Source organism: Pseudoxanthomonas sp. PXM03 (assembly GCF_014852005.1).
In the GTDB taxonomy this organism is placed as follows: domain Bacteria; phylum Pseudomonadota; class Gammaproteobacteria; order Xanthomonadales; family Xanthomonadaceae; genus Pseudoxanthomonas_A.
This window is the reverse complement of the sequence record NZ_JACVAU010000002.1, coordinates 1,070,200-1,127,870: the sequence shown is the minus strand read 5'-3', so window position 1 is coordinate 1,127,870 and position 57,671 is coordinate 1,070,200. Positions and strand designations below refer to the sequence as shown.

The window sequence follows — 57,671 nt, the reverse complement described above, 5'->3', positions numbered from 1 at the left end:
CGTGCCATCGTCGAACCAGGCCCGCCGGTACCACTCGCCGTCCCAGGCATGCGCTTCCAGGTTCCCGCGCAGGCGCTCGGCGTGCTCCGCGCATTCGTCGGCGAATGCCTCATCGCCGCGCAGGCGCGCAACGGAGATGAAGCGCTGCAGCGTGTCGTACAGGAAGAAGCCCAGCCATACGCTTTCGCCACGTCCCGCTTCGCCGACGCGGTTCATGCCATCGTTCCAGTCGCCGGTCGCGATCAGGGGCAGGCCGCGCTCGCCGAGCAGGCTGCAGCCACGCCGGAGCGCCAGCACGCAATGCCGGTAGAACGACTGCCGCAGGTACGACGTCGCCGGCATGTCGTAATAGGACTCCTCGTCGGGATTGACCGGGCGTCCATCGACGAAGCCCACGTCCTCGTCCAGCACGCTGGCATCGCCCGTCACTTCCAGGTAGCGGCAGGTCGCGAACGGCAGCCACAGATAGTCGTCCGAACAGCGTGTCCGCACGCCGCGTCCCTGCGGGGGATGCCACCAGTGCAGCACATCGCCCTGCGGGAACTGGTGGGCGGCGCACAGCAACAGGTGCGCGCGGGTCAACGCGGGCCTGGCATGCAACGTCGCCATGGTGTCCTGCAACTGGTCGCGGAAGCCGAACGCGCCACCGGACTGGTAATAGCCGCTGCGTGCCACGTAGCGGCATGCGAGCGTCTGATACATCAGCCAGCCATTCACCAGCGCATCCACACTGGGGTCGGGCGTGCTGACCTGCACCGAGGTGAGCAGCCCGCGCCAGTGGATACGCACGGCGTCCAGGGCATCGTGCGCGCGCTGCACGCCCTGCACGCGCCGCGCGAGTTGCAGCGTTTCCTCGTGGTCCTTGCCCATGCCCAGCCGGAACACCGTCTCCGACGCTTCGCCATCGAGCAGGGAGAACGGCACCTGGATGGCGGCGCAAGGATCGAGCCCCACGCCCAGGCGGCCGGACAGGCGTTCGCGCTGCATCGCCGCCGGAGCGCCCATGCTGCCGTTGCGTCCGAGGAACTCCGTGCGATCGCCGGTGAAGCTGCAGCCACTGGCGTCGGTGTCGAAGAAGGCGACCCGGCCACCGAACTCCGTGTTGTACGGGTTGCGTGCCGTCAGTACGCCGCTGCCGGCATCCTGCTCGGTGATGACGTGCATCTGCGACTTCACGCGCAGGTCGCCCAGCACCCATTCCACGTAACCGGTCGCGGAAAGCCGGCGAGCGCGGCCCGACAGGTTGCGCACCTTCAGCACCGAGTACTTGACCGCATCCTCGACCGCCACGTACACCCACAATTCGCTGGCGATGCCGTCCTCGACATGCTCGTACACGCTGTAGCCGAAGCCATGGCGCGTGCGGTATGCACCGCGTCCCCGGCATGGCAGCGGCAGCGGCGACCACACCTGCCCGGTGTCCTCGTCGCGCAGGTAGAATGCTTCGCCACCGCTGTCGGCGACCGGGTCGTTGTGCCACGGCGTGAGGCGGAATTCGTGGGCATTCTCGAACCACGTGTAGCCGGCCATGCTTTCGCTGACGACCGTGCCCAACCGGTCGTTGGCGAGTACGTTGGACCACGGTGCCGGTGTCGGACTGCCTTCGCGCGTGACGATCACGTACTCGCGTCCATCGGCAGCGAACGCGCCGGTGCCGTTGTCGTGCAGGAATGCGGTGGCCACGGCTTCGAATGGCCACGCATCGTCGCCTTCGTCGACATCGGCGGGCGGGGGCAGTCCGGTCGCGGCTTCCAGTTCCGGAAGCGCTGCGCGCTCTTCCCGCGGGCCTTCGGCCAACAGCGCCGGCATCAGGCGTTCGGCCGGTTCGCGACGGCCGATCTGGGATGCCAGCGAGCCCGACTGGTCGCTGACGATCACCCGCGCCACCGATTGCAGCAGGATGCGGTCCTCCTGCGACATCTGGTGGCCGGGGCGCACGAAGATGCCGCCCGGTCGATCCAGTACGTTCGCCTCCGGATCGGCCGAGATCATGCCCAGGATCTGGTCCTGCAACTGCTGGCGATAGCCGGCCTGGCTCTCGTTCCAGATCACCAGGTCTGCGCGCAGGCCCTTCAGACGCCAATAGGCGTGTGCCTGCACCATCTGGCGGACCAGGTCGATGTTGTCGGCATCGGAAATCTGCAGCAGCACGATGGGCAGGTCGCCGGAGATCGCGTGGCCCCACAGTCCGGACTGGCCACGCTGGTTCTGCAGCAGCACGTCGGCATCGGCGCGCAGCAACGGATGCGCGTACACGATGAGACCAGCCAGCCGCTCGTAGAGCTGCGCGTCGGCCTGGGAGGCGTTGATCTGGCGCCTCACCACCTGGCTGTGGGTCCATGCCAGGTCGAAGACGCGGTCGGCCAGGCGGCGGTCCCGGTACTTGTCGATCAGGTCGGTGCACGCATCGCGGTCCAGGCCCACGCCGTGGACCATGTCGATCATCGCGGTCTGCCCTGGCGCGAGTTCGATCCGGCAGCGGATCGCCACGATGGGATCCAGTACCGAGCCTTCGCTGTCCGAGAGCGCCTCCTGGTCCGTGAGCGCATGCGGCGAGCGGGGTGTGTTGCCGCGGCCCAGGAAGCGTGCGCGGTCGGTCTCGTACGAGATCGTGCTGATGTCGGCATCGTGCACCGCCACCAGGTGGAACATCCACGGCGGCACTTCATCGTGCGCGCGCGGCCGGCGCGTGCACAGCAGTGCCTGCTTCTCGCGCACGATCTCCGATTGCACGAACAGGTTGCTGAAGGCCGGGTGCAGTTCGTCGGCAATGGCGGGCGCCAGCACCACCTCGGCATACGTGGTGATCTCGATGGTGCGCGTGCGCCGGCTGCGGTTGCTCAGGCGCAACCGGCGCAGTTCGATGTCGTCCTCGGCGGAGATGGCGATCTCCAGATGGCTTTCGTAGCCGCGCTTGCGTCCGCGGAACTCGGCCTTGGCATCGGAGAAGATCGCTTCGTACTGGTCGACGGGCACGCAGGTGGGTTGCAGCGAGGTGGACCAGTACTCGCTGCTCTCCACGTCGCGCAGGTAGCAGAAGCTGCCCCAGTTGTCGCGCGTGCCGTCCTCGCGCCAGCGCGTGACCGCCATGTCGCGATGGCGGCTGTACCCGCCGCCGGCACTGGTCAGCAGGCCGTGGTAGCGCCCGTTGGAGAGCAACTGCACGGCGGGGCGCGAGGTGCCCGGGTCGCGGAAGATCCGCAGCTGGGTTTCCGACTCGGTCGGCGCGGCGCGCGTGCCGAGCGTTTCGGCTTCGTGCGGGTGGAACACACCCGTATGCGGGATGCGCTCCTGCAGCAACAACAGGGTGGCCTGGAATTCGGCATCGGCGACGAAGCGCCGCTGCATCGGCTGCTGGCGCAGCAGGTGGACGAGCGAAAGGAATCCCATGCCCTGGTGATGGGCCATGAAGGAGCGCACCACCACGCATTCCTGTCCGGGCGGAACGCGGGCCGGCGTGTAGTCGATGGCTTCGTACAGTCCGAAGTGTCCACCGAACCCCAGCGCGTCGAGCCGCTGCAGGTTCTCGCACGCGGCTTCCGGCGCCACCATCAACGCCATCATGCTGGCGTACGGCGCGATGACCAGGTCCTGGCCCAGCCCCCGCTTCAGGCCCAGCCCCGGGACGCCGAACGCACGGTACTGGTAGTTCATGCGTGCGTCGACGGTGTTGTAGCCCGACTCGGAGATGCCCCACGGCACGTCATGCCGCGCACCGTGCGCGATCTGCGCGTCCACGGCGTGTCGCGACGTCTGGTCCAGCAGCGTGTCCGGGTAGCTGGGCATGACCAGCTGCGGCATCAGGTACTCGAACATCGAACCGCTCCACGACAGCAGCGTGGCGTCGCCGTTGACCTCGGTCAGCAGGCGGCCCAGCGCGAACCAGCTTTCCTGCGGCAACTGGCCCTGCGCGATCGCGACGAAACTGCACAGGCGCGCCTCCGAGGCGAGCAGGTCGTAGAAGCCGCTGTCGAGCCGGTGTTCGTCCAGGTTGTAGCCGATCACGAGCAGATGGCGCGCGCGGTCGTAGAGGAAGTCGTATTCCATCAGCGAGAACTGCCCGGCGATGTGCGCCAGGCGTTCCAGCTGGTGGATCCGTTCGCGCGCGCGCCGGCCTGCCAGCGGGCTGGTGGACCCGTCCTGCAGTTCGCGCAAGGTCGGAATGCGCTGGCCATCGCCGGTGCCGGCGTCGGGCGACAGGAATTGCAGTTCCGCATGCGCGGATCGGCAGCCTTCGACCAGTGCCGTCGGCCAGTGATGGGGATGCCCACCGTCGGTGTCGGGCATCGGCCATGCCTGCGCGATGTCATCGGCTTGCGCCGCCAGCCGCGCCAGCACGCGTTCGGCTTCCTCGACGGTCGCGGGCGGTTCCCGTTGCGCCTGCGCCAGTGACGTACGGAATGCGTCCAGGGCAGCAGGCAGCGTGTCGCCTTCCGCACGCACGCCCTGGCGCGCGTCTTCCAGCACGGCCAGGGTATCGGCCAGCCCGTTGAACGTGCCGGGCGCCAGCACGGGCGCGTCGACCAGGGCCAGCAGGCCCTGGCGCAGCGTCAGCAGATGGCCTGCCAGGTTGCCGCTGTCGACGGTGGAGATGTACGCCGGTGGCAGGGGCTGCAGCGTCGCGGTGTCGTACCAGTTGTAGAAGTGCCCGCGATGGCGCGGCAGCGCATCCAGTGTGTCGAACACCAGGCGCGTACGCGCCATCACGCCGCCGGTCTGCAGGTAGCCGAAATCGTGGGCGGCGAGGTTGGCCAGCAGCGACAGTCCGATGTTGGTGGGTGACGTGCGCCGCGCCACCACCAGCGTGGGGTGTTCCTGCACGTTGTCGGGCGGGAGCCAGTGATCCTCCGCGCGTACATAGGTCTCGAAGAACGCCCAGGTGCGCCGCGACAGCGTCCCGAGGAACGCCAGCTGCGTGGCGGACAGCTTCCCGTCGCGCTGGCCGGGCGGGCGCCCCAGCCACGCCATGATGGCCGGCGACACCAGCCAGAGCGCCAGCAGCGGGGCGGCGACCCACAACGCATCCGGCTGCTTCAACGCCAGCAATGCGGCGATGGCGGCGGCGATCAGGGGGGCTGGCGCCATGCTCAGCAGTTCGGCCTTGATGCCGCTGCCCAGGCTGCGCTCCACCTCGCTGGACGGATTCCATTGCAGCAGATGCCTGCGCGTGACCAGCAGGCGCCACAGCGTGCGTACGATGGCGCCCAGGCTGAAGAAGGCTTCGTAAGGCAGGCAGGCCACGTTCACCGCGGCGCGCAGCAGTTGCCGCAGGCTCGATCGGCCCACTTGCAGCAGATGCGTTTCCAGCGGCATGTCCACCGGGATGACGAAGACATCGCGGAGCGCGGGAACCAGCACGGGCAGCGCCCAGAGGCTCAGCAGCCATGCTGTCCACACGAGGGGGTCGGGCGAGAACAGCCAGCCCAGCACCAGCAGCACCGTGGTCGCCGCCGGCACCAGGCTCCGGCGCAGGTTGTCGAGCAGCTTGCCGCGCGACAGCCACGAGAGCGGGTTGCGTTCACGCCCGCCTCCGTGGCGCGGCACCCAGGGCAGCAACCATGGCAACAACTGCCAGTCGCCACGGATCCAGCGATAGCGCCGTTTCACGTCGGCCGCGTAGCGCGACGGATAGTCCTCGAACAGACGCACGTCGCTGACCAGGCCGGCACGCGCATAGCAGCCTTCGAGCAGGTCATGGCTGAGGATGCGGTTGTCGGGGAAGCGGTCGGCGAGTGCGTGCTCGAATGCATCCACGTCGTAGATGCCCTTGCCGACGAAGGAGCCTTCGCCGAACAGGTCCTGATACACATCCGAGACCGTGCGCGTGTACGGATCGATCCCGGGCTCGCTGCCAAACATGCGCGCGTAGCGCGAGTTCGGTCGCCCACTGAGGCTGGTGCCGACGCTGGGTTGGAGGATGCCGTAGCCTCGCACGACGCGGCGATGATGCTGATCGAATGCCGCCTGGTTGAGCGGGTGCGACAACGTGCCGGCGAACTCGCGCGCCGCATCGCGCGGCAAGCGCGTGTCCGTGTCCAGGGTGATCACGTAGCGTACCTGCGACAGCACGCCGGTGTTGCCGGTCACCTGCAGGAACTCGTCCGTGTTTCCACCACGCAGGAGCCGGTTCAGGGCCGCCAGCTTGCCGCGCTTGCGTTCGTAGCCCATCCAGCGCCGCTCGCGCGCATTCCACTGGCGTGGCCGGTGGAACAGGAAGAACAGGTCGCCGCCGCCAACCTCCGCCCGCTCCGGTGCATAGCGCCGGTTGAGCTGTTCGATCCGTTCCGCCGCACGCGCGACCAGGGCGGCATCGCCCGGCAGCGAGGCATCGTCCGCATCCAGGAAATCGGTGAGCAGCGCGAAATGCAGGTGGCGGTCGCGATTGGCCAGGAAGCGCACTTCCAGCGCCTCGACGAGGCTGTCCACGCCTTCGGCACTGCCCAGCATGCTGGGCACCACCACCAGCGTGCGCGATGTCGCCGGGATGCCTTTGGAGAAATCCATCCTGGGCAACGGCCTTGGCGGTACGAGCAGGGTCGCCGCCCAGTTCACCAGTGCGATGCCCAGTTCGCTGAAAGCGAGCAGGGCGAGTGCGATCAACAGCCAGACCGGCACGCCCTGGAGGGGGGATCCGGCCGTCAGCAGACCATAGGTGAACAGTCCGATGATCGCGGCGATGGGCGTCAGATAGGCCAGCAGGGGAATGCGGCGCGGACGCAGGCGTACCCGTCGCCCGCCGGCGAGGAACTCCGCCACTGCAGCCTGGGTACGGGCAACGCCGTCGTCCACGAGATAGAAGCCGACATGGGCCTGGTAGCCCATCGGATCGGACGCAGCGGCGGACTGCGCCAGTTGCAGGGCGATGTCCGCCACGTCCTTTTCGCCCACGTCGGCCAGGCGGGCGATTTTCTCGACCACATGCCGATAGCTGTCGCGCGTGCTGAAATCCATCAGCGCATAGGTGCGGGCCGGGTCTTCGCGCAGGGTGCGCTCGACCACGCTCATGTCCTCCACGAACTCCCGCCAGTCCATGTTCGCCAGGAAGCGCAGGCTGCCGATGCTGTTGCTGATGGACACCTGGTCCGCCGCCTGCTGCTGGCTTTCCAGGTGGACCAGTTCCTCGATGCGCTGGCCGCCGTCGGCGACCCATTGTTCGAGCCAGGTGATCGGCATGGACGACACGCCGCCCCGCCCCTGCAGGCCGCGCATCAGTTCGGAAACGAACGCGCCGGTCAGCGGTGGATCCGAGCGCGCCATGTCGGCGATCACCAGCACCACGTCCTTGGGGCTCTCCGCTGCGGTGCGGTTGAGCTGCCCGGCCCACTCGCTGGCCAGCCTGTGGTCGGCGCCATCGCGCATCACGCGCACCGCCATGCGGCGCAGATTGTCGATCAGCGCCAGCCGCAACATGATCGGGATGGCCCACAGCTCGCCGAGCTTCAGCGGGGTGATGGACTGGTAGGCGGCGAAGAAGCGGCTGAGGGTTTCCGCATCGATGCGGCCGTCGCCATGCGCGATCGCTTCCTGCGAGAGGTCGTAGACGCGCGGCAGGCCGGAGGAGGGACCTTGGCTCAGCGAGGGAAGCTGGCGGCTGTAGCCCTTGGGCAGATGCCGCCGCGCGGTGAGTACCTGTTCTTCCACCAGGTAGTAGTTGTCCAGCAACCACTCGCCGGCCGGCGTGATGCGCATGTCGTCCTGGACCATCCGCGTGAGCAGTGCGCAGACGTCATCCAGCAGGCCTTCGTTCTCGCCCAGACGGTCAAGCAGGCGTTCCGGCCCTGGACGCGTGTGTATCCGGTGCGCGCGCGCCAGCGCGCGGCCGTGCATTTCCATCTGCTCGACGTTGAACAGCTGCGAGCGCAAGGGTGCTTCCGCACCCAGGGGCTTCTTGGTGGCCGCGCGGCGCCAGCGCCACAAGCGTCGACGCAGGCGCAACCAGTGGCTGAAGACCCTCCAGACCTGGGGCATCGGACATCCTGTGAGGGCGGGGCAACCGACGTGGAGCCCATCCTTGCATGCACGTCGGGACGCTGACGTGAAGGGGGTCAGTGCGTGAGGCGGGAGCTGCGGCAGCGGGCCTCGGACCCTGCCGCCCAGGAGCTGGGATTCTTGCCAGAGTGCGGGGTGCCCCGCTGCTGCTGCCCGTTCCCTCCCCGGGACGGGGCAGGGTGATCCGAATGTCCGCTACATGGTTGCCGGGGTGGCATGGCGTTGTGCCGCCGCCAGGGGAAACCGGATCTCGATGCCGAAGCCACGGCCATCCAGTCCGGTACCGCAGTGCAGCCGGCCACCGTGCGATGCGACCACCCGTTCCACCAGCGCGAGGCCCATGCCGACGCCTTGCACGCCATGACCGCGACCGACACGGTAGAAGCGCTCGAACATGCGCGCGTGTTCGCTTTCGGGGATGCCGGGGCCATCGTCGGCCACGACCAGGGTGGCCGCATGTCCTGATCCACTGCTCCCGATCCGCGTTTCGATGCGCACGCGCGCACCTGGCCCACCGTGGCGCAGGGCGTTGTCGATCAGGTTGCGCAGCAGGATCCCCAGATCGTCGATGTCGCCGTGCACGGGTGCATGGCTCACCTCCAGCTCGATCGACTGGCCGTTCCGCGCTGCAGACAGACCGAACTCATCGGCCACCATCCCGGCGACCAGCGCAAGGTCCACGTCCTGCGTGCGGGTGCTGGCGACACCGGCGTCCACCCGTGCTGCATCGAGCAGTTGCTGCGCGAGCCTCGAGGTGCGCTCGATGCCCGCGATGAGGTGATCGAGGGCGTCGCTCGCGTCGTCGCGATCGCCTGCGTTCTGCAATACCTGCGCCTGGGTCAGCAGCGCCGCCAGCGGGGTGCGCAGCTCATGCGCCGCTTCGCCGAGGAAGGCGCGCTCATGCTGCAGTGCCTGTGCCAGCCGCATCATCAACTGGTTGAACGCACGGATCAGTGGCGCGAATTCATCCGGCAGGCCGCGTTCGGGAATCGGCGCCAGGTCCAGCGATGTCCGCGTCGCAATAGCGTCGCTGAGGACGAGCACCGGCCGCAGCGACCAGTGGATCACCGACCAGATCGCCAGGCCGATGGCGCAGAGCAGGAGAAGCGCCGTGCCCAGGCTCGCGCCCAGCCACTTCCGCAACTCCGCCTGCAATGCGGACTGCGGCAGGCCGACCTGCACCTGCACCCGATGCTGCGCGTCGCTGACGGCGAACACGCGCCAGGCGGCGCCGGCGATGGTGACCTCCGAGAAACCGTCCACAAGGCTCGCGACCATCGCATGCTCCGGCGCCGGTCGCGACGACATCAGGCGCCGGCCGGTGCCGTGCTCCCAGACCTGGAAGCCGAGCGCGGCGAACTTTCCGTTCGCGGGCATCGAGGCGGTGTCGAGTTCGAACGGCGCCTGCTGGCCGGCGACCGTGATGTCCGAGGGCAGGGATTGCAGGATCTGCTCGGCGACATTGCGCAACATGCCATCGGCCTCGCCGCATTGCCGCGCGGACATGTCCAGGTACTGCAGCGCGAACCCCGTGGACCAGGCAACCAGCAGGACAGCGGCCAGCGCCACAAGCAGCCGCGTACGCAGCGCGCGCATCACGCTTCGTCCCCGGCGCGGTAACCGAGACCGACTTCCGTCACCACCACGCCATCACCCAGTTTCCGCCGCAACTGGTGCACGTAGACCGCGACGACATTGCTGCCGACCTCCGTGCCGCCGCGGTAGAGGCAGTCCTGCAACTGGTCGCGGCTCAACACGCGACCACGCGCCTCGAACAACACCTGCAGGATGCGGAACTCGTTGGCGCTCAGGCCGATGCGCTTGCCGTTGAGATACGCGGTGCTCGCGCCGGGGTCCACCTCGACACCGCGCCAACGCAGTACCGGCGTCACCTTGCCGCGCGTGCGACGCAGCACCGCGCGAAGTCGTGCCAGCATTTCGTCGCGCTGGAACGGTTTGACAATGTAGTCGTCCGCGCCCGCATCGAGGCCGCGGATGCGGTCGCTCAGCTGGTCGCGCGCGGTGATGATCAGGACGGGCGTCGCGTCGTGGCGTTCGCGCATTGTCGCCAGCACATCCAGTCCGGAACCGCGCGCGAGGCCGAGATCGAGCAGCACGGCGACAAAGCCGTGGTCGACGAGCGCGGCCTCCGCCGATCGCGCGTCCTCGTGGCGCACCACGCGCCACCCTTCCTGCCCGAGTGCTGCCGTCAATGCCCGGCCGAGCATGAGGTCGTCTTCGACGAGGAGGATCGTGTCCATGGTGGAGGCGGTCTGCGAAGCGATCGGCGATGGTCGTCCTCCGGCTTTAAGACCGGATTAATGCCGATGCCGAAGCGTTCCATCGCACGCGTTGCGCGACGGCGCGACGCTGCCGTGCGCCTTAAACGCATCTTAATCGCGGCCTCTGACACTGCAGTGCCTGCTGCTCTCACGCAGGCCACTCCCCCGAACCGTCTCTTCACCGTGAGGTGCCGCCCGTGGTCAACCGGCTTGCGTTCCGTCTTTCCTCTCACCGTCGAACGGACACGGCGACCACCACGCCCAGGCACGCGTCGCGACCGGCACGTTTCCGGTGGCGGATGCTCCTTGCATCGGTCGGTGCACTGCTTCTTTCCGCCTGCGCGGCAAGTGGTTCGGTCGCACAGGATGCGCCCAGGCCGGACTGGAGCGCGTCCGACATGCCGTCGCAGGTCGGACGGGTGTTCCTGGTGACGGGTGGAACGAGCGGCATCGGCTACGAAAGCGCCAAGGCGCTGGCGGCGGCGGGCGCGCAGGTGATCATCGTGGCGCGCAACGCGGAACGAGGTGAAGCCGCGATCGCGAGCATCCGCAATGAAACGCCGAATGCCAGTATCCGCTTCGAATCACTGGACCTCGCCGACCTGGCGTCGGTCCATGCACTGAGCAGCCGCCTCAATGCGACGTTGCCGCGTCTCGATGGCCTTATCAACAACGCGGGCATCATGGAGCCGCCGCAGCGAGACACATCCGCTGACGGCTACGAGATGCAGTTCGCGGTCAACTACCTGGGCCACTTCGCATTGACTGCGGAGCTGCTGCCGCTGTTGCGGAAGTCGGATGCTCCGCGGGTGGTGACGCTGTCCAGCATCGCCGCCCGCCGCGGCACGCTCCACTTCGATGATCTCCAGTTCGAACAGGACTACGATCCCGCGGACGCATACCAGCAGTCCAAGCTGGCGTGCCTGATGTTCGCCCGCGAACTGCAGCGTCGCAGCGATGCGCAGGGCTGGGGCCTCCAGAGCATCGCATCCCATCCGGGCGTGTCGCGCACCAACCTGCAGGTCAACAACGGTTTCGTGCGTCGCAGCGTAATGAGGTTCGTGTTGCAGCCGGCCGCGCGCGGCGCATTGCCGACGCTGTATGCCTCGACCGCACCCGATGCACGTGGCGGCGGCTACTACGGGCCGACCGGGATGATGGAACTGCGTGGCCCGCTTGGCTTCGCCCGCGTGCCCGAGGCGGCGACGGATGCGCAGGCGGCCTCACGCCTGTGGACGCTGAGCGAAGCCCTCAGCGCCACCCGGTTTCCCTCGAGGTCCGACCGCATGAGCGCGTCCCTCCCGGTAGTGGATCGTCCATCCCGCTGACGACCCGGCCATCCGGCACTCTCGACCCAGGATCCCTTGATGCCCCCCACCACGACAACGTCGCCCGCATCGCGCCGCCCACGCCTGCTGCAGACCCTGTTCAATCTTCGCCGCGATGAAGTCGGGCCGGTGCTGATCGGCGCGGTGTTCTTCTTCTGTGTACTGACCGCATTGATGCTGCTGCGGCCAGCGCGTGATGCGCTGGGCATGGAGCGTGGCATCGAGAGCATCCGCTGGCTGTTCGTCGGTACGGCCGTGGCGACGCTGGCGGTCAATCCGCTGTTCGGCTGGCTGGTCGGACGCCTGCGGCGACTGCAGTTCATCGGCGTGACCTACGGCTTCTTCATCGCGAGCCTGATCGGGTTCTGGGCTCTGCTGATGTTCGCACCGGGTGCCATCGGCCAGCGCAGCGGCCAGGTGTTCTATGTGTGGTTCAGCGTGTTCAACCTGTTCGTGACCATGGTGTTCTGGGCCTTGCTGGCCGATCGTTTCACCAGCGAGCAGGGCAAGCGCTTCTTCGCACTGATCTCGGTGGGCGGCACGCTCGGGGCGATACTCGGGCCTTGGCTCACGTCGCAACTCGCCGTGCCCCTCGGCACACCCAGCCTGCTGCTGGTCGCCGGCGGCTTTCTTCTCGTGGCGTTGTTCGCGGCATGGCTGCTGGTGCATGTGGTGCCGGATCGCGCGACCGCCGACGCTCCTGTCCACGCGCCCCGGTTCGCTGCCGAATCCGAACGCATCGGCGGCAGTGCATGGGCCGGCCTCGTGGCCGTGTTCCGGTCGCGCTACCTGACCGCCATCGCGGGTTACGTTCTGCTGATGACCGTGCTCGCCACGTTCATCTACTTCACCCGACTGCAGATGGTCGCGGCGGTGTCGGACAGCATGGATGCGCGCGCGGCGATCCTCGGCAACATCGACATGTGGACCCAGGTCGCCGTGCTGGTGCTGCAACTTACCCTGACCGGCAAGATCATCCAGCGCTTCGGTCTGGGCGTGGCGCTGGCGATCCTACCGGTCGCCACCGCGCTCGGCTTCATCGGATTGGCGATCTATGGTTCGTTCGTCGTGCTGGTCCTGCTCGAGGCCACCAACCGCGCCGTGCAGCGCGGCATCACGCGACCGGCACGCGAGGCGTTGTTCACCGTGGTGAGCCGCGAGGAAAAGTACAAGGCCAAAGCCTTCGTCGATACGTTCATGTACCGCACCGGCGATGTGGTCGGTGCGCAGACCGAAGGTGCGCTCGGTCGGCTGGGGCTGGCCCTGGGCGGACTGGCCAGCGTGGTCGTGCCGCTGGCGTTTGCGTGGGCCGTGATCGGCATCTGGCTGGGGCGCGCGCATGCACGGCGCGCCGCATCGGTGATGGCGGATGAAACGACTCCTTCCACGCAGCACGACGCGATGTCTCCCGCGCAGCGCGCTCCACATCCCACCACTGCCCACCCCGAGGGCTGAAACATGGTGGAAACAACTTCCCCGACCTTCATGAAGTGCCGGGCCTGAGCAGGCACGTCTGATGCGTTCCCGCGACTACCCCCCAACCCCACTGCGAGGAAACACCCATGATCACTGAACGAAACGTCCCATCCGGCTCCGCCACCCCGTCGACATGGCGGGGGCGGATCGCCGCCTTCGGCCTGCTGCTGGGCAGCGTGATGGCGACGGATGCCATCGCGCAAACGCCGCCGCCGCCGACCTGGAGCACGGCCGACATGCCCTCGCAGAAGGGGCGCATTTTCCTGGTCACCGGCGGCACCAGCGGCATGGGATTCGAGGACGCGAAGGCGCTGGCGTCTTCCGGCGCCCGTGTTGTCATTGCCGCACGAAACCCGCAGCGCGGGCGCGAAGCGATCGACAGGATCAGGCAGGACGTCCCGGATGCACAGGTGCAGTTCGAAGCCGTCGACCTGGCCGACCTGTCATCGGTGCGCGACCTGGGCAAGCGCCTGGGCGCCACGTTGCCGCGACTGGATGGATTGATCAACAACGCGGCGATCATGGCGCCGCCGGAGCGCGGCACGTCCGTGGACGGACTGGAAATGCAGTTCGCCACCAATTATGCCGGACACTTCGTCCTGACCGCCGAGCTGTTGCCGCTGCTGCGCAAGAGCGACGCGCCGCGCGTGGTCACGCTGTCGAGCATCGCCATCCACCGCGGCTCCATCAACCTCGATGACCTGCAGTCCACCGGTGCTTATGTGCCGATGGCGACCTACGCCCAGTCGAAGCTGGCGTGCCTCATGTTCGCGTTCGAACTGCAGCGGCGCAGCGAGGCCGGCGGCTGGGGCATCCAGAGCATGGCCGCCCATCCCGGTGTCGCTGTGACCGAACTGGTCGCCCGCGGCCCCGGACTCGACAGCGAACAGGGACGCCAGTGGTCCAGCAACCGCGCGCATCTGCAGACTGCAGCGATGGGTGCCATTTCAACGTTGTACGCCGCGACCGCACCCACTGCGCAAGGCGGGGTCTATTACGGACCGACGGGCCCCAACGAAATCGCCGGCCCGCTGGGCGTGGCCACCGTTCCGGCCGCCGCCCGCGATGCCACGACGGCGGCCCGTCTGTGGGACCTGACCGAAGAGATCACGGGCACGCGTTTCCCGACGCGCAGCCGCTGATCGCGCCGCCGCCGGGCGACGCATCGGCAGCATGCAGACGGCGCGACGCAGGCACGCATGGCGAGTGTGGTGAGGCTCAAGCAGCTTCCTTGCACCTCGCAAGCACACAACACGCGACAGGAACATGCGCATGGACATGAGCAGGAAATCGGGCAGACCGTTCGGGTCCGCTGGCACCGATGTCGTGCAGGGCTTCGCATCGCGATGGAGCGCGGCGTTGCTGTTCACCACGAGCTGGATCAGTGGCCTTGTCTTTGCCGCGTATATCGTCGCGTTCTTCGGCGGCGTCCTGCTGGCGGGCGCGGGCGAGCGGTGGAACGAATCCCTGCCGGGTCTCTACGACAGGGCATCGCCGATGGCCATCGTCGCCATCGGCGTGCATTTAGTGGCGGGTGCCGTGCTGCTCCTGCTTGGACCGGTGCAGTTCATCGGCCGTCTGCGGCGGAGCGTTCCTGCGCTGCACCGCTGGCTCGGTCGTCTCTACGTTGTCTCGGCCGCGCTGGCGGGTGTCGGCGGACTCGGGTTCATCCTCGCGAAGGGCACGGTGGGAGGTCCGGTGATGGACATCGGATTCGCTCTCTACGGGGCCTTGATGGTGATGTGTGCGGGCCTGGCGTTCTTCCACGCCCGCGCCCGCCGCGTCACGCAGCACCGCGCCTGGGCCATCCGGTTGTTCGCGCTGACCGTCGGCTCATGGCTCTACCGGATGGAATACGGCGCGTGGTTCCTCGTGGCCGGCGGCGCCGGCACGGGAAGGGGATTCACGGGGTGGTTCGACATGGTCATGGCGTTCTTCTTCTACATCCCCAACCTCATCGTTGCCGAGCACGTCATCCGTTCGCATCGCAGCAGCCAGGGTGCACTGGCCAGGATCGGCTCCGCGACGCTGATGGTCGCCGCCAGCATCTTCATCGCGTTCGTGACGTGGATCTTCGTCAACGGCGCCTGGGGGCGACGCATGATCAGTGGCCTCATGGAAGCTTCGCTCTAGACAGAGTCGCGCGCCGGGGCACGGCATGCGTCTCGTTGACCATGCCGGCCCCGGAGCCGTGGTGCGCGCGCATCGACCCCCCCTTACCCCCAACAACCTTCGAGGTGATCGACATGACAGGCTGGACAGCATCAGACATTCCCTCCCAGATCGGGCGGACCGCCGTCGTCACGGGCACCGGCGGCGTCGGTTTCCAGGTCGCCCTTGCGCTGGCCCGGGCCGGCGCCAACGTCATCGTGGCGGGCCGGAATCCTTTGAAGGGGGCGGCGGCGGTCGAGCAGGTGCGCCAGCATGTCCCGTTCGCGCACGTGCGTTTCGGCGCCGTGGACCTGGCGAGCCTGGAGTCCATCGAGGCGTTCGCCGACACCCTGCACCGCTCGCACGGCAGTCTCGATCTGCTGGTCAACAATGCGGCGGTGATGGCACCGCCGCAACGGCGGGAAACCGCCGATGGATTCGAGCTCCAGTTCGGCACGAATCACCTGGGGCATTTCGCGCTGACCGCGCAGTTGCTGCCGCTGCTGCGACAGGGACGCGAAGCGCGCGTCGTGAGCCTGTCGAGCGTGGCGGCCAGGAATGGAACGATCGACTTCGCCGACCTGCAATCCAAGCGTCGGTACACGCCGATGGCGGCCTACAGCCAGTCGAAGCTCGCCTGCCTCATGTTCGCGTTCGAACTGCAGCGCCGCAGCGCGAAGGAAGGGTGGGGCATCCAGAGCATCGCGGCGCATCCGGGCATCTCGCGCACGGACCTCCTGCCCAATGGGGCGGGCGCCCGCAGCGTGCCGGGAATGGCGCGGCGATACCTGTGGTTCCTCTTCCAGCCCGCCGAACAGGGTGCCTTGCCGCCGCTGTTCGCCGCGACTGCGCCGGGCGCGGCAGCGGGCGGGTATTACGGGCCGGACAAACTCGGGGAGACGCGCGGTCACCCGCGGCTGGCCACGATTCCTCCGCAGGCCATGGACACCGACGTGGCGGAGCGCTTGTGGCAGGCATCGGAACGCTTGACCGCATCCGTCTTCGACCCGGGTGGCGGACACCGCGCGACGTCCTGATGCCGCGCTGCGCGGATAGCCACGGGGCGCAGGGAAAAACGTGGCGTTGCAGGAGATTCGCATGACCGGGTCCGTTCCCCGGGCATCGTGGGGGCGGCCGCTGCGCTGGATGAAGACGCTTTTAGATGTACGCCGGAACGAAGTCGGTCCGGTGGTGATCGCCGCGTGTGGATTTTTCTTCGTGCTGACCGCCCTGATGCTGCTCCGGCCGGTGCGCGACGCCATCGGCATGGTGCGCGGGGTGGAGACCATCCGGTGGCTGTTCATGACGACCGCCGTGGTGACACTGGCGTTGAATCCCGTGTTCGGTTTCCTGGTGGGTCGTCTTCGACGGCCGCTGTTCGTGGCGGCGACCTACGGCTTCTTCTGCCTGACGCTGGTGGTGTTCTGGGTGCTGTTGACGTTCGCCCCGTTCGCCATCGCTCAGGGAGGGGGACAGGCGTTCTATGTCTGGTTCAGCGTCATCAACGTGTTCGGCACCATGGTGTTCTGGGCGCTGGTGTCCGACCACTTCACCCGCGAGCAAAGCGCTCGCTTGTTCGCACTGATCGCGATCGGCGGCACGCTGGGCGCGGTGTTCGGCCCTTGGTTGACGTCCCGGCTCGCGGAGCCTCTCGGCGCCATCCACCTCCTGCCGGTTTCAGCGTTCTTCCTGTCGCTGGGTGCTCTGGCCGCATGGCGGCTGGCGCACATCACGCCAAGCCCCCTGGAAGCGCGCATGGAGGGGGAAGCGCACGCGTCGCATGACCACGCGCCGATAGGCGGCGGTGCATGGGATGGCCTGCATGCGGTGGTCCGGTCGCCCTATCTCGCCGGTATCGCGGGCTATGTGTTGCTGATGGCGATGATGGCGACGTTCGTCTATCTCACGCGCCTGCAACTGGTTGTGGGTGTGGCGGCAGAGCCTGATGCGATGGCGGCGTTGCTGGCACGCATCGACATGTGGACCCAGGTGGTCTTCCTCGCGCTGCAGGTCGCGATGGCGACGCGGTTCACCCGGCGTGTCGACACAGGACACGCGCTGGTGCTCCTGCCACTGGCCACCGCGCTCGGGTTCGCGAGCCTGGCGGCGCAGGGCGCCCTCCTCGTTCTGTTCCTGCTCGATGCCGCCAACAGGGCAGTGCAGCGTGGCGTCGCCCGACCTGCGCGCGAGATGCTGTTCACCGTGGTGCCGCGCAATGACAAGTACAAGGCGAAGGCCTTCATCGACACGTTCGTGTATCGCATGGGTGATGTCCTGGGCGCGCAGATGGAAAGAACGTTGGCGGGAGCTGGGGGGGCCGTGGGCGGCCTCGCGGGCGTCGCCGTTCTGCTGGCGCTGGCATGGGCCGTACTGGCGATGTGGCTCGGTCGCCTCCATGGCAAACGCGGGGACCTCGCGCCACCCGGTGCCGGCCCTTTTTCCGGGAGACAGTGATCGACCAGGAGCGCCTTCGCACGCGAAGACGTCGGGCTGGAATGCCCGCCGGACAGGTGTGGTATCTGCTCTTCGCCACGGATTCAATCGAGGTTCGACGGACCGTTGCCGCATGCCACCTCGTCGCGGCAGGTGGCGGATCGGCAGCCTCAGGATCGAGCTGCATCCACGTCACAGCCCGCCATGCGCTACGCTGTAGGCAAGTCGTGTAACCCGCCAATTGCAGTGTTGGCAACGTGTCCTGCAAGGGCCCGACAACCCAGGGGACCGGTCGCTTCGAGACCGTGATCCTGGCGCATCGAGCGCGAGGTCGAGGCGTCGCTGGAGCGTGGCTTGGTGAACCATCCAGGCCGATGTCGCTCCGCGGTGCGGTCTGTTCCATGCGTCGGGCCGCCTGCGGAACATCAGCTCAACCGGAGAGGGCAAATGATCGAACTTCCCACAAGAGAGCCGTGCGACCTTTGCGTGGCGGCGCGCGAAGAGAGATGGAAGGTCATCGATGAAAGCGAACATACCTTGACCGTGATCAATCCATGGCAATTCGAAGTTGGCCAGTGCTGCGTCATCACCCGTCGGCATGTAGCGACGCTGCTCGATCTTTCTGGCCAGGAATGCGCGGCCGTCATGGTCTCGGCAAAAAGAGTCGCAGAGGCGCTCGTCAAGACGTATCGGCCGCTGGGAATACTGACGTTCCAGAACAACGGAGTCTTCAGCGGACAGGAAACGCCGCACTTCCATTTCCATGTCGTCCCCCGACAGAAGGGCAGTGACTGGGGCGTGGGCCCCCCTCAACTCGCTACCTTCGATGGCGCAGGACGCACACGGGGTACGTCACACGATCCCCGCGGGGATGCACAACGTCGAGAGCGAGTCCAGGTTTCCGCCGGGCAACTTGCTGAAACCGTGGACCTGATCCGTTCCAGCCTGCCGGAGTAGTGCTCGGGCTCAGGTCTGGAAGCGCTGGGCTCACTGCGGATACAGACCGTTGGCAATCTGGGAGCTGGTTAAAGCCGAGGCCGCTCCGTTCCGGAAAAGAAGCAGGCAAATGCGCTCGCCCCTGTTTTCCTCCGCTGCCCGACGCGCACTAATCCTAGCGATGGGTGATGTCTGCTTGTGGCCGAGGGCGGACATTGATCCAGTTAAACGGAGGCACCTGCCTGGTGGGTGCCTCCGTTGCGTCAGGAATTGACGTTGAGCTTTGGCTTTTAGCCAAACCTTCCGTGGAAACCGGGGTGACCCGTGCAGCTTGATCCTCGCTGCTGACGTCAGGCGTGGGCGGCGGGCACGTGGCCGTGCCCGCCGTCGGACGTTCTCAAAAGTCCCAGCGGCCGGTGATGGACAACGGCACTGAGACACGGCTGCCGGTATCGTTGATGGCCGCCAGTCCGAGCCCGGCGATCGCGGAATCGTCGTCGGAAAGATCATCGATGTAGTTCACCCCTGCGGCGAGTGTCATGCTGAAGCGCTCGGTGAACGAGATATTGGCGCCGGCCTCGAGCCCGCCGCTCAGCGCCCAGCCCTTCTCGTAGAACGGCGCATCCGGGATCGTGATCGCGGCGTCGGGTATCTCGAAGGTGGCCCGGATGACATCGGTTTCGGTCGCACCCACTCGCGCCGCGACGAACGGCCTGACCCGGCCTCCGTCGCGAAAGAAGCGCCGGTAACCCACCTCCCACGTGTATGCGTCATAGCTCGAGAACCTGCCGAAGACGTCGAGCTCGGTATCGAGCGCCGGCACGTAGGCGGCACCGACGCGCACGCGACCATCCTCGGCGCTGGTTTCCCTCGCCTGAAGGAATACTTCGCTCCGTTCACTCAGTCCATAGCCCACTTCCAGGCCCAACGACCTGGCCGTGCCGTAGATCTGCTCGTGGCTACGGGAGCGAATGCGCAACTCCGCGCTGACACCTGCCAGTGCGGGATTCAACGGACCGAGATCCGGCACCGGCGCCACGGCGCCGGAGTGGACGTCGCCGCTGACCGGAAAGTCGGCGCCGCCGAATACCGACATCGAGAATTTTCCCTGCTCGGGACCTGCCGCGAATGCCGGTCCAGCCGCCATCAGCAAGGCAGCGCCAAGAAGTTTGATCTGCATGTGCCTCTCCCATCAGAACGGGTGACGCCTACCCACTGTAGGCACGTGCTTTACGCAAGAAGGGTGGATGTGGATTCAACGAGGCGCTGGACGTAAGCGCCCTTTCAGAGCTCCTCACGCCGCGTCCACGTTGCTGTACGCACTTGCCGTTTGTCCGCGTACCTCGGTTTGGTTCGGCTGCTGCATCCGACGTGCATGGGGCGACGTATGTCACGCCAGACGCTGCGCGCCGTCTGCGCCGCACACGCCAGGGAGGTCCGCTTCCGACCCAAAGCAGACATCGATCTTTCGCGAACTCAACCTCCTACAGAGATCCGTCGACTCAGTGGTCTCGAACCCCCTGACAAGAGCAAATCGGGATCAGCATGCAGATTGCCCCGAGGAAATCCCATCCCTATCGGGAATCAATACATGACGGATTGCTACTTCATGTCGCCGTCGCGCTGGTCTACACATAGGCTGCCCGCTCCAGTCGAGCTTAGGTTTATGGCACGGGAACCATAGGCCGGCATGCTTCAGGCGCGTTCTTACCCTTTCCGCAGCCTGTTTCAATGATCGACGGGAAGCCACGACTGGAGCGGGCGGCTTGATAAAGGGGCCTGATCGCCACGCTCATCTTTCCTTGCAGTGTGCGCCCTGAAGGCGGCAGCGAGCTGCTCATCAATATGGTCGTGGTGTTCCGGCGCGGCCAGTCGCAGCATTGCTGCGGTCAAGTTTGTCCATATCTCTGCGCGCGACGCTGTGGAGGTCTCATACAGGATGTCGAGTCTCTCGCCGATCTCGTCAATGGGGACATCGATCTCTGGAAGTGGTTTGAAAGGAGCTCCGGTCATGGGGCATCTCTCCAGGTTCCTATCGGCTCGTAGTGGGCATGGAGTGCGGACGTGATGACAGCCATCGCGACAGTGGTTCGTGATGCATAAGAGCATGAAGAATGTTCATTTCGCTTAACGGAACCTGCGTGGCTCACTTCGCTTCCCCACGTCACTCCGGATTTCTAGATGCCCCGTGCAGTTCCTTTGGCCGCCGCCATTGCGGCCGTGCTTTCGCTCGCCCCCGATGTTGTCCACGCCCAGGACGCGGCGGCCACCGCCGACAGCAAGACACTCCCCGCCGTCGTTGTGACGGGCTCCAACATCGGTCGCGCCGATGCAGAAGGACCCAATCCGGTTCAGGTCATCAACCGCCAGCAGATCGAAGCATCGGGCAAGGCAACTGTTGCGGATCTGCTGCGTTCGATCTCGGCTAACACGGGCAATGCGTCCAACGAAACCAGCAACAGCGGCTGGGCTTCGGGTTCGGCTGGCATCGGCCTGCGCGGCCTCTCGCAGAAGAACACCCTGGTCCTGCTCAATGGTCGCCGGCTGGCGAACTATGGCTTCCCGGCGAACGGCCTGTCCGACACCTTCGTCAATCTCAATGCACTGCCTCTGGTGGCGGTGGAGCGAGTGGAGGTCCTGAAGGACGGTGCATCGGCGGTCTACGGCTCGGATGCCGTGGCGGGCGTAGTGAACATCATCACGAGGCAGAACTTCGAAGGCCTGGATATCGGCGGCCGCATCGGCACCTCCGATGAAGGCGGCCTCGACGAGCGCCAAGCCAAGCTGATCGGCGGGTTCGGCGACATCGACAGCGATGGCTACAACATCTTGTACAGCGTGGACTACTACGACCGTGATCGTCTCGACCAGAGCGAGCGCTCGCTGACGAAGTCCGGCATCTACTCAGGTCCCGGCGGTCGCTGGAACGGATGGTCGGCCAAGGGCGCGCGTTTCCTGGTCAATGGCGTCTCGGTACCGTTGCTGGAAGCCAACGGCAACTGCCCGGAAGGCACGGTGCTGACCGCCAGCGCACCCATCGATGGCCTGGCCGGCAACACCTGCGCCTTCAACCAGGCCGACTACACCACGCTGATCCCGGCGACCGAACGCCTACAGGGCTACGTCAACGGTACCTTCCGCATCAACGACAACCTTGAGGCCTTCGGCGAGGCGCATTACAGCTACATCCGTGGTACGTCCTGGTTCGGTTCGAGCCCGTTCTTCACGCTGGAGAGCGGCCGCTTCGCACTGAATGCGGAAACCGGCCTGGCCGAGCCCGTGCCAGCGATCCTGCCTGCCAACAATCCCTACAATCCGTATGGCGTGGCGACGCCCATCGAGTACACCTTCTTCAACTTGGGCGCTTCGATCAAGACCAACCGCTCCGACTCGTATCGGGTTCTGGGCGGATTGCGCGGGCGCCTGGGCGATTGGGATTGGGAAACCGCCGCCTTCGCCGCGCGCAGCAAGGAGGAGGAGGTCGTCGCCGGGGGGTTCGCAAATCGCTGGGCGCTGTATGACGCGCTCAACAACGGCACTTACAACCTGCACGATCCTTCTGCCACGCCGCAGACGGTGTTGGATGCCATTGCCCTGAGCACCACGCGTCCGGCCGACTCGAAGCTGACCGGTGCCGATGCCAAGATCATCGGGCAGTTGTTCGAACTGCCCGCCGGGCGCGTGGGCTTCGCTGCCGGCGTCGAATGGCGGCGTGAGGAACTGGTGTCGCGCAATCCCTGGCAGATCGATGCCGGCCTGCAGATCCGCCCGGCCATCGCGGCCGTGGATGGCAGCCGCGATGTCGCCGCCGCATACGCCGAGTTCAATATTCCCCTGCACTCCACGCTGGAGTTGCAGGTGGCCGGTCGTGGCGACCATTACAGCGATTTCGGCGAGGCGTTCTCGCCCAAGGTCAGTCTGCGCTGGCAGCCGTTCGACGCCTTGCTGCTCCGCGCGGCGGCATCCCGCGGATTCCGCGCACCCTCGCTGTCGGAGAATGCCGCCAGCACCAACATATCCTACGGTTCGGTCGTCGATCCGCACGATCCGGATGTGCCAGGTTCGCGCCAAAATCCGACGTTCTTTACGGTGGGCAACACCAATCTGGACCCGGAACGCACCCATAGCTACAACGCGGGCTTTGTGCTTTCGCCGTGGGCCGACACCAGCCTGAGCGTGGACTGGTACCGGATCGAGCTGGACAACCTGATCGGTACCGGCAACAGCGCCACGATCGTGCAGGAGAACGATCCAGCCAACGTCATCCGCGACGCACGCGGCAAGCTGCTGGCGGTCTACAACCGCTACCAGAACCTGACCGAGCTGAAGACCTCAGGTATCGATGTGGAGCTGCGCCAGCGTTGGCGCACCACCGCAGCGGGCGAGTTCGGGATCTCTAGCGCCTACACCCACGTGCTCGAGTATCGCCGGCAGAACACCGTGGGCGGTCCGCTGGTCGACTATGCGGGCAACAACCTCAGCTTCACGCTGCCGCGGAACAAGGCGACCACGACGGCGGACTGGAATTTCCGGGACTTCACCACGGCGCTGACCTGGTACCACACCGGCGGCTACGCGCAGACGCGCAGCACGGCGCAGTCGCGGGTGGACGGCTACGACCAGTTCGATCTGTACTTCGCTTGGAGCGGCCTGGACAAGCTGACGCTCTACGCCAAGGTACAGAACCTGCTGGACGAGGAGCCGCCGTATGACGCTTCTTTCCCCGGCATCCGCGCGCCCTACGACTTCTCCCAGTACGACCTGCGTGGGCGCTACTTCTCGGTGGGCTTCGACTACCGATTCTGACATGTAGGCGGCCGCACCACGGTCGCCTCACTTTCCTCCCTCGTCGCGTCCGGCTCGAACGCCGGGCGCGCGCCATCGGAGTGTCTGATGCTTTCTGCTGCACGCGTCTTGTTTCTGGCCCTGCTGGCCTTGGCTTTCTCATCTGTACCTTTCAACGCATGGGCGCAAACGTCCTATTTCTTCCCTAGCCCCGTCGATGTCGATCCCACGGTTCCCACGCCCGAGCAGTTCCTCGGCTATCCCATCGGCAGCCGGTACACACGGCACGACGAACTGGTGGCCTATTTCAGCGAACTGGCGAAGACGTCCCCGCGCGTGAAGGTCGAACAGACCGGCCGCAGCTATGAAGGGCGTCCTCTGCTGCTGGTGACCATTACAGATGCCGACAATCAGGGTCGGCTGGAGGAACTCAGGCAGTCGCACGCCACGCTCGTCGACCCGGCGCGTCCGGATGCGGCGGCCGCCAACGCGCCCGTCGTCGTCTGGCTGGCCTACAGCGTACACGGGGCGGAGACGTCCAGCGCCGAGGCGGCGCTGTTGACGGCTTGGTATCTGGCTGCGGACCGCAGCGAATCCACCCGCCGTTGGCTGCGCGAAGCCGTCGTGCTGCTGGATCCGGCCCAGAACCCGGACGGACGTGATCGCACCGCGAACTGGCACAACGCCTGGGCTTCATCGCCGCCGTCGGCCGATCCGGCCGACCGCGAACACGTGGAGCCGTTTCCGGGAGGGCGCTTCAACCACTACCTGACCGACCTCAACCGCGACTGGTTGGCATTGTCCCAGGCCGACAGTTGGCCGAAGGTGGAGCACTTCCATCGCTGGTACCCAAACGTCCAGATAGACTTCCACGAGATGGGCAAGGACAGCACGTACTACTTTGAGCCTTCGCCCAGAAGCATGGAAAGTCCGCTCCTGCCCAAGAGCTCCTACGAAGCCAACAAGGTGCTGGCCCGCTATCACGCGCAAGCGCTGGATGCCCTGGGCTCGCTGTACTACACCGGCGAGAACTTCGACAACTTCTCACCCATCTATGGTTCGACCTATCCGGACTTCCACGGCGCCATCGGCGTCACGGTGGAGCAGGCCAGTTCGCGTGGGCGCGTGCAGGAAACCGTCAATGGTCCATTGACCTTCCCCTTCACCATTCGTAACCAGCTCAATGTGGGCCTGGCCACCGTGCGTGGCGCGGTCGAGCAGAAGGCGTACCTGCTGAAACTGCAGAAAGACTTCTTCCGCAGCGCGCTGGACCAGGCGAACGGGTATCCCGTGCGCGACTGGGTGTTCGGTGATGCCGCCGATCCAACGTTGAGCCATCGACTGCTGGCCTTGCTGCTGCGGCACCACATCAAGGTGCAGGCACTCGAGCAGCCGGTCGACGTCGATGGCAAGCGTTTCCTGCCGGGTTCGTCCTGGGTGGTGCCTGCGCGGCAGCCGCAGTTCCGCCTGGCGCACTCGATCTTCGAGTTCACCCCACCCGTTAAGGGCGATGTCTTCTACAGCGGTACGTCCTACGCGATTGCGCCGGCATACGGCGTAGCGTACGCCGCCAGCCGACGCGCGCTCCCGGCCGGGGCACCGGTTACGAAGGTACCCAGTGACAGCGGCGGTGTGCTGGGAGCCACTGCCGGGTACGCCTACACCTTGAACCTGCGCGACTTCGGCGGTTATCGGTTGGTGGGTACGCTGCTGCAGGAAGGGTTCCGGCTGCGCGCGGCGTTTGCGCCGTTCGTGGCGGGTACCGAGTCAGAAGAGGCGAACCACCCGCATGGCACGGTGATCATTACTGTGGCCGGCCAGCCTCTGCAGGGCGATGCCTTGCGTGAGCGACTGAATGCCTTGGCTGACGCCAGCGGTGTCCGCGTTCGTGCGTTGTCGTCGGGCCTGAATCGATCCGGCATCGATCTCGGCAGCGACAGCATCAAGGCGATCCGCAAGCCATCCATTGCACTGGTCCTTGGGCCTGGCGTATCCCCGCCAGAGATTGGCTCTGCTTGGTATGCCTTCGACACGACACTGGGCGTTCCATCGACGAAGCTGGAGCCATCGCAACTGGCAACGGTACCCCTGGACCGCTACACCAGCATCGTGTTGGCCAGCGGCAACTATTCGGACGTGCCCGAAGCCAGCGTCGCCGCACTGAAGCGGTGGATCTCGCAGGGCGGCTCTCTGGTGACCTATGGTAGCGGTGCGCGCTGGGCCATCGAGAAAGGATTGGCTCAAGCCAAGCTGCGCGAAGGTGGCGAGGACATTCCGAAGGAACGGCTGGACTTCGGGAGCCAGCGCGATGTCTTCGCGCTGCGGCGGGTCAGTGGCAACATCCTCAGTGCGGATGTCGATCTCACGCACCCACTGGCCTTCGGGCTCCAGGGCCGGCGGATCCTGATCAATAAAGAGACCGGCCTCGTCTTCGAGAATGGGGAAAACCCCTATCTCAACGTTGTACGCATCGATGCCTCGCCGCGCGTCAATGGCTACTTGTCGGATGTGAACCGCAAGCGCGTGGCCGACAGCGCCTTCCTACTGGTCGCTCCTTTAGAGCAGGGCAATGTCGTGGTGTTCGCGGACGACCCTGCACACCGCAAGTACTGGCATGCCACCGAACGTCTGCTCCTCAACGCTGTGCTGTTCAGTAATCACCTCAACCCGGTAAAGCAACGCGGCGAGTAAGCCCCTCGGCTTGATCATCATCCAGGCGCGGGCCCCATGGTTGCGCCGTCCTCATGCCTTCTCTCCAGGCGGTGGGCGGCGCAACCACTCTTCCTAGATCAAGCGGAGCACATAAGCAGCCTGTCAACGGGTGCACGCGACGTCGTCTCTCAGTGCCACAGGGCGTGCTTCTGATACTGGCCTGGCATGTCCGCTTCTGGCCGGAAGCAGACACTCGCGCTCCAATGGCAGCTTCCTAACTTGGATTCAACCGATCGGCGCAGAATTTGTCGATGTCGCTCTGACGTCGTTCCGCTACTGACTGCGTCTGGCAGGCGGCATCGAATCGCCCGATACCGGACGACGCAGGCCGCACATTTCTCGCCGCAGCCTCGTGTAGTTTTCGTGTTTGCCGATCGCGGTTTCGACAAATAGGGTGATTGCCTTTCCTTCGCGCGTAGCCATCGCCTCGACCGGTTCGCCAGCATCACTCCGCCACACCGTCCATACCGCCCCTAAGTCAGCCCGAACTCGAACCAGCGCTGTGTGGAACTCGTCGGTGTCGCCTCCGAAAACCATGGCAGGACACAGGATGACGGCCTTGCCGGCACCGCGTGGCAATGGCTTTCGTTGCGAGCCCTTCAGGCAGGTATGTCCTCCCCAGTTGTCTTGATGTGCCAACTGACCGAGATCGACGAGCGTAAATCGGTTGCCCGGCAGCGCGGCTGGCGTGGCATCGTCCTGTCCTTCACACGCCGCGCGAGCCCACTGCCGAGTCAATAACGGGCATAGCTTCGGAAACTCACTGTTGAAATCGCTTGCTCCGTAGCGCCGAACGGTGATCGACACCTGATCGAGCGCCAACGGGTTGTTCGGGTCTCGCATCCTGGCAAGCCGCTCCTCACGCAATCTCGCAGCGTTCGCGGCATCGCCTTTGCGGTCCAAGGAGAATGAATAACCTGAACTTGCGTGGTCCGCCATAGCAATCAGCGGCAGGACTAGATCCTGACGCGCCACTTGGATGTAAACATCTGTAGCTAACTCTCGAACATCCAATGACCGACTTGGTCGGCAAGAGACGACCAAGCTGGCTGCGCCCAGCAGAAGCATGCAGCAGAGCATCGTTTTTGCCATCCGGGTGGCGCGCAGGTTTGAAGTCACGATATCGAATCCAAGTGTGATAACAGCATCAGCATTGGCGATGCCGATGAATCTTGTACGTGCCGAGCGTGAAGCGATGGTGTGCTGATCATGCCTGTGCTTGTATCGCACCTAGTTGTTCCGACCGGGCATGCTGAATGCCGTCTTCCCCGGATGATGGGACGAGCATGTATCACCTTGATTCGCAGCGAACAGAAGCACTTCAAGCCCGTTCAACAGAATCATCACACAAGCATGCGGATGAAATAGTCACACTGCTTTTGGCCACAAGAAGCCGGACTGAGCATAGTTCGAGTGGTCCCGCCGCCCGGGGGGCTCTCCTTCAAGCAGGCCGAATCGGGGCGATGCCCGCTTCCGACCCAAAGCGGAAGTCGGTTCCTCCAGGCAGTCAGGCTATCCACCTCACGGGTTAGGCAACCAGACCGCGACAGACTTCCGGCATTTGACGGCGCTCTATCATCTGACTAAAGTCAGATAATGAGCGATGGCAAAAATCCAGCATATCTGTCGCTTCCATCGCGAGGTCCCCTGGCCGGTGGGTGCAGCGGGCGACGCCTTCCTGGATGGGCGATCCCTCGCGGAATCCCGGCGGCTGTACGGGAGGGGTCCCGGCCGCACCGACACGCAAACCCTGCGTACATGTCTGGTTCCGGACTCTGGCTACCTGAGTCGCCTGCCGGGACCGCTGGAAACGCTAGCCGCATCGATGGACTTGCACGCGTTGCGACGGGACACCAACCGCTGCCTGGTGGAAGCCCGCGCCTTGTGCCCGCGTAGCGGAGACCGCGAGATCGCGCCCTGCAACGACAATCCCTGCGCCGACCACGGGTTCCAGAAGGACGGCATCACGCCCAACCACGGAGAACGGCATGACCGCCGCTGAAACTCTACCGGACGCCTGTCCCACGCGGCGAAACCTGTGCGCAACCCTGCTGGCGCTGCCGTTGGCATTGGCGACGCGCCGCACGTTCGCGGCAACGGCACTACCTGCCGGTGGCGGATGGGGCGTGGACCTGGCCAGCATCAGCCCGGGGACGAAGCCAGGCGACGACTTCTACGAGTACGTCAACAAGGGCTGGATGGATACCGCAACAAAGCCAGACGGCTACTCGCAGTACGGTGAGATGAATGCGATGTTTCTGCGTACGGAAGCACGCATCCGGGCGATCATCGAGACCGCCGCGCGAGAGCCCGCTGGAAGCTGCAAGCTGGCCGATCTCTACACCAGTTATGTGGATGTCGCGGCTATCGACCAGCTGGGTTTGCAGCCCATCCGCGCCGACCTGGACGCCATCCTGTCGATCACCACACTCGATCAGGTGGCGCAGCGCATGGCCCACCCGATGTCCCACACCATCGCCGGCACGTACGTATTCCTGGATGCGGGAGACACGCGGCAAAGCCTGCTGCACATCGATCAGCAGGTCGCCAACGGCCGCGTGGTGGGCTTGCCTGGCGCCATTTACTACGCATCGGAGGACCCGAAGCACGCCACGCACCGCCTGGCTTACCAGGACTACATCACCAGGACACTGGATCGCGCAGGTCTCGAGAGTGGCAGGGCCATTGCAGCCAGCATCCTTGCGCTCGAGGGCAGGCTCGCCGCCGGAATGTGGAGCAGAGAGCAGTTGCGTGACCGCAAGCTCAACTACCATCGCATGTCCATCAAGGCGTTGGCGGAGTACGCGCCCGGTTTTCCCTGGCAGAGCTTTCTGCAGGCCACGGGATACCCGCCCGTTGAGACCATCGTCCTCAATACCGACACCGCCATCCGTGCAGCTGCGCGGATCTTTGCCGAGACCCCGGTGGCCACGTGGCGTTCCTACCTGGCGTTCCATTGGATCCACAATCACGCACATCTATTGCCTGCTGCATTCCAGGACGCCAGTTTCCGGTTCTACGGCACCGAGCTTTACGGCCTGACGACGCGTCGTTCACGGGCGGATCGCGGCATACAGTTCGTCAGCCAGAACCTGCCGGAGCTGGTTGGCGCACGCTACATCGAACAGTTCTTCAAGGCATCCGACCGCGATGCCATCGAAGCGATGGCGCCCTTCATGAAGCAGGCATTCCGGGTGCGCATACAGCAGGCGAGTTGGCTGGATCAGACGACGCGCACGACGGCCTTGGCCAAGCTGGACAAGATGGGTCTGCGACTGGGCTATCCGGACGATCTCCGTGACTACTCGGAAGTCGAGATATCGCCTGTGGACCCGATCGGCAACCTCCATCGCCTCAAGGCGGCCCAGGTCGAACTCGATGCCGGATACCTTGCTGATCCGCAGCGGCCCTATCGTTGGCATCTGCCGCCGCAGTCGGTGGACGGCAGCTACAGTCCGCAGCTCAATAGCGTCACGTTCCCTGCCGGCCTTCTGCAATCGCCCGCATTCGATGCGGCGGCGGACAGCGCCGTGAACTTCGGTGCGATCGGCGCCGTGCTTGGCCACGAGATGGCCCACGGATTCGACGACCAGGGCTCACGCTTCGATGACAACGGGAATCTCAGCGACTGGTGGACCCCACTTGCGCGCGCTGCCTTCGACAAGCGGACCGACGTGCTGGTAGCCCAGTACTCGAACTACCAACCTCTGCCCGGCATGCACTTGGACGGCCGGCGCAGCCTGGGCGAGAACCTTGCAGACCTGGTGGGCGTCACGGTCGCGCTGGAGGCCTATCGACTCCACGCGGCGGCGAACGGAATCGACACCGCCGCTGTCCGCGATGGCTTCAGTGGCGAACAGCGCTTCTTCCTTGGATGGGCGCAGCTGTGGCGTACGCTGCATACGGAGGCTTCCCTGAAGTCCGAAACAGAACAGGGCTACCACTCGCCGGCACGCTACCGCGTCAATGGTGTGGTCAAGAACCTTCAGGCGTGGTACGACGCGTTCAATGTCGGGAGCGAGGACGGCATGTTCGTTGCGCCCGCGGATCGTGCCTCGATCTGGTGAGGCAGCGCGCGCCGATGTTGGGCGATGCGCCCGCAATCACCGCGACGCCGTTGTCCTGGGAATCCACGCCATGCCTCAGGAGTTCGAGGCCGCGGCACCCGGTGTGCGGGCGCCGCGGCGGGCAGGTCAGGCCAGGTTGATCTCGACATCGATGTTGCCGCGCGATGCCTTGGAGTACGGGCAGATCTGGTGCGCGGTCTCCACCAGCGAGCGGGCGACATCGCGATCCACGCCGGGCAGGCTGACGTTGAGGCGCGCCGCAAGGAAGTACGCGTCACCGGTCAGGCCGAGATCCACTTCGGCCTCCACTGCGGCGTCGGCGGGCAGCGCGATCTTCGCCGCCTGCGCGGCCTTGCCGATCGCGCCGAGGAAGCAGGCCGACCAACCCGCACCGAAAAGTTGTTCGGGATTGGTGCCGGGGCCGTTGCTGCCCGGCGGCGAAAGTTCGATGGCCAGGCGGCCGTCATCGCTTCGTGCGGCGCCTTTGCGCCCACCGGTGGTACGGGTCTTGCCGGTGTAAACGACGTTTTCAATCTTGTTGATCATGGAGATACCTGGGATGTTGGGGAGAGGTGCGCCATGGAGGGAGCGTCGTCGGGCGTGGCGCCTGCCCGGCAACGGAGATGTCGTGCGTGCTGGAGCGGATCCCGATTCCGGATGCGCGTCGTGCCTTCGCGCCAGTCCGGTCACGTGATCAGCCGATCGATGCGTGCCTGCAGGCGCGGCCCGATCAGCAGAATCGCGGGGATCACGATGAGGTAGCCGATGCCCCAGGAGCGCAGCCACAGGGACACGAATCCCCGCGGGAAGCCCAGGTTGAGGGCGAGCAGCGCGAAGGAAATGATGCCGGTGGTGACGACGCCCATCGAAAGGGCAAAGGCGATTTTGCGTTTCAGTGCGGTGTTCATGGGGCGGGTTCCGATACGCGTTGATGGGGCGCTTCGGCTTGCTGCGCTCAGCGCGCCTGGTTGCGCAGGGCGACGATCGGCTTGCCCTTTTCGACCAGGTACGTCGCCAGTTCCGCTGCGCCGGTCTGGCCGGGGTTGTGTGCCGCGTGCGGCATGCCGGCCGGGATGAAGAGGGACTGTCCGGCTTTCAGGGTGACCGGCGGCTTGTCCTCGAACGTGTACTCGAGCGTGCCTTCCAGTACATAGGCGACTTCGATGCCAGGGTGCGTGTGCATGCCGAAAGCGGCGCCCGGTGCGAAGTCGACGCGGACCTGCACCGCTTCCTGTCCGGGAACGTCCAGGTCATGTCGCAGCGCCTCGTGTCGAGCGATGCCTGCGGGCTGGGCGCTTGCCGCCCACAGTGCGGTGCCGGCGAGCGCCGCCAGCATGGCGGTCATCAGGATGTGCTTCGTGGTCTTCATGGTGGGCCTCCGGTAGATGGGAGGCCATTTCACCCCGCTCGCGTATCCCGGCTGTGTCCGCGCACCGGCACTTTTGTAAGCGTAGTTGTCCGCGCCCGCTTCGCTTACAGGCCGCGACGAACCGGCCTGCGTCCCGCGTGTCGCCGCAGCTAACCAGCCAGGTGCGGGCCGGCGCGCAGTGACTCGAGCAGGAAATCGATGAAGGCCCGCACGCGCAGCGGCATGTGCCGGCCGTGCGGATACAGCAGGTTGAAAGGACGGCTGCGCCCCCCGTGGCGGGGTAGCAGTTCCTGCAGGCGACCCTGCGCGATCTCGCGTTCGACCGTGAAGCGATAGGCCTGGAACACGCCGGCGCCGTTGCATGCCAGCGAGACGCCACCCAGCACGTCCTCCGAAAGCAGGAACGGGCCGTCCGTCTCCACCTCGATCTCGGTGGCGCCGTCCTTGAACAGCCATGGGATGCGTCGTCCGGTGCTGGGCAGCTCGAACTGGATGCAGTCGTGTCCGGCCAGATCGCCCAGCCGCTCCGGCACGCCACGCCGTTGCAGATAGTCCGGCGAAGCGACCAGCACCAGCTCGGCATCTTCCAGATGGCGGGCGACCAGGCCCGACTCGGGCGGCTTGCGTACGCGCACCGCGAGGTCGAACCCCTCGGCGGTGAAGTCGATATTGCGATTGCCGATGTGCACGTCGGCCTGGATGCGCGGATGACGGCGGTGGAATTCGGCGAGCAGAGGCAGCAGGCGATAGTGTCCATAGGTGGTCGGCACACTGATGCGGAGGCGGCCGACAGGTTCGGATTGCTCGCCGGAGGCTTCGCGGTCGGCTTCCGCCAACTGGTCCAGCGCCTGGCGGCAGTGCACCAGATACGCGCGCCCGGCATCGGTCAGCCGGATGCTGCGGGTGGTCCGGACGAACAGGCGCACGCCCAGCCGTTCTTCCAGGCGCGCCACGGAGCGGCTGACCGCCGCTGGGGTGACGCCGGCAGCAGTAGCCGCGCTGGTGAATCCGCCGGTTTCGGCGGCCAGGCAGAACAGTTCCAGGCTGCCGACCAGGATGTCGTCGAATCGTCGCTGCATTGCTTACACCGGGTAACAGGTGAAATGCATTCTTGCTGATTTATCGCCGCATGGGGCGGGAATAGAGTGCCGTCACGCCGAAAAGGCACCCCACCATCCGAGGAATCCCATGAGTACCAAGACCGTCATCGTCACCGGCGCTTCCAGCGGCATCGGCTTCGCCATTGCCCGCGCCTACCTGCAGCGCGGCGACAACGTCGTCGCCAACGCACGCACGCTCGATCGCCTGCAGGCTGCCGCCGCCGAGCTCGGCCAGCCCGCCCGTCTGCTGCTGGTGCCGGGCGACATCGCCGCCCCCGATACCGCCCGCCGCCTGGTCGACGCCGCCATCGAACGCTTCGGCCAGGTCGACATCCTGGTGAACAACGCCGGCATCTTCATCGCCCGACCGTTCACCGAGTACGCGCCCGATGATGTGCAGGCGCTGGTCGATACCAACCTGAAGGGCTTTTTCTTCATGGCCCAGGCCGCAGCGGCACACATGCGCGAACGTCGCGCCGGCCACATCATCAACATCACCGCCAGCATTGCCGGGCAGCCGCTGCAATCGGTGCCGGCGGTCCTGCCGGTACTGATCAAGGGTGGCATCAACCAGGCCACGCGCGCGCTGGCGCTGGAACTGGCGCCGCACAACATCCAGGTCAATGCGGTGGCGCCCGGCATCATCGATACGCCCCTCTACGCCCCCGAGATGCACGATTTCCTGAAGGGACTGCAGCCGGCCGGGCGCATCGGCACGGTCGAGGAAGTCGCCGAGGCCGTGCTGTATCTGGGCGATGCCACCTTCACCACCGGCGTCGTGCTGCCGGTCGATGGCGGCATGTCCGCCGGCCGTTGGTGATCCGGACGGGGCTGCTTCGCGCGGCCCCATGATTCCCACAGGAGAACAGCCATGCCTTTCGTCCATGTCCGCATTACCCGCGATGGCACATCGCAGGCGCAGAAGCGCCAACTGGTGCGCGAGATCACCGACACGCTGGAGCGCGTGCTCGGCAAGCAACCCGACCTGACCCATATCGTCATAGACGAGATCGATACCGACAACTGGGGGCATGGCGGAGAGCTGGTGACAGAGCGTCGCGCGCGGGAAACCGCGCCGCGTTGAATCCTCCACTGCCACGTTGGCCGTCGTTGTCCCTGCGGCACACGCATCCGGTCATGGCCGATGCAGGACCGCGTCCGCGGCCTGCATCGGCCACCCGCTATCGCGCCGTCTTCCCGGTACCCAGCAGCGAGCGGATCCTCGCTTCGGTTTCCTGGTACTGCCCTTCGCCGAAATGCCGGTAGACGATGCGACCCTGCTGGTCGATCAGGTACATGGCCGGCCAGTAGCGGTTGCCATAGGCATTCCAGGTTTCATACCCGTTGTCCTGCGCCACCGGGTACGTGATTCCGAATCGCTGTACCGCTGCCCGGACGTTGCCCAGCTTCTTCTCGTAGCCGTATTCCGGCGTGTGCACGCCGATGACCACGAGCCCCTGGTCCCGGTACTTGGCATGCCACTGTTTGACATGCGGCATCACGCGGACGCAGTTGATGCAGGAGTAGGTCCAGAACTCGACCAGCACCACCTTGCCACGCAGGTCGCGCAGGCTCAGTGGCGGCGAGTTCACCCAGTTGTCGATGCCGGTGAAATCGGGCGCCATCGGCGCGGGCGCGGCGAGCGTGGGCTGGACGGGATCGGCCTGCACGGCGGGAGAGCACGCTACGGCGAACAGGCATGCGGCCAGCAGGGTGGTGAGCGATGAGAGCTTCTTCATGGGATCAGAGTCCTTGCGAGAGGGGAGGGAGCCACTGCGTGGCCCAGGCGGAGACGAACACGTCGTACTGGAGCAGTTGCAGCACGGCGACAGCGACGGCGATCGCGCCAAAGCCTGTGCGCAGCAGGTCGGCATGGCGTTGCAGGAACGGCAGCCGTGTGCTGATCCAGCGTCCGCCATAGGCGATCGCGAGCATCGGAACGCCAGCGCCCAGGGCATACAGCCCGAGCAGCGCGCTGGCCTTGGCCGGCGCCTGCGAACTGGCGGCCAGCGCGAGCACGGACGCCAGTACCGGGCCGGCGCAGGGTGTCCACGCCAGCCCCAGCGAAGCGCCGACGAGCAGCGCGCCGGGACGGCCGCCCACCTGCGGCAAGGCGATGCCGTGTGGCTTTACCTGTCGCCACTGCGCTTGCACCCACGTGACGGCGCGCTCGAACGGTGCCGGCCAGAAACAGGCCAGGCCGGCCAGCAACAGCACGAGGATGGAGCCGGTGCGGATGCTGGCCTGCAGCTCGCCCGACGATGCCGCCAGCACTCCCAGCAGGATGCCGCTGGCGGCAAATGTCGCGACGAAACCGGCGATGATCCAGACGGGCGCGGTACGGTCGCGGCCCGCTCCCGTGGCGAGCACGATCGGCAATACAGGCAGGATGCAGGGCGACAGGATGGTGGCCATGCCGGCGATCGCGGCCAGGACATAGTCGAGCATGGGGACGTCCCTTCCGTTTACAGGCGCGTGGCGTCGACGACCGCCTGCACGAATTCGGCGGGCGCTTCCTGCGGGGGGTTGTGGCCGATGCCCCCGGTGAACGTGCGGTGCTCGTACTTGCCGACGAAGCGGGTCGCGTAGGTATCCGGCTTCGGATGCGGTGCGCCATTCGCATCGCCTTCGATGGTGATCGTCGGCACGCTGATGACTGGGGCCTGGGCCAGGCGCTGCTCCAGCGCGGCGTATTTCGCCTCGCCTTCGGCAAGGCTCAGGCGCCAGCGATAGTTGTGGATCACGATGGCCACGTGGTCCGGGTTGTCCAGCGCGACGGCGCTGCGGGCGAACGTCGCGTCATCGAACTTCCACTGTGGCGAGGCCAGTTCCCAGATCTTCCTCGCGAAGTCGTGTGTGTACTGGCGGTAGCCCGCCTGGCCGCGTTCGGTCGCGAAGTAGAACTGGTACCACCACTGCAACTCGGCCGACGGCGGGAGAGGCTTGCGGTTCGCTTCCTGGCTGCCGATCAGGTAGCCGCTTACCGAGACCAGCGCCTTGACCCGTTCCGGCCATACGGCTGCGACGATGTCCGCCGAGCGCGCACCCCAGTCGTAGCCTGCCAGCGTGGCACGCCGGATCTTCAATGCGTCCATCAACGCGATCACGTCCGAAGCGAGCGCGGCGGGTTGTCCATTGCGCGGCGTATCCGGAGAAAGGAAGGTGGTGGTGCCGTATCCGCGCAGGTGCGGCACGATCACGCGATAGCCACGCTCGGCCAACCGGGGCGCGACTTCGGCATAGCTGTTGATGTCGTACGGCCAACCGTGCAGAAGGATGACGGGCTCGCCCTTCGCGGGCCCGAGCTCCGCGTAGCCGATGCGCAGATCGCCTGCATCCACCTGTTTGTTGGCAACCAGCGCGGACGGCGGCGTCGACATGGGGGCTCGGGTCGGCGGCGCGGCGTGGGCGATGCCGCTCAGCAGCAGCCCCGATGCCAGAAGCCAGGGAAGCAGGCGCGTGACGCGACGGGAAAATGTAGGCAGCGAGGGGATGGACGTGGACATGGTGGATCCTCCAGGGAGTGGTCGAGGAAAGGGGGGGCGCTGCGCGCGTGGGTCAGATGGCGTAGCCGCCATCCATCGTCAGGCTGGCTCCGGTCATGTAGCCGGCGTCATCGCTGGCGAGATACGCGGCGAGCGATGCGACCTCTTCCGGACGACCCACGCGTTTCAGCGGATTGCGCTGGATCAGGTGTTCGAGAAAACCGGCCGTGATGTCGGTATCGATGGGACCGGGCTGGATGTTGTTGATCGTGATCCGGCGCGGCGCCAGGTCCAGCGCCACTTCCCGCACCAGCGTGGCCACGGCGGATTTGGTCATCGCATAGACGCTGCTGCCCACCGATCCGCTGCGCTGCGCGGTGTTGCTGCCGATCGTGATGATGCGGCCGCCATCGGCCATCTTCGTCGCGGATGCCTGGATCGCCAGAAAGACGCCGCGGACGTTCACCGCCAACATCCGGTCGAGCGTCTCAAGCGGGAACCGGTCCAGCGGACTGCCTTCGTAGATGCCGGCATTGACGACCGCTACCTGCAACGCGCCGAGCCGGGCCTCGGCATCCGCCACCGCCGCCGTGATCGCGTGATGGTCCGCGGCATCCGCTTGCAGGGCGATGGCCTGGCCGCCTTCCGCCTGGATCGCGGCCACGACTTCCGCCGCCTTGTCGGCACGCGCGGCGTAGGTCAGCGCGACGGCGTGGCCCTCGCGGGCCAGGCGGCGGGCAATGGCGGCACCAATGCCGCGGGAGCCGCCGAATACCAGTGCGGCCTTGGGTGAAGAAGCGTCTGAAGCGTGCATGTCGTGTCTCTCGGGTGGTGCCCGCGGGAGCTCCGCCGGCGATGGGCGCATTGCGCGCCTTCCGCTTGTCCACCACGTGTCGCGCGGCCCGCCGATTTGTCACCCAAAGCCGCGAAAGATCCGGTTGATACAGTCCGATACAAAGCCGGCGCCGCCGGGGCTCTGTCCGGCCACCCGCAGGCGCTACCATCCGTCGCGAAAGGCGGATCATCCCGTCGCCCTGGTCCCGGAGCCCCACGCATGTCGTCCCACACCGATCACGTCCTCGTCGTCGACGACGATCGCGACATCCGCCAGATGGTCGGTGACTACCTGCGGCGCAATGGCCTGCGCGTCAGCCTGGCGGCGGACGGTCGCGAGATGCGGGCCACGCTGGATACCAGCGACGTCGACCTGGTCGTGCTGGATGTGATGATGCCCGGCGAAGACGGTCTCGCGCTGTGCAGGAACCTGCGTGCCGGCAAGCACCGCGCCGTGCCAATCGTGCTGCTGACGGCGCGCGATGATGAAACGGACCGGATCATCGGGCTGGAGATGGGGGCGGATGATTACGTCACCAAACCGTTCTCATCGCGCGAGCTGCTCGCACGCATCAACGCCGTGATCCGGCGCGCGCGCATGTTGCCGCCGAATCTCCAGGTCTCCGAGGCCAGCCGGTGGATCCGCTTCGGCGACTGGCGCCTCGACACCGCCGCACGGCACCTGCTGGACGGGCAGGGCACGGCATATCCGCTGAGCGGCGCGGAGTTCAGGCTCCTGCGCGTCTTCATCGACCACCCGCAGCGCGTACTCAGCCGCGATCAGCTGCTGAACCTCACGCAGGGACGGGATGCCGAGGTCTTCGATCGCTCCATCGACCTGCTGGTCAGCCGGCTGAGACAACGGCTGGGGGATGGTGCGCGCGAACAGACCTACATCAAGACGGTACGCAGTGAAGGCTACGTTTTCAGTCAGCCCGTGGTGCTCGAAAGCGGGGACGCATGACCCCTGACGCCTTCCGGTCGTCGCGCTGGCTGCCGCGCACCCTGCGCGCGCGCTTGATCCTCATCCTCGGCGCGGGCCTGCTGCTGGCGCATGCGCTGTCGTTCGCGCTGCTGTTCGGAGAACGCATGGACGCCACGCGTTCGATGATGCTCAGGAACCTGTATGAAGACGTACCCGTCAGCGTGGCACTGCTCGAACATCTCCCTGCCGACCAGCGTGCTGCATGGACACCCCGCCTGGAGCGACGGACCTACCGTTATCTCCTGCGGCCCGCCCATGCCGGCGCGCCGCTGTCCACGGAGCGCTCCCGCCAGGTGACGGGACTGATCGACGATGCGCTGGACCAGCGTTACGCGCTGCGACCGCGCGCCGTTTCCACCACGCCCGAGCGCTACGAGGTGGAGCTGACGCTGGGCGACGGGCAGCCGCTGACCATCGAGGTCACACCGGCGCCCATGCCGGTGGCGACATGGTTGCCCTGGGTGCTCGCCGCCCAGGTGGTGTTGCTGTTGCTGTGCGTGGGCGTTGCCGTGCGCCTGGCGACTCGTCCGCTCGCCAGGCTCGCCCGTGCCGCCGAACGCATGGATCCTGCAGGGAACAACATTCCCCTTCCGCAGGACGGGCCCTGGGAAGTCGCGCAGGCGGCACAGGCGTTGAATGCGCTGCAGGCGCGCGTGGCGGCGCACGTCACCGAACGGACGCAGATCCTGGCCGCCATCTCGCATGACCTGCAGACTCCGATCACCCGCATGCGGCTGCGCGTGGAAACCATGGAAGCCGGCACCGGGCAGGACAAGCTCCTCGGTGATATCGACCAGGTGAGCCAGTTGGTCCGCGAGGGCCTGGACTATGCGCGCAGCGCGAGCGTGGCACTGGGGCCCGCGATCCGTCTCGACCTGACGGCGTTCCTGGAGAGCATCGCAGGCGACTACCAGGATGCGGGTCGCCCGGTGCACCTGCTGCACGGCACGCTCGCATCACGCGATACGCACCCGCAGGTGCTGCGGCGTGTGTTGCAGAACCTGATCGACAACGCACTGAACCATGCCGGCAGTGCGGAGACGCAGCTGCGCGTCGATGACGAGGGGCGTGCCTGCATCGATGTGCTCGACCGTGGCCCTGGCATCCCTGCCGACCAGTTGGAGGCGGCGCTGAAGCCATTCCACCGGCTCGAGCCTTCGCGTGGCCGCTCCACGGGTGGCACGGGCCTGGGACTGGCCATCGCCCAGCAGCTCACGCAGGCGCTGGGCGGTACCTTGCGGCTTTCCCAGCGCGAGGGAGGCGGTCTGCGCGCAACCATCGTGCTGCCCGCCAGCGCATCGCCCCCCATCCAACCCTGACATCCCGCGCGCTGTCGCGATGTTCACCCGCCTCAATGCCACCGGAGTCCGTCGGACGTGTGATCGGACGGTTCCCTTGGACGCGTGAGCGTCGGAATAATGTGTCTGGTAACAACACAGGCGGGGACTACAATATTTCGCTGCAATGGTCTTCCACGTTTCTCGTGCCCAACATGGTGAGGACGCCTGGTGAAAAAAATGGCGGTGTTGATGATCGGCTGCACCCTCCTAATGTTGCCATTTGGGTGCTTGTCCAGGAACTTTGGTGGCGAGAAGGTTCAGCTACAGCTAGAGGATCTGATCGAACGAATGGCTTCACAGAAGTGGCCTGCAAGCTATCGGTTCTTTAGCGACTTGGGAGTCTCCAGTTTCAGGCAAGTTAATGGTAGTGACTCGCTGAATATTGCATTCCGATCCGGCAGCATAGGAACGGATGACGGCTACGAACTCCAGTTCATCGAGTGCCGGGTGTCTCCTGCGCTCGATGGAGGAATTCGCTTTCTCTACCTGAAGCTAAGCGAAGGGAAGTGCTATAAACCAGACGGCTTGCGTAGTAAGTTCAAATTGGAAAGATACTTTCTGCCTCCAAGTCCGCATGCCAACGCTACGGCTGAGCATGAGAAGGCGAGCATGTACAAGATCGAGCTTGGTGAGGCCGATCTTTCTCTAAAGGCGTCACTGAATGGCGATTGCCTTCTTAGTGTTTCACGCGGCTCAGATTGAAACTCCTTCTGGCTGTCCGAGCGGTCCAGGTCGCACCAGTGGCAATAGAAACGGACGCTGTCCGGGCCGCGGAGCTGTGCCTTGACCAGGTCTTCGCCGCCTGGGGCTGACGTACCTACCGGCTGCTGCACGTGGTCAGCGCGATGATGGCGAGAAAGGGAGGATGATTGGCGCCGGTCATCATGAAGCTACTTCTGGATCAGCGGCTGACCAGCGAAATAACGCAGATCATGTATTACGTGCCGGATGGGGTCCGGGCCAACCAACCGCCGGCTATGGCCCTCACGTTGCTGGGGTCCATCCCATAGCCACCCTGATGCCGGGCCGCACCGGCCTGCAGTCCCAGATCACGCCCAACAAAAAACCCACCTCGCGGCGGGCTTGTTTCAACGCGTTGATTCCGTTGGGGAATCTGGTGGCTATGGGTGGACTCGAACCACCGACCCCAGCATTATGAGTGCTGTGCTCTAACCGGCTGAGCTACATAGCCGCGTGAACCGCGTATTCTTCATTTCGACCCCCTGCCTGTCAAGCCGGGGCGCCGCGCTTGTCGCCTGCGGCAGGGCGTGGCAGAGTCGGGCACAGTAGATTTATGGAGTCCGCATCGTGATCGATCCGGACGGCTACCGACCCAACGTCGGCATCGTGTTGATGCGGCCGGACGGCCGGGTGTTCTGGGCGCGACGCGTGCGCCGGGATGGCTGGCAGTTCCCGCAAGGCGGCATGAACACGGACGAGACACCGGTCGAGGCCATGTACCGCGAGTTGCGCGAAGAAACCGGCCTGTTGCCCGAACATGTGGAAGTTCTGGGCGTCACGCCCGGGTGGCTTCGCTATCGGCTGCCCCCCCGCGCCATCCGGCGCAACGAACGCCAGGTCTGCATCGGCCAGAAACAGGTGTGGTTCCTGCTGCGCCTGGTCGGCGACGAAGCCCACGTCCGCCTGGACCTGACCGAGAGCCCGGAATTCGACCACTGGCGCTGGGTGGATTTCTGGTATCCGCTCGAGCACGTGGTCATGTTCAAGCGCCGCGTGTACGCCAGCGCGCTGGGGCACCTGGCCTCGTTTGCCCGCGGCGTCGCGGGCCCGCAGGCGATCCCGCCACATCTGCCCGACCCGCGGGCTTCGGTGGAAGGATCCCGCTGGCGTGGCCGTGACCGACCGGCGCGTAAACGGGGTGGTACGGGCGAGCCCGCCAAGAATTGACAATCATTCTCATCTTGGGTGAAATGGTGGCGGGCCATCCCGTGCCCGCCGCACTGCTACCGCCACCGTGTACGTCTGCATCTGCAACGGCGTGACCGACCGCCAGATACGTGAAGCCGCCGCCGCGGGATGCACCACCGTGGCCGAGCTGACCATGCGTACGGGCGCGGGCGCCAACTGCGGCAGCTGCCTGGACATGGCGATGGACGTGCTTCAGGCCGCGCAACCCGCATCGCGCGAGCCGCTGTTCCCCATACTGACGCTCTCGCACGCAGCCTGACGTCCACGCGACCGCCCGTCGGCGGCGCGGCATCCTTCCAGAATGATCACGATTCGCGTTCCGTCACGGCGCGCGTGCACGGGCTAACCTTTGCCGTCCTTCCGCCCACGGAGCATGGCCATGAAAGGCGACGCCAAGGTCATCGAACACCTCAACAAGGCGCTCTACAACGAGCTGACCGCCATCAATCAGTACTTCCTGCACGCCAAGATGCTGAAGAACTGGGGCTTCAAGGAACTGGCCGAACACGAGTACAAGGAATCCATCGACGAGATGAAGCATGCCGACAAGCTGTCGGAGCGCATCCTGTTCCTCGATGGCCTGCCCAACTTCCAGGCGCTGGGCAAACTGCGCATCGGCGAAACGCCGCGCGAGATCCTCGAGTGCGACCTGGCGCTGGAACAGGAAGCGCTGCCGCCGCTGCGCGAAGCGATCGCCTATTGCGAATCGGTGGCCGACTACGTCAGCCGGCAGCTGTTCGCCAACATCCTCGATTCCGAGGAAGAACACATCGACTGGCTGGAAACGCAGTTGTCGGTGATCGACCGCATCGGCGAGCCGAATTACCTGCTGACCAAGCTCGAAGGCGACGACTGACCGTTCGCCGCTGCCGGCGGCAACAGCGGCCTGCCGAGCTGTTGCGCGGCGTAGCCCTGCAGCGCCATGCGTGCACGCGCGTACTCGGCGATGACCAGCGCGACGGCCACGGCCGGGCGCTCCAGCTTGCGGGCGCGTGCGCCCAGTTCCACACGCTTGGCGGCGGCCGACAACGCCATCGCGCCCACGTTGGCGCTGGATGATTTCAGCGTATGCGCCGCATCGCGCATGGCATCCAGATCGGGCACGGCAGCCGCCTTCTCCAAGGTGCCGATCAGGCGCGGCGCGTCTTCCAGGAAAATGGTGATGATGCGCGTGGTTTCGTCGCCGGCGATCTCGCGCAGTTCTTCCAGCATGGTCTGGTCCAGCACCGGGAAACTCGGCGCCGGCGCGCGCGCGGTGGCGACGGCCGGGACCGGCGGTGCCGGTTCCGCGGCGGGCACGAGCGCGGCGTTGCGCAGCACGAAGTTCATGCGATCCGGCAGCCAGCGGTGCAGGCAGCTTTCCAGTTGCTCGCGCGACACCGGCTTGGCGAGATAGTCGTCCATGCCGGCATCCAGGCAGCGCTGGCGGTCCCCGGCCATCGCATTGGCGGTCATCGCGACGATGGGCAGGCGGGCGCCATCGGCGCGCTGCGCCTCCAGGTCGCGCCAGCGTCGCGTCGCGGCGTAGCCGTCCAGGACCGGCATCTGGCAGTCCATCAGGATCAGATCGAAGTGCTCCACCTGCATGCGCTTGATGGCGATGTCGCCATTGGCCGCGGTCTCGCAGTTGAAGCCGAGCGCCGACAGCAGCTTCTGCGCCACCAGCAGGTTGACCGGGTTGTCTTCCACCAGCAGCAGGCGGGGCTCGGTGCGCATGGCGCTGACAACGGCGGGTTCCGGGCCCGCAGCGGGCGTCTCCGCCTCATGAACGGCAGGGGCGACCGGTGTCTGCGCCTCACGTGCCTCGGCCAGGCTGGGCGGCGCGGGATCGAGCGGCAAAGCAGTGGTCCTGGCTTCCGGAAATATCTCTTCCATCGCGGCGGCACCCGCTTCCTGGTCAGGCTCCGGCGCCGCACCGGTCAGCGCTGCGCGGAGGTCCGCATCCGGTGACTGCCGCGACAACAGGGTGCTGCGCGGGTGCAGTTCGGTCGGGACGGTCTCGTCGCCGTATAACCAGACCAGGCGCAGCGGATCCGGTGAAGGGCGCCGCGCGATGGCGCGATGCAGCGCCAGGGCGGTGCTGCGGATGCCGCCGATGTCGGCGAGGACGGCCAGATAATCCTGCTGCGCCTGTTCGCTGACCAGGCGCAGCCGGTCCAGCGCTTCCTGCGTGGTTTCCACCGCCACCGGTTGCATGCCCCAGTTGGTGGCCAGCAGCGTGAGTCGCTGCCGCAGCCGGGCATCGGGGGAGACGATGAGCACGCGCCCATGGTCCAGCGCGCCGTTGTCGCGCTGGCGCAGATCGCCGATGACCTTCATCAGCGGCACTTCGAACCAGAACGTGGAGCCGCGCCCGATCTCCGAGACCACGTCGATGCGGCCGCCCATCAGGTCGACGATGCGCCGGCAGATCGCCAGGCCGAGCCCGGTGCCGCCATACAGTCGGGTGGTGGACGCATCAGCCTGGCTGAAGGAATGGAACAGGCGATGGCGTGCATCTTCTTCGATGCCGATGCCGGTATCCCGCACCTCGAAGCGCAGCAGATGCTGCGCGGCGGTTTCGCCGAGCCGTCGCACCACCAGCGTGACCGAGCCGCGATCGGTGAACTTGATCGCGTTGCCGACCAGGTTGGTGAGCACCTGGCGCAACCGCACCGGGTCGCCACGGACCGGCAGGCGCACCGCAGGATCCAGTTGCAGGCTCAGCCGCAGCCCCTTGTTTTCCGCAGGGCGATACATGAGCTGCAGCACGCTGTCGAGCAGTTCGCGCAGGTTGAATCCGGTGATCTCCAGATCCAGCTTGTTCGCCTCGAGCTTGGAGTAGTCGAGGATGTCGTCCACGATGCGCAGCAGCTGGTGCGAGGATGCGGTGGCCGTGCTCAGCATCTCGCGCTGGTCCGGTGCCAGCGGTGCACGCGACAGCATCTCCAGCATCGGCACGATGCCGTTGAGCGGGGTGCGGATTTCATGGCTCATCGTGGCCAGGAATTCGCCCTTGGCCATCGCGGCGGATTCGGCGGCCTGCTTGGCGCGCATCAATTCCTGTTCAAGCCGGTCGTGGCGCTGCAGGTCGCGTTGCAGGCTGTCGCGCTCGGATTCGGCCATCGCCGCACGCGCCTGCACACCGGCGCGCTGATGGGCTTCGCTGCGCGACTGCAGCCCGGCGGCGACGGCCGCGGCCAGCCCCGCTGCGCCTGTTCCGAGTGCGACGGGTATCCAGGGGCCCGCGATGCCTGCCCAGTGCAGGCCCATCGACGCCACCGACGACGCAGCCAGCGCCGCCGTCACCCACGGCATCACCGGCGTCCGTCCGGTGGTGGGCATCGTTACAGCACCGCGTTGTGGAAGTCGAAGCCGAGCTCGCTGCCGACAGCCTGCACCAGGTTGCCCTGGATGAAGTCGACACCGCCCATCCACATGGCCGCTGCGGCCTGGGGATCTTCGATCTGCTGTCCGATCACCTGCAGGCCCTGGCGGTGGGCGTTGTCGATGATCCCGCGCAACTGGTCGCGCAGGACCGGATCGGCGTGGGCGCTGGCGTACTTGCTGGAAACACGCACGAAACCCAGTGGCAGCTGCGTCAGCAGGGCGTCGGCTTCCACGCCGGGCTCGAACTGGCTGAGGCAGAACTGCACGCCGGCCGGCATCAGCTGCTGGCAGAACTGCCGCAGGGTGACGGTGTGGATCAGGGCGTCGGACAGGCGCAGATCGATGACCAGCGACGTGCCCTCGATGCCCCGCGCGCGCAGTGCATCCAGCAGCCATGGGGCATGCGATTCGCGCGCCAGCGAGCGCGGCGACTGCGAGACGAACAGGCGCAGCGATGGTCCCATGGCCTGTCGCTCGGCCAGCACGAACAGCGCGTGCTCCAGCACCCAGTGATCGATCTGCGCGATGCCACCGGCGAGTTCGGCCGCCGGGATCACCTGTGACGCGGGCAGCAGCGAGCCATCGGGCTGGCGCATGCGCAGCAGCACCTGGTATTGCGCCTGGTCGTTGCCAGCCACCGCCACGATCGGCTGGTAGGCCAGCTCGAACTGGCCATCCTCCAGCGAGATGCGCGGGGCGTCGTCGTCGACCTGGGCCGGTATGTACTCGGCCAGGCTGTCGGACTTCAGGCGGGCCTGCAGCACGGCACGCTCGATGGCCTCCAGCGCGCTGCCGGCGTCGGCGAAGCCGAGGGACAGCGCGGTGTAGCCGATCGAGCCGCGAAGCTTGAGCACTTCGCTGGGGCGGGTTTCAAAGTCATGCCCGGCCAGTCCGTCGCGCAACTGCAGCGCCAGGGCGGCCAGGGTCGCCTCGTCGACGCTGTCGGCCAGCATCAGGAAGCTGTTGTCGTTCAATCGGGCCACCGGGTGCGGCGACGCAGCGGCAGCCAACTGGCGCCCGGCCTGGCTCATCAGGTGCTCGAACACCGCATAGCCATAGCGTTCACGCAGGCTCAGCGCGCTGTTGACCTCGACGAAGAACAGCCCGCCGCGCCCCTGCCGCTGCAGCGACTCGCCGAGCTGCTGCAGCACGAAGGTACGGGTGGGCAGGCCGGTATCGGTGTTGAGCGAAGGCCGTGGTGCCTGCTGGGCCTGGCTGCGCTGGCGCGCGCGCTGGATGCGGTTGGACACCGCCGCGATCAGGTGGCGGGGCCGGATCGGCTTGTTGAGGAAGTCGTCCGCGCCGCTTTCCAGGACTTCGAACTGGCGTTCCGGGTCCGGATCGCCGGTCAGGAACACGATCGGCAGGTGCAGGTATTCCGGCTGCTGCCGCAGCAGCATGGTCAGCGACATGCCGTCCCTGCCGGGCATGTGCAGGTCCATCAGCACCAGGTCGGGACGGAAGCGGCGCATGGCATCGAGCAGGCCATCGGACTGCATCTGCACGTCGGCCTGCATGCCGGCGCCATGCAGCACGCTCTGGGCGAACAGGGCCTGGCCGCGATCGTCTTCGACGATCAGCACGCGATAGGGGGATTCCGGATCGACGGGTTCACGGGGTCCAGCCGGCGTCGCGGCAGCTGGTGCCGGCGGGGGCGCGGACCTCGCGGGGGGCTCGGTAGGCGTGGGGGGCTGACTGGTCATCTCGACGGGCTCTCCGGCGCCGGGTTCGGCCGCGTCTTCGGGGGCGGCATCGTCCACCCAGCGGCGCCAATGGTGCGCCGGCGGGGTTTCTGCGCGCAGGCGCGAGCGTGAAGGCTCATCCTGCGGGCGGGATGTGGAATCGATGGCGGACATCAGGCTTCCCCAAGCTGAGCCCCATTATGCGATGAAGTTCACGGGTGAGGCAGACCCATGATCCCCGATGCGCCGACGCCTGTCACGGGCCGGAGGTCGGGGGCGACACGGGAGCTGAAGGCGCTGTCTGCAACAAGCGTTTCAGTCCGCGCGACACGCTGCGCCAGACCCACCAGACCGCCAGCGCGATGAGCAGCGACACTCCGATCACAAGGAACAACGCAATCCAGGGGTGCGCAAAGGCCATCGCAAGGCCGCCCACGACCACGGCGTCTTCCGCCACCGAGGCGGTCCAGTTGCTGACCGGCTCGGGCGAGGTGTTCATCAGTGCGCGCGACCCGCTCTTCAGCAGGTGGCTGGTGAGCGCCACGCCGGCGCCCGCCGCCAGCGCGCCGCCACTGAGCTGGCCATCCGGCGACAGGGTGGCGGCTGCGAGGAACGCACCTGCCGGCACGCGGGCCAGGGTCTGCAGCAGGTCCCAGCCAGAGTCCACGCCCGGGATCTTGTCGGCGAAGAATTCGGTCAACGCGAGCGCCCCGGAAGTCCCCAACACCCACCAGGACTCGGTCACCTGCAAGGCGGGCGGCAGATCCAGCCAGCCCAGCGCCCCGGCGAGGCCCAACCCGAAAACGGTGAGATAGACGCGGATCCCGGCCATCCATGCCAACAGGATCCCAATTACGAAAAGATGCGCTTCGGACATGCCGGCCACTCCCGTTAGACTCATGGGCTCGCGCCACTGCGGCGAGTATAGGGGTCCCGTCTGGCTGCCGGCTGAGCGCCGCTTGCCGTATGTCCGTCATGTCCGCACCTGCTCCATCCCGCTTCAGGATCGTGCCGCGTGACGTGGCTGTGCGTCGTCGTGGAGCCTCCTTGCTGTTCGGTCTGGCGTGGGCAGGCAGCCTGGCGGCCATGTGGTTCGCCGCCAGCTACACCGCCGCGCCGCGATTGGCGCAGGCCGATGCCGCGCGCGTGCAGGCAGAACGTGAGCTGGCCGTGGTGCGCGGCGAACTGCGCAACCTGCGCCAGCGCGAGTCCACGCTCTCCCGCTCCGATCAGATCAGCCGCGCGGCCAATGCCGAGGTGCAGGATGCGCTGGCTGAGCGCGACGAAGAGATCGCTGCGCTGCGTGCCGATGTGGCGTTCTATGAGCGCCTGGTCGGTTCGACCAGCCAGCGCAAGGGCCTGAGCGTGCACGTGGCCGAGTTCGCACCGGAGGCCGGCGGCACCTGGCGTTACCAGATCATGCTGACGCAGACGCTCAACCGCGGCGCGATCAGCCAGGGCCAGATGCGCTTCACCGTGGAGGGTGTGCGCGAAGGCAAGCTGGCCGCAGTGCAGTGGGACGAACTGCACCAGCAGCGCAGCGCGCCGGGCCAGACCTATTCATTCCGTTATTTCCAGCAGTTGGATGGCAACGTGATGCTGCCGCCCGGGTTCACGCCACAGCGCGTCAAAGTGACGCTGAATGGCGGAGACGCGGCGGTGGAGCAGGCCTTCGACTGGAAGACCGCCACAGCCGCAGGAGGCAAGTGAGATGTTCAAGACCAAGCCCATCCGTCCCGACGTGGGCGCCATCGACACGCTCATCGGGCCACAGGTCACCATCCGCGGCGACGTGGTGTTCAGTGGCGGCCTGTACGTGGAAGGCCATATCCAGGGCAAGGTCATCGCCGAAGCCGGCGAGCGCGCCGTCTTGACGCTGGCCGAGCAGGGCAGCATCGAAGGCGAAGTGCAGGTGCCGGTGGTGGTCATCAACGGCCGCATGACCGGCGACGTGCATGCCTTCGACCGGATCGAGCTGGCCGCCAAGGCGCGCGTGCAGGGCAACCTGCATTACAAGGTCGTCGAGATGAGTGCGGGCGCGCAGTTGACCGGGCGCCTGGTGCATGCGGATGCCGTGCCTGCGGGATCGCCGTCGCATGACGGTGCTGCCTTGCCGGAAGCGTGGGCCACCGCCGACGCCTGATCGGGGGCATTCAGAGCCCGCTGGGATCGGCCGCGCTATCCTGCGGCCATGAGTCCCCAGCCCGTACCGCCAAGTGTCCCGCCCCCCAGGCTGGTGGGCTGGCCCGTGTTGATCGCCGTGTTGGCGGTGGCGCTTTCGTTTGGCGGCTGGGGCCTCTGGCAGGTGTTCGGGCGCCATGTGGGCGAGGCCCCCACGGCCGCCCAGTCGCGCGAGCAGCAGCAGCGCATCGAGATCCTGGAGCAGCGCAGCGCCACGCTGGCGCGCTCGGACCAGATCACCCGCGACGCCAACCGCGACCTGCAGGCCACGCTGTCCGAACGCGACGAGGAAATCGCCGGCCTGCGCGCCGACGTGGCCTTCTACGAGCGTTTCGTCGGTGCCACCGCACAGCGCCGTGGCCTGTCGGTGCACGAGCTCACCCTGCAGCCGCAGGACAAGCAGGCGTGGCACTTCACCGCCACGCTCACGCAGAACCTCAATCGCGGCGCCGTCAACGCCGGCCGCCTGCTGGTATCGGTGGAGGGCACCGAGGCGGGCAAGCTGCGCCGCCTGGGGTGGGCCGATCTTCGGCAGCAGCCCAATGCGCCCGGCGTGCCGTACTCGTTCAAGTACTTCCAGCAGGTCGAAGGCGACCTGCTGCTGCCGCCGGGCTTCAAGCCCGTCCGCGTGATCGCCCGCGTGGTGCCGCAGAGCGGCGCAGCCGTCGAGCAATCGTTCCCGTGGGCGCAGGCGGCGGCCAAGGAAGGCGCGGGCGAAGGCAGCACCGGCACACGTTGAGCTTGAACTGCCTCCCGCCAGCCCCCATCCTTTCGCCATGACCACTGTCGTTTCCCTGCCGACCGCAGCCGCCGCTCCGGACTACCAGTCCATCGACCGGCCGCTGAACTTCACGCCTGCCGCGGCGGCCAAGGTGCGCGAGCTGGTGCAGGAGGAAGGCAACGAAGCCCTGGCCTTGCGCGTCTACATCCAGGGCGGCGGCTGTTCCGGCTTCCAGTACGGGTTCGAGTTCGACGAGAACCGTGCCGACGACGACGTGGCCGTGGATACCGATGGCGTGGCGCTGCTGGTCGACCCGCTGAGCCTGCAGTACCTGATGGGCGCGGAAGTGGACTACAGCGAAAGCCTGCAGGGTGCGCAGTTCGTCATCCGCAACCCCAACGCCAAGACCACCTGCGGCTGCGGCAGCAGTTTCAGCATGTGAATGCCGGCCTGCCGCGTTCCGTGACAGGTCCCGTCTCCTCCACCGTGCCGCTCACCGGTTTCGCCTTCGCGGGCGATACGCTGGATCGCGCCGATGCGCTGCGCGACGACACCGACGCGTTGACCGTCTTGTGGCCGGCCGCCCGCGTGATGCTGCTGGACGATGACGGGCGCGCGATGGTGGAAGCCGATGGTGCGCTGCTGGCACCGGAAGGCGCGTCGCTCGGCGGTGGGCCGGGTGCGAGCCTGTTCCTGGGGCTGAAGGATGGCGTGGCATGGTTCGCGGCGCATGCCCGGCACCATGCGGTGCAGGCGCCATCGTGGCTGGACCTGCGGCGCGCGGCCGCAGCATGGCCTGCCTTCACCTCCGGCGTGTTTGCCATGGCGCGAGCGCTCCTGCACTGGCAATCGTCCACGCGCTTCTGCAGCGCCTGCGGCGGCGCCATCACGTTCCGCCGCGCGGGTTACATCGCCCATTGCACGCAGTGCGGCAAGGATCATTATCCGCGCGTGGACCCTGCCGTCATCGTGGCGGCCAGCGATGGCGAGCGCCTGCTGCTGGGGCGGCAGGCATCGTGGCCACCACGCCGCTACTCGGTCATCGCGGGCTTCGTGGAACCCGGCGAGACGCTGGAGCAGACCGTTGCACGCGAAGTGCTCGAAGAAACGCAGGTGCGGGTGCGCGATTGCCGCTACCTCGGCGCGCAACCGTGGCCGTTCCCGGGCGCGTTGATGCTGGGATTCTGCGCCGATGCCGAGCCGGATCCGCCCCAGGTGGACGGGGAACTCGAGGACGCGCGCTGGTTCACGTTCGACGAGATCGATGCCGCACTCGCGCGTGGAGACGACAACACGGGCGATGGGCTGCTGCTGTCGCCGTCCATCTCCATCGCGCGCTCGCTGATAGAACACTGGCATGCCGGCATGCGCGCGACGCGCGACTCGAAGATCCCCGACAAGACCGGGCATTAACAGACAGCCGCGCTAGAATCCCGGCTCGGAGGAATTGCATGTCGATCACGCTCGTCGCCGTCGTGCTTGCGCTGGTGCTGGGGCATGTCGCACCCGCGCTGGTCGCATCGTTCCGCCAGTACGCATGGTATGGCGCATGGTTGCGCTGGCTGGGCGAGCGCTCCGGCGGCGCGGGCGTCTGGCAGGCGCGCTACGGCATCGCGTTGGCCATGGTGCCGGTGTTGCTGGTGGTCGCGCTGCTGCAATGGATGCTCGATGGCCCCCTGTACGGGTTGCCCGGCCTGCTGTTCGATATCGCGGTGCTGGTCTACGCCTGGGGGCCGCGCGACTTGGACGTGGATGTCGAGGCCGTCATCGACGCGCATGATGCGCCTGCCCGTCGCACCGCGATCGCCCGGCTCGGACTGACCGGTGAAGCAGCGGCGCTGGATGGGCCGGCGCTGGTGGAAGCGGTGTTCGTCAACGCGCTGCAACGCTGGTTCGGCGTGCTGTTCTGGTTCTTGCTGCTGGGTCCGGTCGGCGCGGTGCTCTATCGCCTGTCGGTACTGGCGACGCAGGACGAATGGGCCTCGATCTTGCCCGACGAGAATCGCCTTGGCGCGCGTGCGGTGAAGACCGCACTGGACTGGCCTGTCGCCCAGTTGATGACGCTGGCGATGGCGCTGGTCGGCAACTTCGATACGGTGTTCACCGCCTGGCGCGAAGCCGGCGGCACGCGCTTCCGGCTGGACACCGGATTCCTTGGCTACGCCGCACGCGCCAGCGTGCGCTGCGAGCTGGCCGAGGAAGCGGAGGAATACGCCGAGGAAGGCATGGTCCAGGCCATGCGCGAACTGCCCGAGCTGCGCGACGCGATGAGCCTGGTCTGGCGCATCCTGTTGCTGTGGCTGGCACTGCTCGCGGTGTTCGTGATCGGTGGCTGGGTCAGTTGACGGTCCGTGTTTCGCATGCCGCGGCGCGTGCCCCGGCATCCGCTGGCGAGGTGAACCGATATCAGCCTGGCGCCAGCAAGGTGAAGGGGAACCAGGGCAAGTTCCTTGCCACCCAGTACACCGGCAACAGTACGAGCCAGAACATCGGTGCGAGCAGGACGCGCATCAAGGGCTCGAGCGCACGGGGACGCCAACCCTGGCCGTGGGCGACCATCATCGGGATCGCCGGCAACATCAGGATGGCAAGTGGATTCATGGCGAATGCGCGCAGGATGTCGCCGTGGACCAGCGCATGCAGCGCGCGGGTCAGGCCGCAGCCGATGCAGAAGTAACCGGTTAGTGCGCGGAACATGCAGCCAGGGAAAGGGCTGTCGGCCGCATTCGGATCGAAGTTCAGCAGGAGCCAGACGCCGGCGGCGGCCGCAAGGGCCGCCGCCGTCAGTGCCAGATAGTGCAGGGGACGCAGTGCGATCACTGCGCTTGCTGCATCTGCTCCAGCATCATCATGTACTGCTCCATGCCGCCGGTGGCGAACATGGCGATGTTGATCAGCAGACCGATGATGGCGAACGCTGTGGCGACCCAGCACCAGGTCTTGGCGTTGGCGGACGCACGTTGCGCGCCCTCCAGGTCGCCCTGGTTGAGCTTGCTGTTGACCTGGGTCGAGAACACGATGGCGACGATGCCGATCAGGCCCAGCGGACAGCACAGGCAGGTGGCCAGCACCGTGGACACGATGGCCCATGCGAGATGGTTGGGAACGTTGCCCGGCGTAGCGGTCGGGGGCATGGGAGGTACGGCGCTCATGCAGGCTTTCCTTGTACAGGGATGAAGGGTCGGGCGAGTCGGCTCACATGCCGCTCAGGCCGCCCAATAGTGCCAGACCGCCGAACAAAAAGAACCACAGCGCGACCAGGATCGGACCGATCAGCGCGGAGGCGATGGCCCAGTTCAACGCCTTGCGTGATGCGTCCTGCGCACCTGCCAGATCGCCGGCGGCGCGCTTGCCGTCCACCTGCGCCGCGAACACGATGGAGACGATGCCCAACGGCAGGCAGCAGAACAGCGTGCTGAGGATGGCCCACACCAGGTGATTGGGTACGTAAGGGCCTTGCGTGGATGGCGGAATGGCGCTCATGACGGTTCTCTTGCGGGCGAGGGACAGGAAGGGGCCGCCGCCGCGAGGGCGGGCATGGATGACGAAAATCCCCGCCGCTAGCCTAGCGGGGATGGCGGCGACGCGAAACCGTCACGCCGCATCACCGCGCAGCGCACGTACCCGGGCTTCCAGGACCTCGGCGGTCACGGCGGTGCCGTCCAGCGGTTCGCTGGCCACCACGTCCACGTGCGCGCGGAAACGGCGGGGCACGCGCATGCGCCCCATCCGGGTATCGCGGTGGCTCCACATGCTGGTCCACATTCCCTTCAGCGCCATGGGCACGACCGGCACCGGGCGGCGCTCGAGGATCTTCTCCACGCCGGACTTGAACGCAGCGATCTCACCATCCTTCGTCAACGCGCCTTCGGGGAAGATGCCGACGATCTCGCCCGCCGCCAGGGCCGCGTCGATTTCCTCGAATGCGCGCCGCATCAGTTCCGGGTTCTCCCTCGCGCCGGCGATCGGGATGGCCTTGGCCGTGCGGAAGATCCAGCTCATCACCGGAATGTTGAAGATCCGGTAGTACATGACGAAGCGCACCGGGCGCGGGATCGTCGCGGCGAGGATCAGCGCGTCCATGTAGCTGACGTGGTTGCACACGATCAATGCCGGGCCCTCGTCCGGCACGTGCTTCTCGATGCCGTGCAGGCGCAGCCGGTACAGGCCGCGCACCAGCAGCCAGCTGAGGAAGCGCATCAGGAACTCGGGCACGATGGTGAAGATCCAGATCGCCACCAGCGCGTTCGCGATGGCCAGCGCGAGGAAGATCTGCGGACCGCTCCAGCCCAGCGCATGCAGGCCTAGGCCGACCAGCGCGGCCAGTACGATGAAGCCCGAGTTCTGGATGTTGAGTGCGGCGAACACGCGCGCCATCCGCGAATTGGCCGTGCGGCTCTGGATCAGTGCGAACAGCGGCACCACGAAGATGCCTGCGAACATGCCGATGCCTACCAGGTCGATCATGATCCGCACGCTGCCGGCCTGGCGGACGAACTCGGCCACCCCCAGCCCGGTGGCGGGCGCGGCACCCGGCCTGGCGAAGTAGAGATCGAGCAGGAACGCCGTCATGCCGAACGCGCCCACCGGCACCAGGCCGATCTCGACGGTGCGCCCGGACAGCTTCTCGCACAGCAGCGAACCCACGCCCGTGCCGACCGAGAACAGCGCCAGTGCGAACACGTACAGCGTCGACGAACCGTCGGCCGCGCCGAGGTGCAGCTTCGCGTAGGCAGGCAGCTGCGAGGTCAGCAGCGTGCCGAAGAACCAGAACCACGACACGCCGAGGATGGCGTTGCGCACGGCGAGTTGCTGCTTGGCCATGCGCAGCACGGCGAGCGATTCCGGGATCGGATTCCAGCGGATGACCAGGTCGGGCGCACCCGCGTCCATGCGCGGGATCAGGCGCGACACGACGTTGCCCAGCACCGCCAGCAACACGATGGCGATGGCGGCCGCCTGCGGGCCGTAAACCCCGGCCACCTGGAAGATCATGCCGCCGGCGATCATGCCGCACAGGATCGAGATCGAGGTGCCCATCTCGACCAGACCGTTGCCGCCGGTCAGCTCCTCCGGCTTCAGGATCGAAGGCAGCACCGAATATTTCACCGGCCCGAACAGGGTCGACTGCACGCCGGTGCAGAACAGCGCGACCAGCAGGACCGGCATGTTCTGCAGCAGGAAACCGACCGCCGCCAGCGACATGATGGCGATTTCCATCGTCGTGGTGATGACGATCAGCCTGTGCTTTTCCAGCTTCTCGGCGAACTGGCCCGCGATGGCGGAGAACAGGAAGTAGGGGAGGATGAAGATCGCCGGCGCCAGCGTGGCGTACAGCGAAAGTTCGCCATCGCTGGCGCCCAGGAAGAACAGCAGCGCGATGATCGCCTGACGGTAGACATTGTCGTTGAAGGCGCCCAGCGCCTGGACGGTGAAGTACGGCAGGAACCGTCGTTGTTTCAGCAGCGAGAACTGGCTGTGGCTGGACATGCGCCCTCCGTGGGTTGCGCGCAGCCTAGCAAATCACGATGGCTTCGCGAGCCGGTGCGCCCGACAGTGTTCCGCCCGTGGCATTGATGGGCCACAGGGGCAGGGGGATAGTGGCGCCCCCACGTCGTCGACACCTTCCCTCATGAGCCGTCTGTTCTCACCCCTGGATCTGGGACCATTGCGCCTGCCCAACCGCATCGTGATCGCGCCGATGTGCCAGTACTCCGCCGAAGCGGGGCGCGCCACCGAGTGGCATGCCTTCCATTGGCCGAACCTCGCCCAGTCCGGTGCCGGGCTCGCGATCGTCGAAGCGACGGCAGTCGAGCCGCGAGGACGCATCAGCTGGGCCGATCTCGGCTTGTGGGATGACGTTACCGAAGCGGCGTTCGCCACGGCGCTCGCCGCCACACGCCGATACTCCACCATGGCGATCGGTGTGCAGCTCGCCCATGCCGGACGCAAGGCATCGACGCACCGCCCGTGGGAGCACCACGGTGCCGCCATCGCGCCCGGTGCCGAACACGGATGGCAGACCGTATCGGCATCGGCCACGCCCTATGCCGAAGGACATCCTGCGCCAGTGGCGCTGGACCAGGCGGGCATCGATGCCGTCGTCGCCGCGTTCGCCGACAGCGCGCGGCGTGCGGTAAGGCTGGGTCTGGACCTGATCGAGATCCATGCGGCGCACGGCTATCTCTTGCACCAGTTCCTGTCGCCGCTCAGCAACCATCGCGAAGATGCGTATGGCGGCTCGCTGGAAAACCGCATGCGGCTGGTGCTGCAGGTGTTCGATGCGATCAAGGCAGCCGTACCCGCGTCAATGGCGGTCGGCATCCGCATTTCCGCCACCGATTGGGTCGAGGGTGGCTGGGATCCTGCCCAGAGCATCGCCCTGGCGCAGGCGCTCGACGCACGGGGTTGCGATTTCATCCATGTCTCCAGCGGCGGCCTGCATCCCGCGCAGAAGATCGCTCTGGAGCCGGGCTACCAAGTGCCGTTCGCCGCCGCGATCAAGCAGTATGTCGCGATGCCGGTGATCGCGGTAGGCCTGATCACGGAGCCGCGACATGCCGAAGACATCCTGCAGCAGGATCGGGCCGATGCCATCGGGCTCGCACGCGGCATCCTCTACGACCCGCGCTGGCCATGGCATGCGGCCGTGGCGCTGGACGCGAAGATCGCGGTCGCGCCGCAGTACCTGCGCAGCGCGCCGCGCGAGCACGCGGCGAACTTCGTGCAGGCGCGTTAGCCGATCAGGTGTCCGCGCGTTCGCGCGCGATCGCGCGCCAGCCGATGTCGGCGCGGTGGAACTCGTTGGTCCAGCGGATCCGGTCCACGCCGGCGTACGCATTGCGTTGCGCATCCGATACCGAATCGCCCAGCGCCGCCACGCACAGGACGCGGCCTCCGGCGCTGACCACGTGGCCTTCCGCGTCAAGCGCGGTGCCGGCATGGAACACCTTGGCGGTCGCGGGCACGTCGTCCAGCCCGGCGATCACGTCGCCGGTGACCGGTGTTTCGGGATAAGGCGCCGCAGCCATCACGACGCCTAGCGACGGGCGCGGATCCCAGCGCGCTTCAGTGACATCGAGGCGTCCGTCGATGGCCGCTTCGACCAGATCCACCAGATCGGATTGCAGGCGCAGCATCACCGGTTGCGTCTCGGGGTCGCCGAAGCGCACGTTGAACTCGATCACCTTCGGGGCGCCGCTGTCGTCGATCATCAGCCCGGCATACAGGAAACCGGTGAACGGCACGCCGTCGGCGATCATGCCCTGCACCGTGGGATTGACCACCTCGCGCATCACGCGCGCATGCACTTCGGGCGTGACCACCGGGGCGGGCGAATACGCTCCCATGCCGCCGGTGTTGGGGCCCGTGTCGCCGTCGCCGACCCGCTTGTGGTCCTGGCTGGTCGCCATCGGCAGCGCGGTGGTGCCATCGACCATCGAGATGAAGCTGGCTTCCTCGCCTTCCAGGAATTCCTCGATCACCACGCGTGCACCGGCATCACCGAGCGCATTGCCCGACAGCATGTCGCGCACCGCGGCTTCGGCTTCGGCCAGCGTCATCGCCACGATCACGCCCTTGCCGGCGGCCAGGCCGTCGGCCTTGACCACTATCGGCGCGCCTTTCTCGCGGAGATAGGCGAGCGCGGCGTCCACATCGGTATGCACGGCGTAGAACGCGGTCGGGATGCCGTGGCGCGCCAGGAAATCCTTGGCAAATGCCTTGCTGCCCTCCAGCTGCGCCGCAGCGGCGGTGGGACCGAAAACACGCAATCCCGCCAGACGGAAGCGGTCCACCACGCCGGCCACGAGCGGCACTTCGGGACCGACCACGGTCAGGCCCACGCCTGCGTCCTGTGCCAAGGCCAGCAGACCGTCGATGTCGGTGACCTTGACCGTGACGTTGCGGCACTTCGCCTCCGTCGCGGTGCCGGCGTTGCCGGGCGCCACGATCACCTCGTCCACCCGCGGCGACTGCGCCAGCTTCCACGCGAGGGCGTGCTCGCGACCGCCGGAACCGATGACCAGGACTTTCAAGGGGTATTCCTCATGGCTGGACCGGCGCGTCGGCCGGCGGAGTCAGGCACGCGCGTGCCGGAAGTTCGACGTCGAAGAAAACGGCGCCGTGACGGTCGACGAAGCGCCGCACCAGGATGGCATCGGTGTCGATCAGTGGCGTGATCGCGGGCTGCGCGCACAGCTCGCGCAGCGCGTACTGCTCGCTTTCCTTCAGTGTCTCGAAGCCCGGGGCTTTGCGTGTCCTGGCGGCATTTCCCTCCGGGCTGCGTATCAGCAGCACCAGCCGGTCACCCTCGATGGCGACCGACTCGGTCACCAGATCCTCGAAGTGGGGAGCGGGCAACGTTGCCGCGACCTTCGCATGCGCCTCGTGCAGGCGGGCCTGCGTGTCCGTACAGCCGGTGAATACGAGGACCACGAACGCCGGGACGAGCATGGCGGAAAGCGCGCGAAGGATCTTCATGGCCGTGGTGGTGCTCCCGTGCTGGACAACGAGCGG

At 66.4% G+C, this 57,671-nt stretch carries 49 protein-coding genes and 1 tRNA gene (1 of these 50 running past the window's edge); 26 read left to right on the top strand and 24 right to left on the bottom strand.

Features of this window, described 5'->3' with window-relative positions:
• The 3 genes from IB223_RS14110 to IB223_RS14100 form a co-directional block, all read right to left on the bottom strand.
• On the bottom strand, nucleotides 1-7,968 hold the 5' portion of the coding sequence (locus IB223_RS14110) for a glycoside hydrolase family 94 protein (protein ID WP_192202324.1). It extends 735 nt beyond the left edge of the window; the window shows 7,968 of its 8,703 coding nt (coding positions 1-7,968); the start codon lies at nucleotides 7,966-7,968; the stop codon falls past the left edge of the window.
• A gap of 216 nt (nucleotides 7,969-8,184) precedes the next feature.
• Nucleotides 8,185-9,585 carry a HAMP domain-containing sensor histidine kinase gene (locus IB223_RS14105; protein WP_192202323.1) on the bottom strand — a complete coding sequence of 467 codons (1,401 nt, stop codon included), beginning with the start codon at nucleotides 9,583-9,585 and terminating at the stop codon, nucleotides 8,185-8,187.
• Nucleotides 9,585-10,250: a response regulator transcription factor gene (locus tag IB223_RS14100; protein ID WP_192202322.1), complete on the bottom strand. Its 666-nt coding sequence runs from the start codon at nucleotides 10,248-10,250 to the stop codon at nucleotides 9,585-9,587. Before IB223_RS14100 ends, IB223_RS14105 begins: the two co-directional genes overlap by 1 nt.
• 344 nt (nucleotides 10,251-10,594) lie before the next feature.
• Here IB223_RS14100 and IB223_RS14095 point away from each other — a divergent pair, with 344 nt between their 5' ends.
• From IB223_RS14095 to IB223_RS14065, 7 genes are all read left to right on the top strand, one after another.
• Nucleotides 10,595-11,599 carry an SDR family oxidoreductase gene (locus IB223_RS14095; RefSeq protein ID WP_255431488.1) on the top strand — a complete coding sequence of 335 codons (1,005 nt, stop codon included), beginning with the start codon at nucleotides 10,595-10,597 and terminating at the stop codon, nucleotides 11,597-11,599.
• A gap of 39 nt (nucleotides 11,600-11,638) precedes the next feature.
• Nucleotides 11,639-13,054, top strand: a complete 1,416-nt coding sequence (locus IB223_RS14090) for an MFS transporter (protein WP_192202320.1) — start codon at nucleotides 11,639-11,641, stop codon at nucleotides 13,052-13,054.
• A 107-nt stretch (nucleotides 13,055-13,161) separates the two neighbouring features.
• Entirely contained in the window at nucleotides 13,162-14,217 is a 1,056-nt protein-coding gene (locus tag IB223_RS14085) for an SDR family oxidoreductase (RefSeq protein WP_225591041.1), read from the top strand.
• A gap of 136 nt (nucleotides 14,218-14,353) precedes the next feature.
• On the top strand, nucleotides 14,354-15,208 hold the full coding sequence (locus IB223_RS14080; protein ID WP_192202319.1) for a DUF2306 domain-containing protein: 855 nt from the start codon (nucleotides 14,354-14,356) through the stop codon (nucleotides 15,206-15,208).
• Nucleotides 15,209-15,321: 113 nt separating this feature from the next.
• Complete coding sequence (locus IB223_RS14075) at nucleotides 15,322-16,263, top strand: SDR family oxidoreductase (protein ID WP_192202318.1); 942 nt, start codon at nucleotides 15,322-15,324, stop codon at nucleotides 16,261-16,263.
• Nucleotides 16,264-16,324: 61 nt separating this feature from the next.
• Nucleotides 16,325-17,680 carry a hypothetical protein gene (locus IB223_RS14070; RefSeq protein ID WP_225591040.1) on the top strand — a complete coding sequence of 452 codons (1,356 nt, stop codon included), beginning with the start codon at nucleotides 16,325-16,327 and terminating at the stop codon, nucleotides 17,678-17,680.
• Nucleotides 17,681-18,106: 426 nt separating this feature from the next.
• The gene (locus IB223_RS14065; protein ID WP_192202317.1) at nucleotides 18,107-18,616 is read left to right on the top strand and encodes an HIT family protein; all 510 of its coding nucleotides are present in this window, start codon (nucleotides 18,107-18,109) and stop codon (nucleotides 18,614-18,616) included.
• A 376-nt stretch (nucleotides 18,617-18,992) separates the two neighbouring features.
• Here IB223_RS14065 and IB223_RS14060 read toward each other — a convergent pair whose 3' ends face one another.
• On the bottom strand, nucleotides 18,993-19,775 hold the full coding sequence (locus IB223_RS14060) for an autotransporter outer membrane beta-barrel domain-containing protein (RefSeq protein ID WP_192202316.1): 783 nt from the start codon (nucleotides 19,773-19,775) through the stop codon (nucleotides 18,993-18,995).
• A 548-nt stretch (nucleotides 19,776-20,323) separates the two neighbouring features.
• Nucleotides 20,324-20,608, bottom strand: coding sequence for a hypothetical protein (locus IB223_RS14055; RefSeq protein WP_192202315.1), 285 nt, complete (start codon nucleotides 20,606-20,608; stop codon nucleotides 20,324-20,326).
• Between the two features lie 168 nt (nucleotides 20,609-20,776).
• On the opposite strand from IB223_RS14055, the gene IB223_RS14050 reads away from it, so the two are divergent.
• Nucleotides 20,777-23,401, top strand: coding sequence for a TonB-dependent receptor (locus IB223_RS14050; protein WP_192202314.1), 2,625 nt, complete (start codon nucleotides 20,777-20,779; stop codon nucleotides 23,399-23,401).
• A gap of 87 nt (nucleotides 23,402-23,488) precedes the next feature.
• Entirely contained in the window at nucleotides 23,489-26,071 is a 2,583-nt protein-coding gene (locus tag IB223_RS14045; protein WP_192202313.1) for a M14 family zinc carboxypeptidase, read from the top strand.
• Between the two features lie 294 nt (nucleotides 26,072-26,365).
• Here the strand turns inward: IB223_RS14045 and IB223_RS14040 are convergent, their stop codons facing one another.
• On the bottom strand, nucleotides 26,366-27,322 hold the full coding sequence (locus tag IB223_RS14040) for a hypothetical protein (protein ID WP_192202312.1): 957 nt from the start codon (nucleotides 27,320-27,322) through the stop codon (nucleotides 26,366-26,368).
• 373 nt (nucleotides 27,323-27,695) lie between these two features.
• Here IB223_RS14040 and IB223_RS14035 point away from each other — a divergent pair, with 373 nt between their 5' ends.
• Complete coding sequence (locus IB223_RS14035) at nucleotides 27,696-28,094, top strand: hypothetical protein (RefSeq protein ID WP_192202311.1); 399 nt, start codon at nucleotides 27,696-27,698, stop codon at nucleotides 28,092-28,094.
• Nucleotides 28,081-30,159: a M13 family metallopeptidase gene (locus tag IB223_RS14030; RefSeq protein WP_192202310.1), complete on the top strand. Its 2,079-nt coding sequence runs from the start codon at nucleotides 28,081-28,083 to the stop codon at nucleotides 30,157-30,159. The genes IB223_RS14035 and IB223_RS14030 overlap by 14 nt, the downstream gene beginning before the upstream one ends.
• Before the next feature lie 126 nt (nucleotides 30,160-30,285).
• Here IB223_RS14030 and IB223_RS14025 read toward each other — a convergent pair whose 3' ends face one another.
• The 4 genes from IB223_RS14025 to IB223_RS14010 all read right to left on the bottom strand — a co-directional run bounded on the left by IB223_RS14025 (nucleotide 30,286) and on the right by IB223_RS14010 (nucleotide 32,607).
• The gene (locus tag IB223_RS14025) at nucleotides 30,286-30,705 is read right to left on the bottom strand and encodes an organic hydroperoxide resistance protein (protein WP_192202309.1); all 420 of its coding nucleotides are present in this window, start codon (nucleotides 30,703-30,705) and stop codon (nucleotides 30,286-30,288) included.
• A gap of 140 nt (nucleotides 30,706-30,845) precedes the next feature.
• Nucleotides 30,846-31,067 carry a DUF2798 domain-containing protein gene (locus IB223_RS14020; RefSeq protein ID WP_192202308.1) on the bottom strand — a complete coding sequence of 74 codons (222 nt, stop codon included), beginning with the start codon at nucleotides 31,065-31,067 and terminating at the stop codon, nucleotides 30,846-30,848.
• 47 nt (nucleotides 31,068-31,114) lie between these two features.
• Nucleotides 31,115-31,528 (bottom strand): cupin domain-containing protein, encoded by a 414-nt coding sequence (locus IB223_RS14015; protein WP_192202307.1) that lies wholly within the window; start codon nucleotides 31,526-31,528, stop codon nucleotides 31,115-31,117.
• Nucleotides 31,529-31,677: 149 nt separating this feature from the next.
• Nucleotides 31,678-32,607, bottom strand: coding sequence for a LysR family transcriptional regulator (locus tag IB223_RS14010; RefSeq protein ID WP_192202306.1), 930 nt, complete (start codon nucleotides 32,605-32,607; stop codon nucleotides 31,678-31,680).
• A gap of 109 nt (nucleotides 32,608-32,716) precedes the next feature.
• Here IB223_RS14010 and IB223_RS14005 point away from each other — a divergent pair, with 109 nt between their 5' ends.
• Nucleotides 32,717-33,448 (top strand): SDR family oxidoreductase, encoded by a 732-nt coding sequence (locus IB223_RS14005; RefSeq protein ID WP_192202305.1) that lies wholly within the window; start codon nucleotides 32,717-32,719, stop codon nucleotides 33,446-33,448.
• A gap of 51 nt (nucleotides 33,449-33,499) precedes the next feature.
• Nucleotides 33,500-33,712, top strand: coding sequence for a 4-oxalocrotonate tautomerase family protein (locus IB223_RS14000; protein WP_192202304.1), 213 nt, complete (start codon nucleotides 33,500-33,502; stop codon nucleotides 33,710-33,712).
• A gap of 97 nt (nucleotides 33,713-33,809) precedes the next feature.
• On the opposite strand, the gene IB223_RS13995 is transcribed toward IB223_RS14000, so the two are convergent.
• From IB223_RS13995 to IB223_RS13980, 4 genes are read right to left on the bottom strand one after another with little or no spacing between them, the layout of a single operon-like run.
• Nucleotides 33,810-34,367, bottom strand: coding sequence for a thioredoxin family protein (locus IB223_RS13995; RefSeq protein ID WP_192202303.1), 558 nt, complete (start codon nucleotides 34,365-34,367; stop codon nucleotides 33,810-33,812).
• 4 nt (nucleotides 34,368-34,371) lie between these two features.
• A complete protein-coding gene (locus IB223_RS13990) occupies nucleotides 34,372-35,076 on the bottom strand; it encodes a cytochrome c biogenesis CcdA family protein (protein ID WP_192202302.1) in 705 nt (234 codons plus the stop codon).
• Nucleotides 35,077-35,093: 17 nt separating this feature from the next.
• Nucleotides 35,094-36,134: an alpha/beta hydrolase gene (locus IB223_RS13985; RefSeq protein WP_192202301.1), complete on the bottom strand. Its 1,041-nt coding sequence runs from the start codon at nucleotides 36,132-36,134 to the stop codon at nucleotides 35,094-35,096.
• A gap of 52 nt (nucleotides 36,135-36,186) precedes the next feature.
• Nucleotides 36,187-36,927, bottom strand: a complete 741-nt coding sequence (locus tag IB223_RS13980) for an SDR family oxidoreductase (protein ID WP_192202300.1) — start codon at nucleotides 36,925-36,927, stop codon at nucleotides 36,187-36,189.
• Between the two features lie 240 nt (nucleotides 36,928-37,167).
• Here IB223_RS13980 and IB223_RS13975 point away from each other — a divergent pair, with 240 nt between their 5' ends.
• From IB223_RS13975 to IB223_RS13965, 3 genes are all read left to right on the top strand, one after another.
• Nucleotides 37,168-37,911, top strand: coding sequence for a response regulator transcription factor (locus IB223_RS13975; RefSeq protein WP_192202299.1), 744 nt, complete (start codon nucleotides 37,168-37,170; stop codon nucleotides 37,909-37,911).
• A complete protein-coding gene (locus IB223_RS13970; RefSeq protein WP_192202298.1) occupies nucleotides 37,908-39,251 on the top strand; it encodes a HAMP domain-containing sensor histidine kinase in 1,344 nt (447 codons plus the stop codon). The genes IB223_RS13975 and IB223_RS13970 overlap by 4 nt, the downstream gene beginning before the upstream one ends.
• 189 nt (nucleotides 39,252-39,440) lie before the next feature.
• Nucleotides 39,441-39,974 carry a hypothetical protein gene (locus tag IB223_RS13965; RefSeq protein WP_192202297.1) on the top strand — a complete coding sequence of 178 codons (534 nt, stop codon included), beginning with the start codon at nucleotides 39,441-39,443 and terminating at the stop codon, nucleotides 39,972-39,974.
• Between the two features lie 413 nt (nucleotides 39,975-40,387).
• Here IB223_RS13965 and IB223_RS13960 read toward each other — a convergent pair.
• A tRNA-Met gene (locus tag IB223_RS13960) sits at nucleotides 40,388-40,464 on the bottom strand.
• Between the two features lie 116 nt (nucleotides 40,465-40,580).
• On the opposite strand from IB223_RS13960, the gene IB223_RS13955 reads away from it, so the two are divergent.
• From IB223_RS13955 to bfr, 3 genes are all read left to right on the top strand, one after another.
• Complete coding sequence (locus tag IB223_RS13955) at nucleotides 40,581-41,180, top strand: RNA pyrophosphohydrolase (RefSeq protein ID WP_192202296.1); 600 nt, start codon at nucleotides 40,581-40,583, stop codon at nucleotides 41,178-41,180.
• Between the two features lie 67 nt (nucleotides 41,181-41,247).
• Nucleotides 41,248-41,460: a (2Fe-2S)-binding protein gene (locus IB223_RS13950; RefSeq protein ID WP_192202295.1), complete on the top strand. Its 213-nt coding sequence runs from the start codon at nucleotides 41,248-41,250 to the stop codon at nucleotides 41,458-41,460.
• A 120-nt stretch (nucleotides 41,461-41,580) separates the two neighbouring features.
• Entirely contained in the window at nucleotides 41,581-42,057 is a 477-nt protein-coding gene (gene bfr / locus IB223_RS13945; protein WP_192202294.1) for a bacterioferritin, read from the top strand.
• On the opposite strand, the gene IB223_RS13940 is transcribed toward bfr, so the two are convergent.
• The 3 genes from IB223_RS13940 to IB223_RS13930 form a co-directional block, all read right to left on the bottom strand.
• A complete protein-coding gene (locus IB223_RS13940; protein WP_225591039.1) occupies nucleotides 42,024-44,525 on the bottom strand; it encodes a hybrid sensor histidine kinase/response regulator in 2,502 nt (833 codons plus the stop codon). The two genes, bfr and IB223_RS13940, sit on opposite strands and share 34 nt — an antisense overlap.
• Nucleotides 44,526-44,527: 2 nt before the next feature.
• A complete protein-coding gene (locus IB223_RS13935) occupies nucleotides 44,528-46,426 on the bottom strand; it encodes an EAL domain-containing protein (protein WP_192202293.1) in 1,899 nt (632 codons plus the stop codon).
• An 82-nt stretch (nucleotides 46,427-46,508) separates the two neighbouring features.
• Complete coding sequence (locus IB223_RS13930) at nucleotides 46,509-47,129, bottom strand: DUF4126 domain-containing protein (RefSeq protein WP_142126192.1); 621 nt, start codon at nucleotides 47,127-47,129, stop codon at nucleotides 46,509-46,511.
• 98 nt (nucleotides 47,130-47,227) lie between these two features.
• Between IB223_RS13930 and IB223_RS13925 the strand changes: the two genes are divergently transcribed.
• Genes IB223_RS13925 through IB223_RS13900 form a run of 6 tightly spaced genes read left to right on the top strand, consistent with a single transcriptional unit; the run spans nucleotide 47,228 to nucleotide 51,499 of the window.
• Nucleotides 47,228-47,962, top strand: coding sequence for a DUF6776 family protein (locus tag IB223_RS13925; RefSeq protein ID WP_192202292.1), 735 nt, complete (start codon nucleotides 47,228-47,230; stop codon nucleotides 47,960-47,962).
• A 1-nt stretch (nucleotide 47,963) separates the two neighbouring features.
• Complete coding sequence (locus IB223_RS13920) at nucleotides 47,964-48,395, top strand: polymer-forming cytoskeletal protein (protein WP_192202291.1); 432 nt, start codon at nucleotides 47,964-47,966, stop codon at nucleotides 48,393-48,395.
• Between the two features lie 48 nt (nucleotides 48,396-48,443).
• Nucleotides 48,444-49,172: a DUF6776 family protein gene (locus IB223_RS13915; RefSeq protein WP_225591038.1), complete on the top strand. Its 729-nt coding sequence runs from the start codon at nucleotides 48,444-48,446 to the stop codon at nucleotides 49,170-49,172.
• Between the two features lie 37 nt (nucleotides 49,173-49,209).
• Nucleotides 49,210-49,596: an iron-sulfur cluster insertion protein ErpA gene (erpA, locus tag IB223_RS13910; RefSeq protein WP_192202290.1), complete on the top strand. Its 387-nt coding sequence runs from the start codon at nucleotides 49,210-49,212 to the stop codon at nucleotides 49,594-49,596.
• A 20-nt stretch (nucleotides 49,597-49,616) separates the two neighbouring features.
• Entirely contained in the window at nucleotides 49,617-50,567 is a 951-nt protein-coding gene (nudC, locus tag IB223_RS13905; RefSeq protein WP_192202289.1) for an NAD(+) diphosphatase, read from the top strand.
• A gap of 38 nt (nucleotides 50,568-50,605) precedes the next feature.
• Nucleotides 50,606-51,499 (top strand): hypothetical protein, encoded by an 894-nt coding sequence (locus tag IB223_RS13900; protein WP_192202288.1) that lies wholly within the window; start codon nucleotides 50,606-50,608, stop codon nucleotides 51,497-51,499.
• 61 nt (nucleotides 51,500-51,560) lie between these two features.
• On the opposite strand, the gene IB223_RS13895 is transcribed toward IB223_RS13900, so the two are convergent.
• The 4 genes from IB223_RS13895 to IB223_RS13880 form a co-directional block, all read right to left on the bottom strand.
• A complete protein-coding gene (locus IB223_RS13895; protein WP_192202442.1) occupies nucleotides 51,561-51,971 on the bottom strand; it encodes a DUF2752 domain-containing protein in 411 nt (136 codons plus the stop codon).
• Nucleotides 51,971-52,306: a CD225/dispanin family protein gene (locus IB223_RS13890; RefSeq protein WP_192202287.1), complete on the bottom strand. Its 336-nt coding sequence runs from the start codon at nucleotides 52,304-52,306 to the stop codon at nucleotides 51,971-51,973. Before IB223_RS13890 ends, IB223_RS13895 begins: the two co-directional genes overlap by 1 nt.
• 43 nt (nucleotides 52,307-52,349) lie before the next feature.
• The gene (locus IB223_RS13885) at nucleotides 52,350-52,637 is read right to left on the bottom strand and encodes a CD225/dispanin family protein (protein WP_192202286.1); all 288 of its coding nucleotides are present in this window, start codon (nucleotides 52,635-52,637) and stop codon (nucleotides 52,350-52,352) included.
• A 111-nt stretch (nucleotides 52,638-52,748) separates the two neighbouring features.
• Nucleotides 52,749-54,644 (bottom strand): MFS transporter, encoded by a 1,896-nt coding sequence (locus IB223_RS13880; protein WP_192202285.1) that lies wholly within the window; start codon nucleotides 54,642-54,644, stop codon nucleotides 52,749-52,751.
• Nucleotides 54,645-54,786: 142 nt separating this feature from the next.
• Between IB223_RS13880 and IB223_RS13875 the strand changes: the two genes are divergently transcribed.
• Complete coding sequence (locus tag IB223_RS13875; RefSeq protein ID WP_192202284.1) at nucleotides 54,787-55,893, top strand: NADH:flavin oxidoreductase/NADH oxidase; 1,107 nt, start codon at nucleotides 54,787-54,789, stop codon at nucleotides 55,891-55,893.
• A 4-nt stretch (nucleotides 55,894-55,897) separates the two neighbouring features.
• Here IB223_RS13875 and purD read toward each other — a convergent pair whose 3' ends face one another.
• Both purD and IB223_RS13865 read right to left on the bottom strand, forming a co-directional pair.
• The gene (gene purD, locus IB223_RS13870; RefSeq protein ID WP_192202283.1) at nucleotides 55,898-57,190 is read right to left on the bottom strand and encodes a phosphoribosylamine--glycine ligase; all 1,293 of its coding nucleotides are present in this window, start codon (nucleotides 57,188-57,190) and stop codon (nucleotides 55,898-55,900) included.
• A gap of 10 nt (nucleotides 57,191-57,200) precedes the next feature.
• Complete coding sequence (locus tag IB223_RS13865) at nucleotides 57,201-57,635, bottom strand: hypothetical protein (protein WP_192202282.1); 435 nt, start codon at nucleotides 57,633-57,635, stop codon at nucleotides 57,201-57,203.
• Nucleotides 57,636-57,671 lie beyond the last annotated feature (36 nt).

Coding starts and splice junctions, on each gene's coding strand:
- IB223_RS14015 (WP_192202307.1), bottom strand. CDS start 31,528: ATGAAGACCACGAAGCACATCCTGATGACCGCCATGCTGGCGGCGCTC.
- IB223_RS13940 (WP_225591039.1), bottom strand. CDS start 44,525: ATGCCCACCACCGGACGGACGCCGGTGATGCCGTGGGTGACGGCGGCG.
- IB223_RS14035 (WP_192202311.1), top strand. CDS start 27,696: ATGGCAAAAATCCAGCATATCTGTCGCTTCCATCGCGAGGTCCCCTGG.
- IB223_RS13975 (WP_192202299.1), top strand. CDS start 37,168: ATGTCGTCCCACACCGATCACGTCCTCGTCGTCGACGACGATCGCGAC.
- IB223_RS14105 (WP_192202323.1), bottom strand. CDS start 9,585: ATGCGCGCGCTGCGTACGCGGCTGCTTGTGGCGCTGGCCGCTGTCCTG.
- IB223_RS13885 (WP_192202286.1), bottom strand. CDS start 52,637: ATGAGCGCCATTCCGCCATCCACGCAAGGCCCTTACGTACCCAATCAC.
- IB223_RS14005 (WP_192202305.1), top strand. CDS start 32,717: ATGAGTACCAAGACCGTCATCGTCACCGGCGCTTCCAGCGGCATCGGC.
- IB223_RS14090 (WP_192202320.1), top strand. CDS start 11,639: ATGCCCCCCACCACGACAACGTCGCCCGCATCGCGCCGCCCACGCCTG.
- IB223_RS14075 (WP_192202318.1), top strand. CDS start 15,322: ATGACAGGCTGGACAGCATCAGACATTCCCTCCCAGATCGGGCGGACC.
- IB223_RS14080 (WP_192202319.1), top strand. CDS start 14,354: ATGAGCAGGAAATCGGGCAGACCGTTCGGGTCCGCTGGCACCGATGTC.
- IB223_RS13980 (WP_192202300.1), bottom strand. CDS start 36,927: ATGCACGCTTCAGACGCTTCTTCACCCAAGGCCGCACTGGTATTCGGC.
- IB223_RS14050 (WP_192202314.1), top strand. CDS start 20,777: ATGCCCCGTGCAGTTCCTTTGGCCGCCGCCATTGCGGCCGTGCTTTCG.
- IB223_RS13915 (WP_225591038.1), top strand. CDS start 48,444: ATGAGTCCCCAGCCCGTACCGCCAAGTGTCCCGCCCCCCAGGCTGGTG.
- IB223_RS14025 (WP_192202309.1), bottom strand. CDS start 30,705: ATGATCAACAAGATTGAAAACGTCGTTTACACCGGCAAGACCCGTACC.
- IB223_RS14010 (WP_192202306.1), bottom strand. CDS start 32,607: ATGCAGCGACGATTCGACGACATCCTGGTCGGCAGCCTGGAACTGTTC.
- IB223_RS14060 (WP_192202316.1), bottom strand. CDS start 19,775: ATGCAGATCAAACTTCTTGGCGCTGCCTTGCTGATGGCGGCTGGACCG.
- IB223_RS14000 (WP_192202304.1), top strand. CDS start 33,500: ATGCCTTTCGTCCATGTCCGCATTACCCGCGATGGCACATCGCAGGCG.
- IB223_RS14065 (WP_192202317.1), top strand. CDS start 18,107: ATGATCGAACTTCCCACAAGAGAGCCGTGCGACCTTTGCGTGGCGGCG.
- IB223_RS13935 (WP_192202293.1), bottom strand. CDS start 46,426: ATGTCCGCCATCGATTCCACATCCCGCCCGCAGGATGAGCCTTCACGC.
- IB223_RS14070 (WP_225591040.1), top strand. CDS start 16,325: ATGACCGGGTCCGTTCCCCGGGCATCGTGGGGGCGGCCGCTGCGCTGG.
- IB223_RS13900 (WP_192202288.1), top strand. CDS start 50,606: ATGTCGATCACGCTCGTCGCCGTCGTGCTTGCGCTGGTGCTGGGGCAT.
- IB223_RS14055 (WP_192202315.1), bottom strand. CDS start 20,608: ATGACCGGAGCTCCTTTCAAACCACTTCCAGAGATCGATGTCCCCATT.
- erpA (WP_192202290.1), top strand. CDS start 49,210: ATGACCACTGTCGTTTCCCTGCCGACCGCAGCCGCCGCTCCGGACTAC.
- IB223_RS14045 (WP_192202313.1), top strand. CDS start 23,489: ATGCTTTCTGCTGCACGCGTCTTGTTTCTGGCCCTGCTGGCCTTGGCT.
- IB223_RS13990 (WP_192202302.1), bottom strand. CDS start 35,076: ATGCTCGACTATGTCCTGGCCGCGATCGCCGGCATGGCCACCATCCTG.
- IB223_RS14030 (WP_192202310.1), top strand. CDS start 28,081: ATGACCGCCGCTGAAACTCTACCGGACGCCTGTCCCACGCGGCGAAAC.
- IB223_RS13985 (WP_192202301.1), bottom strand. CDS start 36,134: ATGTCCACGTCCATCCCCTCGCTGCCTACATTTTCCCGTCGCGTCACG.
- IB223_RS13875 (WP_192202284.1), top strand. CDS start 54,787: ATGAGCCGTCTGTTCTCACCCCTGGATCTGGGACCATTGCGCCTGCCC.
- IB223_RS14085 (WP_225591041.1), top strand. CDS start 13,162: ATGATCACTGAACGAAACGTCCCATCCGGCTCCGCCACCCCGTCGACA.
- IB223_RS13920 (WP_192202291.1), top strand. CDS start 47,964: ATGTTCAAGACCAAGCCCATCCGTCCCGACGTGGGCGCCATCGACACG.
- IB223_RS13930 (WP_142126192.1), bottom strand. CDS start 47,129: ATGTCCGAAGCGCATCTTTTCGTAATTGGGATCCTGTTGGCATGGATG.
- IB223_RS13995 (WP_192202303.1), bottom strand. CDS start 34,367: ATGAAGAAGCTCTCATCGCTCACCACCCTGCTGGCCGCATGCCTGTTC.
- IB223_RS13880 (WP_192202285.1), bottom strand. CDS start 54,644: ATGTCCAGCCACAGCCAGTTCTCGCTGCTGAAACAACGACGGTTCCTG.
- IB223_RS13865 (WP_192202282.1), bottom strand. CDS start 57,635: ATGAAGATCCTTCGCGCGCTTTCCGCCATGCTCGTCCCGGCGTTCGTG.
- IB223_RS13890 (WP_192202287.1), bottom strand. CDS start 52,306: ATGAGCGCCGTACCTCCCATGCCCCCGACCGCTACGCCGGGCAACGTT.
- IB223_RS13925 (WP_192202292.1), top strand. CDS start 47,228: ATGTCCGCACCTGCTCCATCCCGCTTCAGGATCGTGCCGCGTGACGTG.
- IB223_RS14100 (WP_192202322.1), bottom strand. CDS start 10,250: ATGGACACGATCCTCCTCGTCGAAGACGACCTCATGCTCGGCCGGGCA.
- IB223_RS13970 (WP_192202298.1), top strand. CDS start 37,908: ATGACCCCTGACGCCTTCCGGTCGTCGCGCTGGCTGCCGCGCACCCTG.
- IB223_RS14020 (WP_192202308.1), bottom strand. CDS start 31,067: ATGAACACCGCACTGAAACGCAAAATCGCCTTTGCCCTTTCGATGGGC.
- bfr (WP_192202294.1), top strand. CDS start 41,581: ATGAAAGGCGACGCCAAGGTCATCGAACACCTCAACAAGGCGCTCTAC.